The following is a 55,565-nucleotide window of genomic DNA, read 5'->3' as shown; positions in this document are numbered from 1 at the left end:
GCCTGCTGGCGGCGTACGGCGGCTTCATCGCCCTGCGCACGCAGCGCGAGCAGCAGCACGACGTGCGCCTGCACCGGCTCGCTGCCATCGAGCATCGGCTCGATCAGGGTGCGGGCCGCCTCGGGCCGCTGCCTCTGCAGCTCATCCATGGCGCTGACGATGCGCAGCCAGCGGTCCGCGACCGGACTGCGCAGGCTGCGCAGCAGGGGCCGCTGCTCGTCCAGCCAACGCCTGGCCAGTTCGAACTGGCCCTGCCGCTGCGCCAGGTGGACCAGCGCCAGCCATTGCAGGCCACGGGCATGCAGCATGGGATCATCACGCTCCTGCAGCATCGGCTGCAGCAGCGCCGCAATGGCCTGCAGCCCGGCACGGTCAGCGCTCGGGCACAGCGCCGCCACGCTGGCGTGCTGCAGGCGCTGCTGCACCTGCAGGTCGATCAGCGTCGGCGCCGCTGCATCTTCACGTATCGCCTGCTGCATGGCCGCGCAATCGCGCTGCGCAGCAGCCAGCAACAACTGCGCACGCAGCTTCATCCGCTCCTGCAGGCCATCACTGGCGTGGATCTGCGGCAACAGCTGCGCGGCCTTCGCGTACTGTCCCTGCGCCACCAGCACATCCACGCCGGTCTCATCGGCATCATCGCGACCGCGCAGGACCTGCGCCTGGGCCAGCGTTTCGGCAGCGAGCTGCGGTTGGTTGGCAGCGATCTGTATCCGCACCAGGTGGACCAGCGGATACAGCCGCAGCGGATCCTGCGGCACTGCGGCCGCACGCGCATAGGGTTCGGCCTCGCTGAACTGGTTGGCCTGCAGCAGGTACCAGGACGTGTTGGACAGCCCCGCGAACGAATCCGGATAGACCTTGGCCAGCGTGCGCCATTGCTCCAGCGCCCAGCCTCCCGGCTCCAGCTCGGCCATCCAGGCCTTCAGGTACAGCCGCTCGCGTGGCGGCAGCCGATCCTGCAGGTCCAGCGCATGCTGCATGGCTTCGCGTGCACGCCGCCCTTCTTCGACGCGCGCATGCAGTTTGGCCACGCCCATGTAGGCCAGGGCGAAACCAGGATCGATATCGATCGCCGCCTGGTACAGGTTGCGCGCCTCCTCGAAGCGACGCTGGCCCAGTGCATTCTCGGCCAGCGCGAACGCCCGCAGTGCGCGAAGGTCCTGGGTCGATGCCCGCGGCAGCGGCAACGACTGTTCCAGGCTCGCCACCGATTCGCCCAGTCCGCGACGCAGGCGTCCGACCACGTCGTCCACCGCGAACACCATCTGGTCGGATCGATCCACGGTGGCGGTGAACGTCTGGATCACCTGGCCGGTGCCGGGTGCGGCGACATCGATGGCCAGCTCGTAGCCACCGATCTTCTGCCGCACCGTCGGCAGCAGCACGGCGCGCGCGCCTTCCCGCACCGCCACGTTGGCCGCGGTATCGCGGCTGAGCCGGGTATCGCCCGAGAGCCGCGCCATTTCCAGGCTTTCGCGGATCTTGCCCTCCGACAGCACGTTCACGTAGCGCGACTGCTCCAGCGCAATCCGGATGGCGTGCCGCATCGAGTCGTCGAAGATCGGGTCGCCGGTGAGGTTGTCGACATCACCGAGCACCACCCAGTCGCGCTCGGCGAACGCGATCGCCGGTTCCGGCCGCAGCAGCAGCCAGCCGCCCAGCACCACCACCGTCAGTACCAAGCCTTCCGCGGCCAGCACCAGCGGCTGCCGCCACAACGGCAGGTCGCGGCGGGCCTTGGCATTGGCACGCGGCATGCGCAGCGGTGCGGAGCCGATCTCGCCCACTTCGATCACTTCCTGTACCACCGGCACGCCCTTGAAGCGCCAGCGCCCGTGTGACTTCCACAACAGGCGCGTGCCGCGCTCCCCCAACGCATCGGTGGCACGGCGGGTCAGCGATTCGGCTACCGCCGACAACAGGATCTGGCCGGGCCGGGCCAGCATCATCAGGCGCGCCGCCATCGGCTTGGCCAGGCCTTCCACTTCCATCGACTTGGCGCCGGCGCGGACCGCCTCGGCACTGTTTTCCCAGGTCAGCACGTCACCCACATGCAGGCCGGCACGTGCGCGCAGTTCAATCGCACGCTGCTGGCCCAGCGCATGCAGTTCGCGCTGGTAGTCCAGGGCGAAGCCCAGGGCATCGATGGCGCGCTCGAACAGCATGAACAGGCCGTCCGAACGATCGATCAGCTGGCCATTCCAGCGGTGCTGCAGCACCAGCACCAGGCGGTCGTGTTCCTGGAACAGGTTCGCCGCCGCCACGTCGCCGATCCGCTCGACCAGCTGCAGCGAATCACACAGATCAGTGAACAGCAGGGCGCGTAGCTGTGGGCTATGCGGGGCTGACGTTCCGTTGTCGCCATTCATCGCCTGCATCTCCCTATTGGCCGTCCGGATCATCCACCCAGCGCAGGCAGTTGCCGCCATCACGCTTGGCCCGGTACAGCGCCCGATCGGCGCTGGCATACCACTCGCTCCAGCCCGCGTCGGCATCCAGCAGGCTGGCCCCGATGCTGACCAGGCTTACATGCGGCGTACCGTGGCTGCGCTCGAGCAGGCCGTGCACCGCACTGAGGATGAACTCGGCAGCGTGCTGCACGATCTCGCGGTTGCCACGGCGCAGCATCAGGCAGAACTCGTCGCCGCCGAGCCGGCAGGCCAGGTCCTGTTCGCCAGCCATCGAGCGCAGGATGTTGCCCATGCTCTGCAGCACCCGGTCGCCGGCCTGGTGGCCGTGGCGGTCATTGATCTGCTTGAAACGGTCGCAGTCGATCAGCAGCAGCGCCTGCGGCGGCCCCTCGGCACGCTCGCGGCACTCCTGCAGGTACAGGGTGAGGCCACGGCGGTTGTGCAGGCCGGTCAGTTCATCGGTACGCACCAGCTCGCGGGTGTGGGTCAGCTGGTGGGTGGTGATGTAGAGGTTGTCCAGCGCGGTTTCCAGATCGTGGTTGCGCCGGCGCAGCTGGCTGATCAGGGCCTGTTCGTTGGCCAGCACGCGCATGATCGTGCGGCGCAGGAAGTAGGCCACCAGACCCGGATCGGATTCGACCAGCCGGTGGAAATCAGCCGGCCCCAGTTCCAGCACATCGCAGTCGACCAGCGCGCGCGCGCTGGCGCTGCGCAGGTGGTCGCCGACCAGCAGGCCCAGTTCTCCGAAGAATTCATGCTGCCCGAGTGTCTTGATCACCAGGTCCTCGCCGAAGTCCAGTTCGATCTGGCCCTCGAGGATCACATACATGCGCTCGCCGCGGTGGCCACGCTGGAACAGCCACTGCCCGGCACGGAGCTTGCATGCGCGGGCGAATCTGGCGAACAATGCCACCTCGGCATCTGACAACAGCGCGTGCACGATCTCGGCCATCGCCACCCGGGCGATACCTGTCGTCATGTCACTGTTCTCGGCCGCACCCCTGCCGGTCATTCCCTGCACCCGCCGCCAGCGTCCCCTGGTGAGCCGCGGAGCATAGCACCGCTTTAAAGTGTGCGCCCTATCTCATTTTGGCCCTTCTGCCGATCTTGATTGATGTGAAGATCGGTGGTGGCCCGTTCTGGTCACGGGTGCCCGGGCAAAACCCCTGCTGGATCAATTCGATGCCGGGTTTCACAGGGATTCGGCCAAGTTGCCGGAACCCGGGGTGCGCCTGATTGACGCTGCCCGCTGGCTGCACCCTTGCATCGATACAACAACGCCGGCAGGTCCCCCGACCGGCCGGCGTTGCCTGGCCCTTCCCTGGCCACCCTGATCGGATTTCGAGGCGGTAGAGCCGGCCGCTGGCCGGCTGCCACGCCGCGCTGGGAGCATCCTGTGATTGCCGGCCAGCGGCCGGCACTACCGGATCACGCGGCGCGCCGCATCACGCCGCGCGTTCGCTGCGCCCGCCATGGAACTGTTCTTCCTCGGTCGAGCCGGTCAGCGCGGTGGTCGAGGACTGGCCCTGCTGGATCGCCTGGGTCACCGCGTCGAAATAGCCGGTACCAACCTCACGCTGGTGCTTGACCGCAGTGAACCCGCGCTCGGCCGCTTCGAACTCGGCTTCCTGCAGTTCCACGAACGCGCTCATCTGGCGGCGTGCGTAGCCGTGGGCCAGGTTGAACATGCCGTAGTTCAGCGCATGGAACCCGGCCAGGGTGATGAACTGGAACTTGTAGCCGTAGCTGCCCAGTTCGCGCTGGAACTTGGCAATGGTGGCGTCGTCCAGGTTCTTCTTCCAGTTGAAGCTGGGCGAGCAGTTGTAGGCCAGCAGCTTGCCGGGGAACTTCGCGTGGATCGCCTCGGCGAATTTGCGTGCGAACTCCAGGTCCGGCTTGCCGGTCTCGCACCACACCAGGTCGGCGTAGGGCGCATAGGCCAGGCCGCGGCTGATCGCCTGGTCCAGGCCGTTGCGGGTCTTGTAGAAGCCTTCGACGGTGCGCTCACCGGTGGTGAACGGCTTGTCGTTGCCGTCGATGTCGCTGGTCAGCAGATCAGCCGCTTCGGCATCGGTGCGCGCGACCAGCAGGGTCGGCACACCCAGCACGTCGGCGGCCAGGCGCGCGGCGTTGAGCTTCTCGATGGCCTCGCGGGTCGGCACCAGCACCTTGCCGCCCATGTGCCCGCACTTCTTGACCGAGGCCAGCTGGTCCTCGAAGTGCACGCCGGCGGCACCGGCCTCGATCATCGCCTTCATCAGTTCAAAGGCGTTGAGCACGCCGCCGAAGCCGGCCTCGGCATCGGCCACGATCGGCTGCAGGAAGTCGATGTCATCCTTGCCTTCGGCGTGGTGCAACTGGTCGGCGCGCAGCAGCGTGTTGTTGATGCGCTTGACCACCGCCGGCACCGAATCGGCCGGGTACAGCGACTGGTCCGGATACATCTGCCCGGCCAGGTTGGCGTCGGCCGCCACCTGCCAACCGGACAGGTAGATCGCCTTCAGCCCGGCCTTGACCTGCTGCATGGCCTGGTTGCCGGTCAGCGCACCCAGCGCGTTGACGAACTCGCGCTCGTGCAGCGACGCCCACAGCTTCTCGGCGCCCAGGCGGGCCAGCGAATGCTCGATGTGGACGGTGCCGCGCAGGCGCACCACGTCGGCGGCGCTGTAGTTGCGCTGGATGCCCTCCCAACGCGGGTGGGTATCCCAGTCGTGCTGGATCTGTTCGGCAGTGGGCAGCTTGCTCATGTCTTTCTCCAGTTCGGTTCGTGCGTGCAGCGGGGAGGGAAACGGCGGCAGACGCGGGCGGCAGTCAGTCGATGCGCGCGTAGGCCGGCAGGGTCAGGAAATCGGTCAGTTCGTCGCTGCGGCTCAGTTCGCCGAGCAGGCCGATGGCCTCGCTGATGCGTGCGCCACCAGGCAGCGCGGTGGTATCGCCCAGCCGTGCCGGCAGCTGCGCCAGGGTGGAATCCAGCAGGGCCTGGTCGATCGCGGTGCCATCATCCAGCTGCTGGCCGGGCGTATGCAGCCACTGCCACAACTGGCTGCGGCTGATCTCGGCGGTGGCCGCGTCCTCCATCAGGTGATGGATCGGCACGCAGCCGTTGCCATCCAGCCACGCCGCCAGGTAACGCACGCAGACTTCCACGTTGCCTTCGAAGCCGGCGCGGGTGATGGTGCCCGGCGGCCGCGCGATCAGTTCGTCGCGGCCGACGCGCACGTCCTGGCGCAGCACGCCGTGCTGGTTCGGACCGGGCATGTGCTCGTCGAAGATCGCCATCGCCACCGGAATCAGCGCCGGGTGCGCGACCCAGGTGCCGTCGTGGCCGGCGCTGACTTCGCGCAGCTTGTCGGCGCGCACGCGGGCCATCGCCTGTTCGTTGGCGGCGGCATCGTTGTTGATCGGAATCTGCGCGGCCATGCCCCCCATCGCATGCGCGCCACGGCGGTGGCAGGTCTGGATCAGCAGTTCCGAATAGGCCTTCAGGAACGGCTGGGTCATGGTCACCTGGCCACGTTCGGGCAGGACGCGGTCGGCGTGGCGGCGGAAGGTCTTCAGGTACGAGAAGATGTAGTCCCAGCGCCCGCAGTTCAGGCCGACGATGCGATCACGCAGCGCGTGCAGGATCTCGTCCATCTCGAACACCGCCGGCAGCGTTTCGATCAGCACGGTCACCTTGATCTGGCCGTGCGGCAGGCCGAGCATGCCCTCGATGTGCGACAGCGCGGTCTCCCACAGCGCCGCCTCTTCCATGCTCTGCAGCTTGGGCAGGTAGAAGTACGGGCCACGATCCTTCGCCTGCAGGGTGCGGGCGTTGTGGAAGGCGAACACCGCCGCATCGAACAGGCCACCGGCGAGGAACTGGCCGTCGACGCGTACGTGCTTCTCGTCCAGGTGCCAGCCACGCGGGCGCACGATCAGCACCGCCTGTTCGTCGTACGGGCGCAGCGTGTAGTGCTTGCCATTGGGGGCGGTGTATTCCAGATCGCCGCGCACCGCCGCAGCCAGCGACTGCTGGCCGGCCAGCAGGTTGCGCCAGGTCGGCGAGGTCGAATCCTCGAAGTCGGCCATGAACACCTTGGCGCCGGAGTTCAGCGCGTTGATCACCATCTTCGGGTCGGTCGGGCCGGTGATCTCGACGCGGCGGTCCTGCAGCGCGGCCGGCAGCGGCGCAACGCGCCAGTCGCCGCTACGGATCGCGGTGGTGTCTTCGCGGAAGTCCGGCAGGCCGCCCTGGTCGAAGAACGCCTGGCGCTCGCGGCGGGCCTGCAGCCGTGCCTGCCGGCCCGGTTCCACCGCACGGTGCAGCGACACCAGCAGGGCCAGCAGCGGCGCCGGCAGCACGATGTCCTGGCCGGCCACGCGGGTCGCCAGGGCGATACCGGGGGTGGCCTTGCTGGCAGGGGTGGAAACAGCGGAAGCGACGGCGGACATGGGGCGACTCCAGCGGTGGGGAACGTCTCCACGGTGCCGCCGGGCCTCAGTATTTGGCAAAACAGTTTTTGCAATGTTTTACATAAATTGTGCTAATACTCGTTACACGATGAGCACACGCGCCTCGCCAAGTCCTCGTTTTTCCTACAAATCCGACCGGCTCAAGCCGCTGCGCGCGTTCTGCCAGACCGTGCGCCTCGGCTCGGTCTCACGGGCGGCTGAGGCGCTGTTCGTCAGCCAGCCGGCCATCAGCCTGCAGTTGCAGGCGTTGGAACGGGAGCTGGGGGTGCCATTGTTCGAGCGCAGCGGGCGCCGCCTGGTGCCCAGCCGCGAGGGCCAGCTGCTGTACGAAATGGCGCAGCCGCTGGTGGAGAACCTGGACGGGCTGGAGGCGCGCTTCCGCGACAAGGTGCGCGGCCTGGACGCGGGTGAGCTGAACATTGCCGCCAACAGTTCGACCATCCTGTACCTGCTGCCGAAGATCGTCGAGCGCTTCCGCCTGCACCACCCGGACGTGCGCCTGACTCTGCACAACGCGATCAGCGCCGACGGCACCGACCTGCTGCGCGAGGATGCCGCCGACCTGGCGATCGGTTCGATGACCGATGTGCCGGCCGACCTCAGCTATGCGCCGGCCTACCGCTTCGAACAGGTGCTGATCGCGCCGCATGACCATCCGCTGGCCAGCGGTGCCGAGCTGGAGCTGGCCGACATCGCGCGCTATCCGCTGGTGCTGCCACCGAAGCGGCAGATCACCTACCGGCTGGTCGACCAGGTATTCCAGCGCCACCGCATCGCCTACACCGTGGCGCTGGAGGTGGGGGGCTGGGAAGTGATCAAGCAGTACGTGGCGATGGGCATGGGCATTTCCATCGTGCCGGCGCTGTGCCTGAACGAGGCCGACCACGAGCGGCTGGCGGCGCGATCGATGAAGCGCTGGTTCCCCGAGCGCAGCTACGGGGTGATCGTGCGCCGGGGCAAGGCGTTGTCGGCGCAGGCGCGGGCGTTCATCGAGCTGATCCAGCCGGAGTTGTTCAGTCCGCGCGATTACGATCAGAGCGGGCATTCGGAGCGGTAGGGGTGCACCTGTGGTAGTGCCGGCCGCTGGCCGGCAACAGCAACAGCAACAGCAACAGCAACCGCAACGGCAACGGCAACAGCGGGCATTCCGTGGGATGGCGGGGCGGTGTGGGTGGTCAGGACACGCCGTAAACCCATCCATGGGGGCTCGATGGCGCCATCCATGGCGCCAACGGTCCTGCCCACCCACACCGCCCCGCCTCTGACAGTTGAGTCGCGGCCGTTGGTGGGTGCCGACCGTTGGTCGGCACGGGGTCGGATCCCGTTGCTGCGCAACGGGCTCTGACTCCATCACTGCGACGCCTGACGTTTCGCCGCGATCCAACCCAATGTGAAACTCACGCCGATGGCGATTACGTCCTGTGGCCGCGCACGATGGCCAACCACGGCGCGAAGGCCGTGTCGAAATCAGCCGGCTGCAGGTCGCTCCAGCTGCGCTGGTAGACCGACTGCCCCGAGCTGACGTCGAGGATTGCTGCATCGCACTCGCCCGAGCTCCAGTAGGTGATGTTGGAAACAACGTGCTCAGTGTCGATATCGAGGGTACCGGCAGGCTTTTCTGTCGGGCGGCAGCGCGTGGCAGTGCCATGGTTTTCAGCCCAGATCAGAAAAGCATCCAGCCACTCGACATGGATTGTCGGGTCGCGAGTCATGGAGCTCCGGCCGTTACAGGTTCCTGCCCGTAAGATAGGCAGGCCGACCGGGCGTGTCATCTGCCGCTGCTGCATGTCCATCGAACTCCGCCACCTACGCTACTTCCTTGCCGTTGCCGATACGCTGCACTTCGGCCAGGCGGCGGAGCGGCTGGGCATGTCACAGCCGCCGCTCAGCCAGCAGATCCGCCAGCTGGAGGAACTGATCGGGGCGCGCCTGTTCGTGCGCAGCCATCGTCGCGTGCAGCTGACGCCTGCGGGCGAACTGCTGCAGGAGCGCGCGCGCGCCATCGTGCAGCAGGTGGAAACGGCCGTGGACGAGGTGCAGCGTGCACAGCGTGGTGAGCAGGGTGAACTGCATATCGGTCTGACCCGGGCGACGCCGCTGTCTCCGCAGATTCCGCGTTCGATCCTGCGCTACCGTCAGCAGTACCCGCAGGTGCGGCTGCAGCTGAGCGAGATGAACACGCTGCAGCAGATCGACGCGCTGCTCGACGGTTCACTGGACGTGGGCATCATCCGCAAGCGCGCGCTGCCGCCGGAACTGGTGGCGCACAGCCTGTTCGTCGACCCGCTGGCGCTGATCGTGCACGCCGACCACCCTGCCCTGCGCAGGCTGTCGAGGCAGGGCACGCTGTCGCTGCGCGACTTCGCGCAGGAGCCGTTCGTAGCGTTCCGCCGTAGCGCCGGCGCGGGCATCCACGACCACATGATCGCGTTGTGCGCAGCCGCGGGCTTCACGCCGCGCATCGTGCAGGAGGCCGGCGAGGCGTCGACATTGATCAGTCTGGCCGCCGCCGGGCTGGGCGCGGCGATCCTGCCATCGTCCTGCGACCACATCCGGGTGGAAGGCGCACGCTTCGTCGCGCTGGCCGACGCCGGGGCGCATTCGGAGGTGCAGCTGGCGTGGCATCGCGAGCGCGTCACGCCGCTGATCCGCAACTTCGCCGGGCTGCTGCGCGGAGCGTTCGCCGAAGGGTAGGCGTGCACTCCACCCGGGTAGCGCCGGCCGCTGGCCGGCAACCCCACATGGGCCGGCATGCCGGCCAGCGGCCGGCACTACCGTACGCGTTGGGTCACGCGGTGACCGGCTGCGGGGCGCGCTGCTGCAGCGCCCAGATGATGCCGCCCCCGATCAGGGTCAGCACGGCAGCGAACGCGCACACGCCCAGCCAGTCCCAGGCCGCATAGGCCAGGCCACCGACCCCGCCCAGCACGCTGGATCCCAGGTAGTAGGCGAACAGGTACATCGCCGAGGCTTCCGCCCGCATCGCACCAGCGCGGCTGCCAACCCAGCTGCTGGCCACCGAGTGGCCGCCGAAGAAGCCGAACGTGACCAGCGCGATACCTAGTGCCATCGCACTCAGCCACGGCATTGCCAGCAGCGCGATGCCGGCGCCGATCAGCGCGAACGAGATCGACAGGATGCGGCCGCGCCCGTAGCGCGTGGCCTGCTGGCCCATCCACGCCGAACTGAAGGTGCCCACCAGGTACACGCTGAAGATCAGGCCGACCACGGTCTGGCTGAGGTGGTACGGCGGCGCCAGCAGGTGGTAGCCCAGGTAGTTGTAGAGGGTGACGAACACGCCCATCAGCACGAACGAGGTGGCGAACAGCCACGGCAGGCCTGGGTCGGCGAACAGCAGGCGCCAGCGCAACGGCAACTGGCGCAGGCCGTCACGACGGGGATGGAAGTGGCGCGACGGCGGCAGCTGCAGCCACAGCAGCACGGTGCTGGCCACCGCGATGATCGAGACCACGCCGATGCCCCAGCGCCAGCCCCAGTGATCGGCGATGATGCCGGCCAGCAGGCGCCCGCTCATGCCACCGATGGCGTTGCCGCCGATGTACAGGCCCATCGCCAGGCCCAGCGCGCGGCTGTCCATTTCCTCGACCAGGTAGGTCATCGCCACCGCCGGCACGCCGCTCAGCGCCAGGCCGAGCAGGGTGCGCAGCAGCAGCAGCGTGGTCCAGTCATCCACCAGCGCCGTGCTCAGCGACAGCATGGCCGAGGCCAGCAGCGCGGCAATCATCAACGGGCGGCGGCCGACCGCGTCGGACAGCAGGCCGGCCAACAGCATTGCCACCGCCAGCGTGCCGGTGGTCAGCGACAGCGACATCGCGCTGCCGGCGGCCGACACGCCGAAGTGGCGGCTGAACTCGGGCAGCAGCGGCTGCACGGTATACAGCAGGCCGAAGGTGGAAAAGCCGGCCAGGAACAGTGCCAGCGCGGTGCGGCGGAAGGCCGGCGTACCCTGCTGGATGCGCGTCTCGGCGCTGGAGTCGACGGTGTGGGGCCGGCATTCGACGGCCGCCGCGGTTTCGCCAGTCATGGGATCGATGGGCCGGTGGGGGACGGCCGGGCATGGGAGGGAACGGGCCTCAGACTAGGCCCGTCGATCCAGTCGATCCATAACCTGATAGATCAGGATTGATATACAAAAAGTATCAATTCAGCTTACAGCCGTTGCCACTCGAAACCGTCACCGCGGCGGTAGTACACCGCCACCGCGCGGCCATAGAGCTTGTCGGCGTCGACGAAGCCGAAGAAGCGGCCGTCGAAGCTGTTGCCACGGTGGTCCCCCAGCACCAGCACCTTGCCGGCCGGCACCACCAGGTCGGCGATGTCCGGACCGCCGCCCATGTCCAGATCAAGGCGGGCACGGCGCTCGCCGAAGGCTTCCACGTCCTGCAGGTCGGCCATCTGCAGCGGCTGGCCGTTGATGCTCAGATGGCCCTCGCGCATCTGCACATGGTCACCGGCCACCGCCGCCACGCGCTTGATCAGGCGGGTGCCGTCGGCCGGTGAGTCGAACACCGCCACCTCGCCACGCCGCGGGGTGCCGGTCGCCATCAGTTCCGTGTTGGTGAACGGCAGGCGCAGGCCATAGGCGCGCATGTCCACCACCACCCGGTCGCCGGGCTGCAGGGTCGGCTGCATCGAGCCACTCGGCACCACGTAATGGTTGGCCAGGGTATCGCGGGCGGCGGCGAGCAGGCCGAGCATCACCAGCAGCGGCAATGCCTCCTTCTTCAGCCAGGCCACGGCGCGTTGGGAAAAGGGGGGACGGGCAACAGCATCCATGACGGGCTCCGGGTTGGGGTGACTGCATCAGACCACATCCGGGCGGGAGAGGTTCCCGCGCCGCGCTCCTGTAGCGCCGAGCCCACGCTCGGCTGCTCTGCGCCCCAGTCCTGGCAACCCTGGCGCTACAAAGAACAAGCCGAGCGTGGGCTCGGCGCTACAAAGGGGTTACGCAGGTTTTACGCCCCGGCCCGGCCGCGGGCATCGCACCTTTACGGGCAGCACGCGCATCGTGTGCCCACCGCGCCACAGGGCGCATTCCGCAAGGTGTTGTATGACCCTCCTGGTGATCCGCCACGCCTCTTCGTCGGCACCGCGTCCCCAACTGCCGGCACAGCTGGCCGGCCATCGCGTGCTGTGCAGCGACTGCGCCAGCCTGTCCGAGGTGCGCCAGTGCCTGTGCCAGCCGCAGGCGCGATCGGCCGACTGGGTGCTGCTGGATGTCGGTGCCGCCGACGAGGCGCAATGGCAGGCCGAAGGTGGCGCGCTGCAGGCGGCGCTGGAACGGCTGCCGGCGCAGTACATCGAGTTGCAGGCTCCCAGCGAACCTGGTCTGGATGCACGCCTGCGCCTGCAGCACGGCCCCGCCGCCGTGGTGGTCGACCAGCGCAGCCAGCAGGCCGGTTACCCGTTGTCGCTGGCCATCGTCGGCCGCCGCCTGGCACAGGAGGGCTGAGTCATGTCGATCTTCATCATCCGCGGCCCGGAAGCCGCCGGCGCCCTGATCCGAACCGCGATGCCGCTGCCGGCACCGGTGCTGAAGTCACTGGTGCACCGCGCGATCGACGCCGGCACCAGCGTGGCGATCCGTGCCTGCGGTTCGGAGCAGGAACTGCTGGACGCGCTGCGCGTGGCCGACCACAGCCGCGGCGAGGTGACCCTGCTTGACCCGGGTGCGTGTGCCAACAGTCTGCGCCTGCAGCGGCTGCTGCCCTATCTGCACAACGCGTACGTAGAGGTGCATGACGACGGCGCAGTGGCCGAACCGTGCCTGCCGGCCGGTGTCGGCCAGCGCCTGGGCATCGCTGCTGGGTATGGCGCGCAGAGCTATGTGCTGGCGCTGGATATCGCGCTGGATCACCTGGGGTTGGCCGAACAGGCGAACCGCGTGCACGTGGGGACGTAACGCTGTGTGTAGAGCCGAGCCCATGCTCGGCTGCCTTTCCAGGAGCCATCAGCCGAGCGTGGGCTCGGCTTTACAGAAAGAAAAACGGCGGGGTTGCCCCCGCCGTTTTCTGTTTCTCACTTCAGCCCGCGGAACTTCAGCAACGGTTCCACCGACGGGTCCTTGCCGCGGAAATCGCGGTAAAGGGTCGACAGCTCCACGCTGTTGCCGCGCGAGAGGATCTTGTCGCGGAACTCCTGGCCGTTGGCCGCCGTCAGCCCACCGTGTTCGGTGAACCACTGGTAGGCGTCATGGTCCAGCACTTCGGCCCAGAAGTAGGCGTAGTAACCGGCCGAGTAACCACCACCCCAGATATGGTCGAAGTAGGTGGTGCGGTAACGCGGCGGCACCTGCGGCAGGTCGACCTTGAACTTCTTCAGCGCGCTGGCCTCAAAGGCGCCGACATCCTGCAGCGGTGCGTCGGCCTTCTGCGTATGCCAGGCCAGATCCAGCAGCGCGGCCGACAGGTACTCGGTGGTCGCATAGCCCTGGTTGAAGCTGCGCGCCTTAAGGATCTTGTCGACCAGTTCCTGCGGCATCGCCTCGCCGGTCTTGTAGTGCTTGGCGTAGTTGGCGAACACCTTCGGGTCCAGCGCCCAGTGCTCGTTGAACTGCGACGGGAACTCGACGAAGTCACGCGAGGTGGCGGTGCCGGCGATCGACGGGTACTTCACGTTCGAGAACATGCCGTGCAGTGCATGGCCGAACTCATGGAACATCGTGGTGACGTCGTCGAAGCTGATCAGCGCCGGCTGGCCGGCAGCCGGCTTGGTGAAGTTGCAGACGTTGTAGACCACCGGCTTGGCACCGGTCAGGCCGTCCTGTTCGACGAACACGTCCATCCAGGCGCCGCCGGACTTGCTGTCACGCTTGAAGTAGTCGGTGTAGAACAGGGCCAGCGAGGTGCCGTCCTTGTCGAACACTTCGTACACCTTCATGTCCGGGTTGTAGGTCGGAATGTCGGTGCGCGGCTTGAAGGTGATGCCGTACAGCTGGGTGGCAGCGTAGAAGACGCCGTTCTGCAGCACGTTGTCCAGTTCGAAGTACGGCTTGATCTGCGACTCGTCCAGATCGTACTTGGCCTTGCGCACCTGCTCGGCGTAGAAGTCCCAGTCCGAAGCGGCGACCTGGAATCCGCCCTTCTGCGCGTCGATCACCTTCTGGATCTCACCGGCTTCGGCACGGGCCTTCGCGGTGGCGGCGGGAACGGTGTCGGTCAGCAGCTTGAGCGCGGCAGCCGGGGTCTTGGCCATCTGGTCGCCCAGCTGGTAGTCGGCGAAGGTGTCGAAGCCGAGCAGCTTGGCCTTCTGCGCACGCAGCTGGGCCAGGCGCTGCACGGTCTGCCGGGTGTCGTTGGCATCGCCGCGCTCGGCGCGGGTCTCCGAGGCCTTCAGCACGGCGGCGCGCTGGTCGCGATCGCTCAGCGAGCCGAGCACCGGCTGCTGGGTGGTGTTCTGCAGCGGCAGCAGGAACTTTCCGTCCAGCTTGCGTTCCTTGGCGGCGGCCGCGGCGTTGTTGATTGCGCCCTCGTCCAGGCCGGCCAGCTTGGCCTTGTCGTCGACGACGACGGCCGCAGCGGCGGTGGCGGCCACCAGGCGGGTATGGAACTGAGTGGAGAGGGTGGTCTCTTCCACGTTGAGCTTGCGCAGGGTCGCCTTGTCGGCGTCGGACAGCTGCGCACCGGCGCGCACCAGGCCATCGTAATAGTGCTCGACCAGGCGCTTCTGCACCGGGTCCAGCTCCAGCGTGTCACGCTGGTCGTACAGCGACTTCACGCGCGCGAACAGCTTCGGGTCGAGGTTGATCTCATCCTGGTGCGCGGCCAGCTTCGGCGCCACTTCTTCCTGGATCTTCTGGCGCGCATCGTTGGTGTCGGCCTGGACCAGGCCGAAGAAGATGCGCGATACGCGGGTCAGGGTCTCGCCGCTGCGCTCCATCGCCACGATGGTGTTGTCGAAGGTGGCCGGCTCGCTGCTGTCGGCGATCTTGCGCACGTCGGCCAGGTGCTGGCGCATGCCTTCTTCGAACGCCGGCAGGTAGTCGCTGTCCTTGATCTTGTCGAACGGCGGGGCCTGGAACGGCAGCGTGCTGGCACTCAGCAGCGGATTGGTGGAGGCTTCGGCCGGCTGCTGGGCCGGGGTCTTCTGGGCATCGGACACGGGGGTGGACTCCTTGCCGGAACAGGCCGCCAGCGCCAGGCTGATGGCGGCGGCCAGGACTACGGTACGCGACATGTAAAACGCTCCTTGGGCAGACGGTATGGATACCAGCCCTCCACCCTACTCCTGTCGCGCTCGCCCGGCATGTGCCGGACGTGGCGTCTATGCGGCGGCCTGCGGCAGGCTCAGACCGTACCGCGGGTCTTGCCGATCCAGGGCCGGTAGAACTCGCGGATGGCAGCCATGTCGGCCACATCGTCCCCGCTCGGGGTGAACAGCGGACCGATGCCGATGGTCTTTTCCGGATAGTGGAAATACGCGGTCAGGATCGGCACGTCGGCCATCCGGGCGATCTTCAGGAAGCCGGCCTTCCAGTCCTTCACCGCCTTGCGGGTGCCCTCGGGGGTGATGGCGAACCACATCTTCTCGTTGTTGCGCAGCAGGTCCACCGCCTGGCCCACCGTGCCCTGTGGCGAGCTGCGATCGAGCGGAATCACGCCCAGCCGGTGCAGCAGCGGGCCCAGCGGCCACCAGAACAGCGACGCCTTGCCCAGCACCTTCACCTTCATGCCGAGCGCGATCTTCGCTGCCATGCCCCACAGCCCGTCCCAGTTGGACGAATGCGGGGCGATGATGAAGACCAGCCTGGGGATGTCAGGCAGGGTGCCGGTTACCTTCCAGCCCCCCATGCGCAGGGTGCAGCGCGCCAGCCAGCGCAGGAAGGCGTTGGGTTTGACCTGCGGCATCTGCGGCGGCACGGCCGGCAGCAACGAAGTCGGGTTGTTCAAGCAATCACTCCCAGTCACGTGATGAGCGCCCGCGCTTGATCTGCGCGCGCCCGCGTTTGGCGTCCAGACGACGCAGTTTCGACCCGAGGGTCGGCTTGGTGGCCTTGCGCGGTTTGGGCACGCTCAACCCGGCCTGGATGAAGGCCGCCAGCCGCTCGCGCGCATCCTCGCGATTGCGATCCTGGGTGCGGAAACGTTGCGCGTCGATGACCAGCACGCCTTCGCCGGTCATGCGCCGGTCACGCCGCGCCAGCAGCCGCGCGCGCAACGGTTCGGGCAACGAGGGCGAGTTGGCCACGTCGAAACGCAGTTCCACCGCGGTGGACACCTTGTTGACGTTCTGGCCGCCGGCGCCACTGGCGCGCACGAACCGCTCGACGATCTCGCCGTCGGGGATTTCAAGCTGCGCGCTGATGGTGACCGGTCCACTGCCCATCCGCGCATTGTAGCGGCAGGCACGTGGTGGAGTGCGCCATCGCGCCCCGTATGCCGCCGATCAGGCGCCGAACACGCCGCCTTCGCCTGGGCTGCGGGTATGCTGGCGGTCCCATGTACCGCAGGAAGCCCGCATGACCCGCTTCGCACCCGCCCTGCCGTCCCTGCTGCGCCGCGCCGCCCTGCTGCTGGCACTGGCCGCAGCCAGCGTCCCGGCCCTGGCCGCCCCGCCGACCGACGGCGACATCAACCGCCTGCTGTCGGCCTCGCGCGCGCAGAGCATGATCGACACCATGGTGCCGCAGATCGAAGCCATGCAGCAGCAGCAGTTCCAGCAGGTGGCCGCGCAGCGCCAGCTCACCGCCCAGCAGCAGGAACAGCTGAAGCGGATCCAGGCCCGGACCAGCCAGACCCTGCGCCAGGCGATGTCGTGGCAGCAGCTGCGGCCGATGTACGTGGACCTGTACAAGAAGACCTTCAGCAAGGAAGACGTGCTGGCAATGGCCGAGTTCTACGAGAGCGCGGCCGGCCAGAGCCTGCTGGACAAGACCCCGGCGCTGATGCAGAACGTGATGGTGGCCATCCAGGCGCGCATGCAGCCGCTGTTTGCGGACCTGCAGAAAGACCTGGAAGCGATCGTCAACGAGCCGGAAAAGAAATGAGAATGAGGTAGTGCCGGCCGCTGGCCGGCTCCCCAGTACATCTGGAATCACGCAGCTGCCGGCCAGCGGCCGGCACTTCCGTCAAACGGTATCCACCTGCCAGCCGAACAGGTCCAGTGCCTTCTGGAATTCACGGTCCAGCTGCGCACTGACATCCACGGCGCCGCCGTCGGGATGCGGGAAGCGCAGGCGCTCGGCGTGCAGCAGCATGCGGTGCACGCCCTGCATGCGGAAGATGCGGTTGTGGCGCCCATCGCCGTGGCTGGTATCGCCGATCATGTGATGCGACAGGTGCTTGAGATGCCGGCGGATCTGCCGGAAGCGCCCGGTCTGCGGCTGGCAGCGCAGCAGCGCGTAGCGCGAGCTGCTGAATTCACCCACCGGCACCGACAGCTCGCCGGTGGCCAGGCGCTGGAAATCGGTGATCGCCGGCTTCTTCACCGGCTTGCCCGGCCCGCCGTCCAGGTCATGGTCCACCCGCCAGGACAGCTCGGCCGGCCAGCCCCGGCAGACCGTCAGGTAGTCCTTGGCCACTTCGCCACCCATCAGCGCCTTGCCCAGCGCACCGGCCGTCTCGCGGTCGAAGGCCAGCAGCAGGCAGCCGCTGGTCGCCCGGTCCAGGCGGTGCACGAGGAAGATCGGCCGCCCCAGCTGCTCACGCAGGCGGTCGGCCAGGAAATCATCTTCGCCACGGGCCAGCTTGCTGTCGTGGACCATCAGCCCGGCGGGCTTGTTGACCACGGCCAGGCGCTCATCCAGGTGCAGCAGCTGCAGGGGCGCGGTTTCAGTCTCGACCGCGGCGAGGGTGTCAGGTTCGGTGCTCACCGCGGGATTATCGGGGCTGGGCACTGAATGGGGTAGAGCCGGCCGCTGGCCGGCTGCCTCCGGGCAGTTGGATTGCGGCGGTTGCCGGCCAGCAGCCGGCACTACCGGATCACGCGCGGGCAGCACGGCAATCAGGCGTTGCGCACGGCCAGCAGTTCGCCGTTGCCCACCGGCACCACGCTGGTGCTGAAGTCCGGATCGGCATCCAGCAGCAGGCACAAGGGTTCCATCTCTTCCGCGTGCGAGGTGGCGTTGTCCACCACCAGCAGGCCCCCCGGCCGCAGCACGCGGCGCAGCTGCGGCCACCAGCCGGCGTACTGCCCGCGGTCCGAATCGAGGAACAGCAGGTCGATGCTGCCTTCGGCGGCCCCTGCCAACCACTGCCCGGCATCGCCATGCACCAGCGTGATGTGCGCGGCCAACCCGCTGCGCGCGAACGTGGATCGCGCCATCGCCACCTTGTCCTCGGCGAATTCCAGCGTGGTCACGTGGCCATCGATGGCGGCGGCGGCTTCGGCCAGCCACAGCGTGGAGTAGCCATTGGAGGTGCCGATTTCCAGTACCCGTCGCGCGGTGCCGAAACGCACCAGCACCGACAGGAATTCACCGGTATCCGGCGTGATGTTGAGCATGCGCCGAGCGCGCTCGGTTTCATGCGCGTCGTTTTCAGCACCGAAGTGCATCAGTTCGTTCTTCAATTCCGAAAGCCGCATCGTCATCGCTTCTTTCAATTGCCGCAGCAAGGGTAAGCATTGTGGCCTGTCCGACCACATTTCGTACTTGTCTTAAGACTGTACTCCGATGAGGTTGCGATAGTTCCCGCCTTCTTCACGCGGGACGGTGCACCCGCCCGCTGCCCTCTTGGTTTCCGCAAGGACACGGCCATGGTTCTCGACATTCTGGCAATCGGCGCCCACCCCGACGACATCGAACTCGGTTGCGGCGGCAGCCTGGCCAAACTGGCCCGCGCCGGTGCACGCATCCATGCGCTGGTGCTCAGCCGTGGTGGCCGTGGCTGCCATGCCGGCATCGACCGCGGCGACGAATCGCACCGCGCGTTGCGGCGCCTGGGTGTGGCCGAGGTGATCCAGCGGGACTTCCCGGATACCCGCTTTCCTGCCTGCCGCAACGACATCGTCGCGGCGATCGAGCAGGCCTGCGCGCAGATCACACCGCATCGCGTCTACACGATGTGCGGCGAAGACCATCACCAGGACCATCGCACCGTCCACGAAGCGTCAATCATCGCCTGCCGCAGCATCCCGCAGATCCTCTGCTACGAGAGCCCCAGCACGTTGCCACAGTTCGCACCGCAGGTGTTCGAGGACATCAGCGCACAGCTGGACCTGAAGATCCATGCATTGCGCGAGCATGCCAGCCAGGGCGACCGCCACTACATGCAGGAGGATCACCTGCGCTGCCACGCGCAGTTCCGCGGCCAGCAGATCGGCATCGGCCCCAGTGAGGGCTTCGTGCCCTACCGGCTGGTGCTGTGATGAAAACGCTGCTGTTCCTGGCCATGTGTGCCTTCATCCTGGCGCGGGTGTGTGTGCAGGCCTTGCGCCGCCCCAGCACGCGCCTGTACAGCATCGATGCGATCGTACCGGCCTACAACGAAGCCCCCTGCCTGGAGCGCTCGTTGACCAGCCTGCTGCAGAACCCCTACGTGGCGCGGGTGATCTGCGTGAACGATGGTTCCACCGACAACACCGCGCAGGTGCTCGATGCGCTGCAGGCGCACTGGCCCGGGCGCCTGGTGGCGTTGCATCAGGCCAACACGGGCAAGGGCGGCGCGCTGATGCATGGCCTGCAGCACGCCACCGCCGAGCAGGTGTTCCTGACCGACGCCGACACCCACATCGATCCGCGCGGCCATGGCCTGGGCCACCTGCTGGACGAGATCGAGCGCGGTGCCGATGCGGTCGGTGGCGTGCCCTCGTCCAGCCTGCAGGGTGCCGGCTTCCTGCCGCATGTGCGGGCCAGCCTGAAGCTGCCGATGATCATCATCAAGCGCAGCTTCCAGCAGTGGCTGGGCGGCGCACCGTTCATTGTCTCCGGCTCGTGTGGCCTGTTCCGTACCTCGGTGCTGCGCAAGGTCGGCTTCTCCGACCGCACCCGCGTGGAAGACCTGGACATGTCCTGGTCGCTGGTCGCGCAGGGGTACCGCGTCCGCCAGAGCGTGCGCTGCGTGGTCTACCCGCAGGAATGCAACACGCTGGTCGAGGAATGGCGGCGCTGGCGGCGCTGGATCGTCGGCTATGCGGTGTGCATGCGCCTGCATCGTGGCCTGCTGCTGACCCGTTTCGGCCTGTTCAGCATCCTGCCGATGATGCTGCTTGCCCTTGCCGGCATCGTGCTGACCCTACAGGTCTGGTTCGGTGCGGCCCAGCTGCATGGGCCGGGTGGCCTCGCCCTGTCGGTGATGCCGTTGTTCTGGATTGGCATCGTCATGTTGCTGGCGGTGATCAGTGCGATCCACCACCGCCGGGCGTGGCTGGTACCCGCCGCCGCGTTCTCGATGTTGTACGTGCTGCTCGCCTACGCGATCTGGTTGATGCACGGCGTGGCCGGGCTGTTCACCGGACGCGAACCGCTGCGCGACAAGCCGACCAGGTATCCGCATGTGGTGGAATGACTTGGCCGCGATGGCCGCCGCGCTTTCGACGCTGCCACCGCACGTCGATTCCACTGCACAGGTTTCGCCGCGCGCGACGGTGCAGGGCAACGTGAGGATCGGCGCCGGCAGCCGCATCTGCGACGGCGCCCAGCTGCAAGGGCCGGTATCGATCGGCCGCGACTGCCTGATCGGCAACAACGCGCTGCTGCGCGGCCCACTGCGTATCGGCGACGGCGTGCGCATCGGCTTTGCAGGTGAACTGAAGAACGCACTGATCGGCGACGGCGCCTGCATCGGCCCGCAGTGCTTCATCGCCGACAGCCGCGTCGACGCCCGTGCCTACCTGGGCGCGCTGGTGCGTACCAGCAACCATCGCCTGGATGGCAAAACGGTCGCCGTCCATATCGATGGCACCGTCATCGACAGCCAGCGCGACAAGCTCGGTGCCTGGATCGGTGAGGGCGCCGCACTGGGCGTCGGCGTGATCATCCTGCCCGGTCGCATCGTCGCGCCGGGCAGCCAGTTCGGACCGCGCATCACCGTGGAACGAAACCTGCCGCCCGGTCGCTACCGGCTGCTGCAGTCGCTGCATTCCCAACCCCTGGAGTAACCCCATGCGATTGATCATCCGTGGCGCACTGCCGTGTGCCCTGCTGCTGGCTGTGTCCAGCGCCCACGCCGGCATCGACCGGGTCTCGGTGCAACTGGACCATGCCGACTACACCGACGGCTTCGGCAAGCGCGACGTACAGACTGTGGACGTGGCCGACCGCAGCGGTGACAGCCGTTGGCATCTGGGCCTGGCCCATGGCGAACGCGACTACGGCAGCAAGCGCTTCGGCGGCAATCGCGTGCAGGGTTCGCTGCACCAGCGCTGGAGTCCTCGTGTCTCGACCCGCACTGCCTTCACAGCCTCCAACGATGACCCGGTATTCGTCAACCGCCAGGTCAACCAGGACCTGCAGTGGCACGTGGCACCGCAGACCGTACTGAGCGTGGGCGGCAAGTACGCCCAGTACCATGCAGGCGCGTACGTGAGTGGCTGGTCGGTGGGCGCAGCGCATTACTTCCCGCGCGTGACCGCCTCACTGCGCCACGAGCGGCATCGCCAGTCCAATGGGCCCGACGGCCATGGCACCACGCTGTCACTGCGCCTGAAGGATGCGCAGGGCCGTGGGTCGACCCAGCTGTGGCTGGGCAGCGGTACTTCCGGCTACACCGCCGATTCCGATCCGCTGCTGCTGCGCGAACACGATGCACGACGTGCCTTCCTGCGCCGCAGCCAGCCGCTGGGCAAGCATCTGGTGGTGGACATGGGCATCGGCAAGACCTGGCACAGGACACGCCTGGACCGCTTCCAGAGCGTGCAGTCACACCTGGGCCTGGGCTATCACTGGTAGAGCCGTGGCCGGTCGGCGGCGTGTGACGCCGCCGACTGTGGATAAACAGGGATCAGCGCCACCACGCGCGCGCCAGCGCCGCCGCGCCAACGGCACCGGACACCCAGCTCCACATCGGCAGGTCGCCCCAGTACCAGCCCGGCGGCTGCAGCACGTACATCAGCGCGGCGATGGCCAGCAGGCCGACGCCGGTGATCGCGCCGACCGCGCGCTTCTGCAGGCGCTGCACGCTGGCATCCAGCGCGACCAGGTCGCGCGAGCGCATCGCCAGTTCGTGGCGCCCCTCCACCTGCTGGGTCAGCCAGGCGTGTACCAGGCGCGGCATGTCCGGCGCGTGGGTCATGATTTCCGGCAACCGCTTGCCAATCTCGCGCACGACCCGGCGTGGGCTGTAGCGCTCGCGCAGGATCTTCGCCAGCACCGGCTTGGCCACCGCCCAGATATCGATCTGCGGATCCAGCTGGCGGCCGACACCTTCGATGTTCAGCAGGGTCTTCTGCAGCAGGATCAGCTGCGGCTGCAGGGTCAGCTGGTAGCGCTGCGCCACGCGGAACAGCTTCATCAGCACTTCGGCCAGCGAGATCTGCGACAGCGGACGGGTGAAGTACGGCTCGCACACCGAACGCACAGCCGCTTCCAGATCATCGATGCGCACGTTGTCCGGCATCCAGCGCGCCTGCACATGCAGTTCGGCGATGCGGCGGTAATCGCGGTTGAAGATGGCCATGAAATTCTCGGCCAGGTAGTACTGATCCTCCTGCGACAGCTGCCCCATGATGCCGAAGTCCAGCGCGATGAATCGCGGATCGGCGCGGCGGGCCGGATCGGTGTCGACCCAGATGTTGCCGGCGTGCGCATCGGCATGGAAGAAGTTGTCGCGGAACACCTGGGTGTAGAAGACCCGTACACCCTTGGCGGCCAGTGCCTTGCGGTCGATGCCCGCCTTGTCGAGCGCGGCGATGTCGTCGGACGGAATGCCCCACACGCGCTCCAGGGTCAGCGCGCGCTCGGCGGTATGGCTCCAGATCACTTCCGGCACGTACAGGTCGTCGCTGTTCTCCCAGAAGCGGCGCAGCACGCTGGCATTGGCGCCTTCGCGCTGCAGGTCCAGCTCGGCGGCCAGGGTGTTCTCGACTTCGGCCACCACTTCGCGCGGACGGATCTTGTCGGCGCGCGGATGGGTGCGCTCGACCAGCGCGGCCAGCGAGTTGAGCAGGGCGATGTCGGCATCGATCTGCTTCTCGATGCCGGGGCGCAGCACCTTGACCACCACCTGGCGGCCATCGGCCAGCGTGGCCGCATGCACCTGCGCGATCGAAGCCGACGCCAGTGGTTCGGTATCGAAGCTGGCGAACGCCTCGCTGACCGGCAGGCCAAGCGCTTCCTCGACAATCCGGCGCGCGGTATCGCCGTCGAACGGCTTGACCCGGTCCTGCAGCAGGGTCAGCTCGTTGGCCACATCCGGCGGCACCAGGTCGCGGCGTGTGGAGAGGATCTGGCCGAACTTGACGAAGATCGGGCCGAGATCCTGCAGCGCCAGCCGCAGGCGCGCACCGCGCGACTGTGCGGCGATGTCGACCGAGGCACGCGGCACGAACGGCTTGGCCAGGCGCAGCCAACGCTCGGCCGGCGTGCCCTGCAGCAGGTCGTCAAGGCGGTAACGCAGGATCACCCGGCCGATGCGGCTCGCCCGCAGCACGGCCTTCATGCGGCACCCCGCAGGCGCTGCACGCGCGCGCCGAGACGCTCGACGTCATCACGCAGCACGTCCACGTCATCATGAAAGGCATCCAGCTCGGCACGCGGCACCACGTCGCGCGACTCCTCGGTGATGAATTCGGCGGCGCTGTGGGCCAGGTCGATCGCACCCTGGCGCGCATGCTGCAGGGCGCTGCGCAGGGTGTTGGCAACCTGCACGCCCAGTACCTCGCCGAATACGCTGACGAAGGGCTGCTGCCAGTCCGGGTCGAAGCCCTTGGCCAGCTGCTGGAGGCGCCGCGCCAGTTCGGCGTCACCGGCCACGCGTACACGGCCCTTGTTGTTGGACTCGCCGCGCCGTGCGTTGGCCAGCAGCGGCAGCTGCGCCAGCACGCCGGCCAGGCTGCTGCGCACGGCCAGGTCGGCTTCCTGCGCATCCACCGGGCCGACCCGCAGCTGGTCGCCGTCGACGCTGATGCGCATCGCCAGCGACGGCGCTTCCAGGGTCAGGTCGATGTGCCGGCCATCGAGGCTGGCCAGGGCATGGCGGGTATCCGGATCCAGCGCCAGCGCGCGGTTCAGGGCGATCTGCAGGGCGCGGCCAGCGACCGGCTTGAGGGACTTGAGCAGGGAAAGAGCCATGGGCGCATTCTACCTGCGTGGGTGGGGGGCTTGGGCCGGGCTGCCGCCCGGCACCCGCGGTAGTGCCGGCCGCTGGCCGGCAAACCTCAACCCCAACAGCAACAGCGGGCATTCCGTGGGTTGGCGGGATGGGTCCGGTTGCGGGGGACGCTGCAAGTACGTCCATGTAAGCTCGGTCGCGCCATCCATGGCGCTCACGCCCCCGCAACCGGACCCACCCCGCCTTGGACAGCTTGCTGCGATCTGTCGGGACGGCGTTCTGTGTTGCTGTTGGTGGGTGTCGACCTTGGTCGACACGGCAGATCCACGCCATGCGTGGATGGATATCCGGTTCATCTGTGCCTCACGCGGAGGGCCGATGAAGGTTCATGCTATGAGGCCACGCAACGCACAGGACATCGCATTTCCCATGGCACGGACCCGGGTCGGCATCATTTTCGGGGGCAAGTCTTCCGAGCACGAAGTTTCGCTGCAGTCGGCGAAGAACATCCTCGATGCGCTCGATCGCGACCGCTTCGAGCCGGTGCTGGTCGGCATCGACAAGCAGGGGCAGTGGCACCTGAGCCAGCCGGAGACGTTCCTGATCAATGCCGAAGATCCCGCGCGCATCGCGCTGCATCGGTCCGGCACGTCGCTGGCGGTGCGCCCGGGCGCCGAGCAGGGGCAGCTGCAGCCGTGCGATGCGGCCAGCGCGCTCGGCCAGATCGATGTGGTGCTGCCGATCGTGCACGGGCCGCTGGGCGAGGACGGTGCGCTGCAGGGGCTGCTGCGCATGGCCAACCTGCCCTTCGTCGGTTCGCCGGTACTGGGCTCGGCAGTGGCGATGGACAAGGACGTGACCAAGCGTCTGCTGCGCGACGCCGGGCTGCAGTTGGCGCCGTGGCTGTGCATCCGCCGCCACCAGGTGGCGGAAGTGGATGTCGATGCGGTGATCGCCCAGCTTGGCTTGCCGCTGTTCGTGAAGCCGGCCAACCAGGGCTCGTCGGTAGGCGTGAGCAAGGTCAAGGATGCGGCGGGCTTTGCCGAAGCGCTGGCAATGGCGCTGCGCTACGACCACAAGGTGCTGGTGGAATCGGCGGTGATCGGCCGCGAGATCGAGTGCGCGGTGCTGGGCAACGAACATCCGCAGGCCAGCCTGTGCGGCGAGGTGGTGGTGCACGACGAGTTCTACGCCTATGACACCAAGTACATCAACGAGGATGGTGCCGAGGTGGTGGTACCGGCCGATATCGATGCCGGCACCCAGGCACGCATCCAGCAGATCGCGCTGCAGGCCTACCAGGCGCTGGAGTGTGCCGGCATGGCGCGGGTGGATGTGTTCCTCACCGCAGGCGGAGAGATCATCATCAACGAGATCAATACCCTGCCCGGATTCACCCGCATCAGCATGTATCCGAAGCTGTGGGGCGCCAGCGGTGTCGACTACACGACCTTGATCACGCGCCTGATCGAACTGGCGCTGGAGCGCCATGAGGCCGATCGCGGGCTGCAGAGCGCTGTGTAACGTCGTGATCGCCCGCAGAGTCGAGCATGGCTCGACTCTGCGGAAAGCGATGCCGGCCAGCGGCCGGCACTACCGGCTAGCCGCGCTTGCGGAACATCGAGATCACCGCAAGGATCAGGAACACCACGAACAGGATCCAGGCGATGTTGGTTGCGGCGCCGGCAATTCCGGAGAAACCCAGAACGGCGGCGATGATGGCGATGACAAAGAAGATGATGGCGTAGTGCAGCATGGCGCTCCTCGCGGGTGGTCGAGCCTTGGATGGCGTGGGTCCATCCTCCCGATCCTGCGGTGTGCAACCAGTGATGGCGATCTATGCAGCAGATGAAGCCTTCAGCCTGCGCAGACCCTCTTCGATGCTGACCTGCGGCACGTAGCCGAAGTCACGGCGCGCCGGTTCCATGCTGTACCAGTGCGGCGTGCACAGCTGTTCGGCCAGGAAGCGGGTCAGCGGCGGCTCGCCACGCAGGCGCAGCAGCGGCCACAGCCGCTCGCAGATGGCGCCGATACGGTACGCGGTCTTGAAGCTGATCGCCTTGTCCACCGTCGGCGCGCCAACAGCGGCCAGCAGCCTGTTGACCAGCTCGCGCATCGGCAGCGGCTCGCCGTTGGAGATGAAGTAGGCCTTGCCCGCACACGCTGCACCCGGCGCCAGTGCCTCGAAAGCGAGGAAATGCGCGAGCGCGGCGTTGTCGATGTAGGTGGTATCGACCTTGTTGTTGCCATCCCCCACCAGGCGCAGGCGGCCCTGCCGTGCACGCTCGGCCAGGCGTGGCACCAGCTGCTGGTCACCCGGGCCCCAGATCAGGCGCGGGCGCAGTGCCACCGTCGCCAGCGACGGATCGTTGGCGGCCAGCACGCGCTGTTCGGCGATCGCCTTGGTCGCCGCATACGGTGCCTGGAAGTCCTCGCCGTACGGCACCTCGTCGGCCCCCAGGCCTTCCACCGGATGCGTGGCGCGGTGGGTCACGCTGGGCGTTGAGGTGTAGACCAGCCGGCTGATGCCATGCGCGCGGCAGGCCGCGAGGACGTTGTCGGTGCCGACCACGTTGGCCTGGTGGTAGCTGTCATAGCTGCCCCATGCGCCGGCCTTGGCGCCGTTGTGGAACACCGCATCGACGCCGGCCACCGCATGCAGCACCGCCTGCGCATCGGCCAGATCACCGCGGATCTGGCCCACGCCCATGGCCTGCAGCGCCGGGTAATGACTGCGGTTGAACGCCAGCACCTGGTGGCCACGCTCGACCAGGCCACGGCACAGCGCCTGACCAAGGAAACCACCACCGCCGGTGACCAGGATCTTCATGCGCGCTTCTCCAGTTCGGCGCTGGCCCAGACGGCGAGCTTTTCGCGGCCGATCTTGGCGTTGTGACGGATATCGACGGGGAACGCCGGATGCACCAGGAAGTGCTGCAGGCCGGCCTCCGGCAAGCGGGCGGCGGCATGTGCACGCAGCGCTTCCTGCAGCGCCGGGCTGTCGGACTGGCCGCGCTGCAGTTCCACGCACAGCACCGGCACCTGCGCGCCGGCGGCGCCGACGCCGACCAGTGCCGTGCGCGCCACGCCGGCCACGGTGTTGAACACCGGCTCGACCTGCTCGGTGTACAGCGGCCCGCGCGTGGTTTCCACGCGCTGGGTCTTGCGCCCGCAGAACCACAGGCGGCCCTGCGCGTCGAAGTAGCCCACATCGCCCATGCGGTGGACGATGCGCGTGCTGCCGTCGTCCAGCGTCTCGCGGATCTTCGCCGCCGCCGTGGCCTGCGGGCGGTTGAAGTAGCTGTCAGTGGCGGTCGGCCCAGCCACGGTGATTTCCCCCACTTCACCCACCGCCAGCACGCGCGCCTGCGACCAGTCCGGCAGCGGTGCGTCGTCGATGGCGATGATGCGCACCTCGTTGGGGGCCACCACGCTGCCCACGCAGGTGCCGGCACCGGCCTCGGTCGCCGCGCGGGTGCGCTCCAGTTCGCGGCCTTCGACCACCGCCACCGGCAGGCACTCGGTGGCGCCATAGGGGGTCCAGAACTGCGCATCGGCCGGCAGCAGGCTGCGGATGGTGGCGACCACGTCCGGCGGCACCGGTGCCCCGGCCGAGGTCACCCGGGTCACCGTCGGCAGTGGCCGCCCGTGCCGGGCCAGCACCCGCATCAGGGCTGGCGAGCCGAACAGCTGGGTCACCCCGAAGCGCTGGATGGCATCGTGCAGGCGTCCCGGGTCGGCCTGCGCCGGCCGCGTCGGGTCCATGTCCGGGATGACCGAGGTCAGGCCCAACGCCGGGTCGAACAGCGCGAACGGCGGGAAGGTCGGCAGGTCCACCCCACCCGCTTCCATGCCGAAGGCACTGCCCAGCAGCTGGATCTGGCCGACGAAGTGGCGGTGGCGGTAGACCACGCCCTTGGGCACGCCGGTGGAGCCACTGGTGAACAGGATCGCGGCCATGTCCTCGCCATCGGTGTCGGCCAGCATCGGCCCCCCCTTGGCACCGGCACGTTCCAGCGCGGCCAGGCTGGTACCGCCCCAGCCGAGGCGGCGGCCGACCGTCACCAGCCGGGTGGCCGACGGCGCCCAGCGCAGCACCAGCCGCGCCACATGCGCCAGCGGAATGCCGATGAAGGCTTGCGGCTGGGCTTCGTCCAGGCATTGCTTCAGCGCGCGCCGGTCGATGCCCGGATCGACCAGCACCGGCACTGCGCCCAGCTTGAACAGCGCGAACATCAGCAGGAAGAACTCCGGAGAAGGCCGCACCATCACCACCGTGCGCACGCCACGGCCGATCCCGTAGCCGGCCAGGCCGGCGGCCATGGCATCACTGCGGGCGTCCAGCTGGCGGTAATCGAGGGTGACATCGTAGGCGGCCATGCCGTTGCCGGCGCCGCGGCGGCCCGGGCAGCGGATGGCGATCTGGTCGGGGCGTTCACGCGCCAGTTCGGGCAGGCGCGCGGCAATGTTGCAGGGTCGGTTCATCCGTTCATTGTCGCCGCTTACGGAATTTCTTGCGCGGCGGCCCACTTCGTGGAAAATCCGCACCCTCGTTCCCGATTCCGACTGCCGCCCGAGGCGGCTTGCCCATGCAACATCCCTGCATGACCTGCGGCGCCTGCTGCACCCAATACCGCGTGGCCTTCCACTGGATGGAATCGGACGAGGTCACCCCCGGCGGCGTGCCGCACCAGCTCACCGAGGTGCTGGACCCACACCGCCTGTGCATGCGCGGCACCCACTCCAGGCCGGTGCGCTGCGTGGCGCTGGATGCGCAGATCGGCGTCTACTCGCGCTGCACCATCCACCCCAACCGGCCCAGCGTGTGCCGTGAGGTGGATGCATCGTGGGAGTACGGCAAGGCCAGCCCGCAGTGCGACAAGGCGCGCATCGCCTATGGCCTGGATCCGCTGACGCCGGCCGACTGGCGGTGGCGCGATGACGCCGACAACGACGACGATCACCCGGACGACAACGGCAACAGCCCGTCCTCGCCACCGCAGGCGCCGGTCGCGGCGTAGTGGTAGTGCCGGCCGCTGGCCGGCAAGCGCGCTATGCGCGCCGGGTTCATGAGGTTGCCGGCCAGCGGCCGGCACTACCGGAATCCCCCCCGGGAACCGATCAGATCGGGTTGGCGTCCAGGAACGCACGGATCTCCGGCACCAGCACTTCATGCTTGTCTTCCAGCACATAGTGGCCGGCGTCCTCGAAGGCATGCACCTGGGCCTGCGGCAGTGCGGCCTGGAAACCCTTCAGGAAATGATGGTCAAACACGAAGTCGCGCAGGCCCCAGCCGAGGAAGGCCGGGCGGTCGGCGAACGACGGCAGTGCCTTGCCGGCACGCTCCAGCAGCGACCAGGCCTTGTCGGCCGGCGACAGCGGGATGTCCTGCATGAAGCGGATGGTGCTGATGCGGTTGGCCCAGCTGTTGTACGGCGACACATAGGCGCGGCGGACGTCGGCCGGCATCCTGCGCTCCACGCCCAGCCACGAGGCGCCGGACGAGAATGCGTTGAAGCTGCGGATGATCCACTCGCCGATCTTCCAGTGGCGACCCAGCGCGATCTGCCACGGCATCTTCTTCGCCGCCGGCATCGGGAAGGCAGCGGTGTTGAGCACGACCAGGCGCTTCACCTGGTCGTGGTGCGACAGCGCCCAGCCGAAGCCGATCATGCCGCCCCAGTCGTGCACGGCCAGCGTCACCGGGCCGGTGACGCCCAGATGCTTCAGCAGCGCATCAAGATCGTCCACGCGCGACTGCAGCGTGTACTCATAGCGGCTGTCATCGGGCTTGTCCGACAGGCCCATGCCGATGTGGTCCGGCACGATGCACCGGTACCTGTCCGACAGGCCGGCTACCAGCGTGCGCCAGTAGTAGCTCCACGACGGGTTGCCGTGCACCATCACCACCACCTCGCCATCGCGCGGGCCCTCGTCGAGATAGTTCATCGACAGGCCGGGGCGGACCTCGAAGCGCTGCGGGTGGGCGGGATAACCGGGAAGATCGCGCATGCGGAGCACCTAAGGAGAGTCGCGGCGCAATGTAGAGCCGAGCCGTTGCTCGGCTGCTCTCCGGTCCGCTGCGGAAGAGCCGCGCTGCGCGCGTGAGCCGAGCAGGGCTCGGCTCTACAGGAGGTCGGGCAACGGGCTGCTTACCAGACCACTTCAGCCATCGAGCAGTTCAGGCCCGAGCCAATACCCAGAAGCGCGATGCGATCGCCCTTCTTCAGCTTGCCCAGCTGCTTGAGCTTGCTCAGCACGATCGGCACCGAGGCCGGGCCAATGTTGCCGTGCTCGCCGAAGATGGTCATGACCTTCTTCGGGTCGATGCCGAAGTTCTTGATGAACGCGGCGGTATGCGGCTGGCTGACCTGGTGGATCACGAACTGGTCCAGCTCTTCCACGGCCCAGCCGAGTGCGATCTTGGCGGCGCTGAAGGTCTTCTGCGCCAGCTTGATGCCTTCGATCAGCAGCAGGCGGGTATCGGTGACCATGCGGTCCAGGTTGCCCAGGCACAGCTGGTTCCACTCGGTGGCCGAGCGGGTCACGCCGCCCTTGTAGCGCGGCGCGTCCGGCACCAGCTCCGCGCGCGCCATCACCATCGCCGCGGCGCCCGACCCGGTGGTCAGCGCGGCCAGCTCGTTGCGGAAATCATCGGCGGTGACGTCCGGGGCGGTCATGCGCTCCAGGGTCTTCTCGTACACCAGGTTGGCGGTCTCGCCGTCCACCACCAGCGCGTAGTCGATATCACCGCGCTCGATCATGCGCGCCGCGATGTCCATGCCGTTGATGAAGGCCAGGCAGGCATTGGCGACGTCGAAGGTCATGCATTCGTCGCTGACACCGAGGTTGCCCGACACGATGGAGGCCGTGGACGGCTCCAGATAGTCGCGGCTGACCGAGGTGTTGACCAGCAGGCCGACCTGGGTCGCGGTGATGCCCGCGTCTTCCAGTGCCTTGCGGCCGGCCATGGTGGCGGCGTCCGACGCCAGCACGCCGTTGTCCCACAGGCGGCGGGCGTGGATGCCGGCGATGTCGCCAAGCACATCGGTACGGATACCCAGGCGATCCAGCGTCGGCTGCAGGCGTTCGTTGATTTCCTTGGTCGTCAGCGTATGCGGTGCGTCGACGTGTGCCAGGCCGGCGATCGAGACATTCTTGAAGAGCATCGAGGTTAGCGCCAAGGCTCAGGCAAAAGGGGGCGCTATTCTATAACCCCCGGGCTTTCACCGCATCTTTACGAATTCAGCCTCGGCCGTATGGTGAAGCGTTCAGCGCGGCGGGCACTGGAACGCGGCGAAGCGCTGGCTGCCATCGGCGGGGGCCGCAGCGGCCTGGACGGCATTGGCGCCGGCGCTCGGGGCCTCGTTGCGGGCCAGGGTTTCCAGCTCTTCCTGCACCCGCAGCGGGTTGCGGTTGTAGAAGCCGACCTTGCTCTTCACGGTGACCACCACCTCGCCCTTGGCGATGCAGCCGGCTGGAACCGGGCCCGCCGGCAGCACGCGGGTCGCCTTGCCGGCCGGTTCGATCGGCACCCAGGTACAGGCGGTGACGGTGAGCAGCAGGGAGGAAAGCAGCAGAACGCGCATGGGCAGATCCTGGAAGGGTATGGGGGGATTCTGCCTGAACAGCCTGAATCGGGGGTAGCCGTGGCGGAGCCCAGGTAGCGCCGGGCCATGCCCGGCGAGCGCACAGCGCGGCATGGCTGGCCGCCGGAAAGCCGCCGGGCATGGCCCGGCGCTACCACGGGAGACCTGCCCGCCGTGGCGGGCAGGCACATCCCTTATTTCTTGACCGGGTTGCCTTCGGCGTCGATCACCGTCACCTCGCCCAGGTTCAGCGCACGCACGGCCGCTTCGGTCTGCTTGAGGTCACCCACCACCACCCAGGTCAGGACCTGCGGCTTGATCTCGGCGGCGGCCTGCTGCACCTGCGCCGGGGTCATCGCTTCGATCTCGGCCTTGCGCCGCAGCACGTAATCGTCCGGGCGCTTGAACTGCACGATCGAACCGATGGTCGACGCCACCGCACTGGCGGTCTCGTAGGCACCGGGCAGGCTCAGGGTCTGGATGTTGCGGATGCGGTTGACCTCGGCAGCGGTGGCTGGCTTGCTGCCATCGGCGAACGCGGCGATTTCCTTGCGCATTTCCGCCAGTGCCGGGCCGGTCTTGTCGATCTGCACCGGCGCGCTGGCCATCCACGGGCGCTGGCCCACCGAATTGACCGCGCTGCTGCGCGCACCGTACGACCAGTGCTTGTCCTCGCGCAGGTTCATGTTCAGGCGCGAGGTGAAGTCGCCACCGATCACGCCGTTGGCGATGTCGAAGCGGGTCGAGCTGGTGGCACTGGAAGGTGCCACCACCTGGCCGGCGAACAGGTTGGCCTGTACCGCGCCCGGCTGGTCGATCAGGAAGACGCGCGGGCCTTTCGGCAGCGCAACGTCGGTGGCCGCCTTCACCTGCGGGGCCTCGCCACTGGCCTTCCAGTCGCCCAGCTGCTTGTCCAGCAGCGGCACGATCTCGGCCAGGGTGGTGTCGCCGACCACGATCAAGGTGCCGTTCTGCGGGCGCAGCCAGTCGTGGTGGAAGTCGACCAGGTCCTCGCGGGTCAGGCCGTTGATCGCCGCCTCGTCACCGCTACCGGTAAACGGAATGGCATACGGGTGGCCCTTGCCGTACAGCAGCGGGGGCAGCACGCGCATCGCCACCGCACCCGGGTTGACCTTCTCCTGCTGGATGCCCGCGATCCAGCTCGCCTTGACCCGGTCGATCTCGCCCTGCTCGAAGCGCGGGTCGCGCAGCAGGTCGCGGTACAGCGCCAGCGACGGCACCAGGTTTTCCTTCAGCGCCGACAGCTCCACGCTCATCGAGTCCAGGCCGGCCGAGGCATCCAGGCTGGCGCCGAGCGCATCTGCGGCGTCGGCGAAGGCCAGCGAGCCCAGCTTGCCGGCGCCTTCGGTCATCAGGCTCATGGTGAAGTTGGCGGTGCCCGGCTTGCGGCCCTGGTCGGCGCTGAAGCCGCCCGGGAACTGGTAGCTGAACTGCACCACCGGAATCTCGTGGCGCTCGGCCAGGATCACCTCGGTGCCGTTCTTCAGCGTGGCGCGCTGCAGCGCCGGGAACTTCAGCTGCGGGAACTCGCGGGTCTGCGGCACGCCGGCCTTGCGGTCGACCTGCTCGGGCAGGGTGCTGTACTTCGGGTCCACCGCCGGCACAGTGAACGGCTTCGGCGCCTGGCTCGGGTCTTCCTTCAGCGCCACGCGCTCACCCGGTGCGATCACCAGGGTGTGGCTGCCCTTGTCCAGCCACTGCGCGCCCAGCCGGCTCAGATCAGCAGCACTGGCCTTCTCGATGTTGGCCAGCGAGGTGCGGAAGCAGCCCGGGTCGCCGGTGAACACCGCGCACTCGGCCAGTGCATCGGCCTTGCCGCCGAAGCCACCGATGCGCTCGATGCCGCGGATGAAACCGGCGCGGGCACCGGTCTTGGCGCGCTCCAGTTCGGCCGCGGTCGGGCCCTGCTTGATCAGCCGGTCCAGTTCCTCGTCGATGATCTTCTCGACCTTGGCCGGGTCCTGGCCCTGCTTGACCGTGGCCATGATCACGAAGTTCGAGCCCAGCTGCGAAGTCGACAGGCCCGACGCGATGCTGTCCACCAGCTTGTCCTGGTGCTGCAGGCGCTGGCTCAGGCGCGAAGATTTGGCACCGCCCAGCACCTGCGCGAACAACTGCAGCTGATCGACCTCGGTGGTGCCGACCTGCGGTACGTTCCAGGCACGGTAAATGCGCGCCTGCGGCACCTTGTCGGTCATCGTCTCGCGCGTGTCGGCACTGCGTTTGGCCACGTTCACCGCCGGCTGCGCCATGGTCGGGCCGGCCGGGATGCTGCCGAAGTACTTGGCGACCTTTTCCTTGGCGGTGGCCAGGTCGATGTCGCCGGCCAGCACCAGCACCGCGTTGTTCGGGCCGTACCAGGTACGGAACCAGGTCTTCACGTCATCCAGCGACGCCGCGTTCAGATCGTTCATCGACCCGATCACGCCGTGGTGGTACGGGTGGCCCACCGGGTACAGCGCCTTGTTGAGCTGGTCCCAGGCCTGGCCGTAGGGCTGGTTCTCGCCCTGGCGCTTCTCGTTCTGCACCACGCCACGCTGCTCGTCGAGCGCGGCCTGGTCGATCGCACCGACCAGATGGCCCATGCGGTCCGATTCCATCCACAGCGCCATGTCCAGCGCGGTGGTCGGCACGTTCTCGAAGTAATTGGTGCGATCGGTGTTGGTGGTGCCGTTCTGGTTGGTGGCACCGACCTGCTTGAACGGTTCGAAGAATTCGCCGTCGTGGTTTTCGCTGCCCTGGAACATCAGGTGTTCGAACAGGTGCGCGAAGCCGGTACGACCAGCCGGCTCGTCCTTGCTGCCCACGTGGTACCAGACGTTGACCGCGACGATCGGCGCCTTGCGATCGGTATGCACGATCACGCGCAGGCCGTTGGGCAGGGTGAACTGCTCGTACGGGATATCGACCTTGGCCGGTGCCGCGGGCCTGGCGGCAAGCGCGGAGGTAGGAGCAAGCGTGCCCAGGGCGGTGCTGAGGGCGACGGCCAGCAATGCGGTGCGCGGGCGAAGGGCGAGAGACATATCCGGATCCTTGGTCACATAGGTGAACCCCGATCCTAGCCTGCGCACGCGGCGGCAGGAATCGGTCGCCAGTCACTGGGGGTGTTTGCCCAGATGGCCATCCAGCCCGACGCCCACGGGCGCTCTTGAAACGTCACAGACGCCGGCTGAAGGCGTCCGGACAGTGTCCGCGCCTTATCGAATGGACAGGTGTCCGCCCAGCGGACACTTTCGGGACCACATAAAACCCTTGCAAATCAATAACTAAAAGTTGGCACGCGGATTGCTTGGTACTTCCTGCGCCAAGAAGGGCTTCAGACAAAAGCTGACTGAAGACTGAACAAATGCAGGAAATCGAAAATTTCTCTTGCATGCCCAGAACTGGTGTACTACCTTACTACCACACCACTGCTCACCAACACTAAACAGGCCCCGTCATGAACGCCAAGACCATTGCCATCGCCATCGCCCTGATCGCCGGCACCGCGGTTGTTTCGTCGGTGCAGGCCTCCGAATCCATCAAGACCCTGGCCACCGTGCAGGTTCGCCCGGCCGCCGACCAGCTGGCCCAGCAGGCCTGGGAACAGGCCAGCGGCATCCCGACCCTGGCCACCGTGGAAGTGCGCCCGAGCGCCGACCAGCTGGCCGAGCGCAACGGCTACGTCGCCGCCCCGGTTGCCGCCGCGCTGCCGATCACCACGCTGGCCTCGGTGGAAGTGCGCCCGAGCCTGGAACAGCGCGTCGCCCTGGCCGCCGAACTGGAAGCCCAGCGCTACGCCGCCACTCTTGCTGCGGCCGCGACCAACGTCGCCCACTCGGTCATCGTCAACCTGCCGGCCCTGCAGGTGCGTCCGAGCGCCGCCGATCTGCAGGCCCTGGCCACCGAAACCGCCCAGGTCCTGCTGCGCCCGTAACCGGTGCCGCCCTGCCCCGAGCAGGGCGTGCGCCGTAAAGGCGGCGGTCGTCGCAGGTACACTGCGCCGATGAATGCCGCGCCCCCGTTCCACGTGATCCTGTTCCAACCGGAAATCCCGCCCAACACGGGCAATGTGATCCGGCTCTGCGCCAACACCGGCGCGCAACTGCACCTGGTCGAGCCGCTCGGCTTCGCACTGGAAGACAAGCAGCTCAAGCGCGCCGGCCTGGACTACCACGAGTACTCGCGCCTGCAGGTGCACCCCGACCTGGACACCGCGCTGGCGCGGATCGCACCGAACCGGTTGTTCGCACTCAGTACGCGCGCCAGCGTGCGCTACGACAGCGTGGCCTTTGAAGAGGGCGATGCGTTCCTGTTCGGCCCGGAAAGCCGCGGCCTGCCGCAGGAGGTGCTCGATGCCCTGCCCGACGGCCGCCGCCTGCGCCTGCCGATGCGGCCGGGCAACCGCAGCCTCAATCTTTCCAACACCGTTGCGGTGGTGATGTACGAGGCGTGGCGGCAGCATGGGTTTGCCGGCGGCGCGTAGCTCACGTGTGTCACTTTCTTTGCTCGCGCAAAGAAAGTAACCAAAGAAACGCGCCGCCATCGGCGAGCCGGTGCTGCGCACCGGTACACTGCGCTCCTCGGCCCGCTTCAAGGCGGACCCGACAGCCGCGCAGTAGATCCACGCCATGCGTGGATGCCTTCCGCCTGGATCAATCAGGAGTGGGCGCCCTTGCGTTGCCCGGGGCGCGTGCGATTGCCGACAGAAGAAAACTCCAGACCATCAATATCGGCATGCGCACCGCACATGCCCAAGCCCGTTACCGTCGGGTCCATCCCGCCGGATGAGACTCTCAGCGCACCTGCATGTTTCTCGATCGCCACTGTGCCCAGTTCGGACTGATGAATCAGTTTTCCGCCTTCTGGCTTCATATGCAGCACGAAGGAGCAGACGTGCTGCATCGACTGGGTACTGTGCAGCTCAACCCTATAGCCCAGTGATTCTTCGACAATCGACAGGCTGTCCCTGAACCCATCGCGGCAACTGCGTCCGCTGCCCGGTTCGGTACACAGATCGCTCGCCTGCGAATAGCTGCCTGCCCATGCCGCATCATCCCTGTTGCCTGCCCACGCCATCTGCAGCACGGAGGCTTGGAAGAGCAGCGGGAGGCACAGCAGTCTTACAGTGGAATTGTTCTTCATTCAGTTTGCATCTCCGGATAGGCGTCCGTTGCCGCCCACCCTACTCGGCAATGCCGGCCAGCGGCCGGCACTACCGGTGCACTCAGAACGCGTTGATGCCGGTCAGTTCGCGGCCGATCACCAGCTGGTGCACGGTCTCGGTGCCTTCATAGGTGATCACCGATTCCAGGTTCAGCGCGTGCCGGATCGCCACGTGTTCGGTGGTGATGCCAGCCCCACCAAGCAGATCGCGACACTCGCGGGCGATGTCGATGGCCATGCGGCAGTTGTTCCACTTGGCCAGGCTGACCTGCTGCGGCTGCAGCTGGCCGGCTTCCTTCAGCCGGCCCAGCTGCAGGGCCAACAGCTGGGCGGTGGTGATGCGGCGGGCCATCTCGGCCAGCTTGATCTGCGCGCTCTGGGTGGCCGCCAGCGGGCGGCCGAACAGCACGCGCTCCTTGGCGTAGCCCAGCGCTTCATCCAGGCAGGCGATGGCCGCGCCTATCGGGCCCCAGCTGATGCCATAGCGGGCCTGGGTCAGGCAGCCCAGCGGCCCCTTCAGGCCCTTCACGTTCGGCAGGCGGTGGCTGTCGGGCACGCGCACGTCATCGAAGAACAGCGCACCGGTCAGCGATGCGCGCAGGCTCATCTTGTGCTTGATCTCCTGCGTGGTGAAGCCAGCCATGCCCTTCTCCAGCACGAAGCCCTGGATGCCGTCCTCGGTCTGTGCCCAGACGATGGCCAGGTCGGCCACCGGGCCGCTGGTGATCCACATCTTGCTGCCGCTGATGCGCCAGTCGCTGCCGTCGCGCACCGCGCGGGTCTTCATGCTGGCCGGGTCGGACCCACCGTGCGCCTCGGTCAGGCCGAAGCAGCCGATCAGCTCGCCGCGTGCCATCGCCGGCAACCACTGCTGGCGCTGTTCTTCGCTGCCGTACGCGTAGATGGGATACATGCACAGCGAGCTCTGCACCGAGACGAAGCTGCGCAGGCCCGAATCGCCGCGCTCCAGCTCCTGGCAGATCAGGCCATAGCTGACCGCGCCGAGGCCACCGCCGCCGTACTGGGTCGGCAGGGTCGCGCCCAGCAGGCCCAACGAAGCGATCTCAGGCACCAGTTCGTCGGGGAAGCGGGCCTGGTCGAAGGCATCGCCGATGATCGGCAGCACGCGCTCGTTGGTGAAGCGGGCGACGCTCTCCTGCACTGCGCGCTCTTCCTCGTTGAGCAGGGAACGGACATCGAACAGATCGTACGGATGCAAAGCCATGGCACTCACGCGCAGTCAGGACCCGGCCATTGTCGGTCATCCGCACGCATCGCGTCTGGTAGGTGTGGACCTTGGTCCACACGGATGCAGGTCCGGGCGGTGAAGCAATGTGCCAACCCGAGGTTGGCACCTACCCGGCCACGATCATTACGCTGCACTGCAGCAATCATGAGGTGAACATCGCCGATCTAGCTCGATCACGCGCGGCCCGGTACCCTGACACATTCAAACAACCGTTTCGCCCGTGGCCGCACGCGCGATTCCCAGGCACCGCCGGTGGCCCCGATGCCGGCCCTACCCACGAGTCATGCAATCGATGAGCGCTGAAGCCAACGCCCTGCCCCCGCGTGAAGTAATGGAGTTCGACGTGGTGATCGTCGGCGCCGGCCCCGCCGGCCTGGCCACCGCGATCCGCCTGCGCCAGCGCGCGCTCGAAGCCGGCCGCGAGCTGTCGGTATGCGTGCTGGAGAAGGGCTCCGAACCGGGCGCGCACGTGCTGTCCGGCGCGGTGATGGATCCGCGCGCGCTGGCCGAACTGTTCCCGGACTGGGCCGAACGCGGCGCACCGCTGAAGCAGAAGGTCACCCGCGACGAGTTCCTGTTCCTCAGCGAGACCGGGTCGCGCAGCACGCCCAATGCGCTGCTGCCGGAGTGCTTCCACAACGAAGGCAACTACATCATCAGCCTGGGCGAAGTGACCCGCTGGCTGGCGCAGCAGGCCGAGGCGCTGGAGGTTGCGATCTTCCCTGGCTTCGCCGCTGCAGAAGTGCTGTACGGCGACAACGGCGAGGTGATCGGCGTGGCCACCGGCGACATGGGCATCGAGAAGGACGGCAGCATCGGCCCGGCCTTCGAGCGTGGGATGGCGCTGCACGCCAGGTACACGGTCTTCGCCGAAGGTGCGCGCGGCCACCTCGGCCGCCAGCTGATCGCCCGCTACAAACTGGACGAAGGCAAGGACCCGCAGGCCTACGGCATCGGCATCAAGGAGCTGTGGCAGATCGACCCGGCCAGGCATGAGCCGGGCCTAGTGGTGCATGCGGCTGGCTGGCCGCTGGACAGCGACACCTATGGCGGCGCGTTCCTCTACCACGCCGACGGTGGCAAGGTCGCCATCGGCTACGTGGTCGGCCTGGACTACAAGAACCCCTGGCTGAGCCCGTTCGAGGAATTCCAGCGCTTCAAGACCCATCCGGATATCCGCAAGCACCTGGAAGGCGGTACCCGCATCGGCTACGGCGCGCGTGCGATCACCGCCGGCGGCCTGCTGTCGCTGCCGAAGACGGTGTTCCCCGGTGGCGCGCTGGTCGGCTGCGAGGCCGGCTACCTCAACGCCAGCCGCATCAAGGGCAGCCATGCCGCGATCAAGACCGGCATGCTGTGCGCCGACGCTGCGTTCGACGCGCTGGCTGCCGACCGCCAGCACGATGAACTGAGCGCCTACCCGAAGGCGTTCGAATCGAGCTGGCTGTTCAACGAACTGCAGCAGGCCAAGAACTTCAAGCAGTGGTTCAAGAAGGGCCAGACCGTTGCCACGCTGATGACCGGCGTGGAGCAGTGGCTGCTGCCGAAGCTGGGCGTGCGCAACCCGCCGTGGACCCTGCACCGCACCCAGCCGGACCACGCCTGCCTGGAGCCGGCGTCCCAGCACACCCGCATCGCCTACCCCAAGCCCGATGGCGTGCTGACCTTCGATCGTCTCAGCTCGGTGTTCCTGAGCAGCACCAACCACGACGAGAACCAGCCCAGCCACCTGACGCTGAAGGATCCGAGCATTCCGGTGAAGGTGAACCTGGCCGAGTACGCCGGTCCCGAAGCACGTTACTGCCCGGCCGGCGTGTACGAGTTCGTCGGCGACGCCGACAACGCGCGCCTGCAGATCAACGCGCAGAACTGCGTGCACTGCAAGACCTGCGACATCAAGGACCCGACCCAGAACATCGTCTGGGTGACCCCGCAGGGCGGCGGCGGCCCGAACTACTCGGGCATGTGATCGCCCCGGGCTGCGACCGCGTGTCGCAGCCCGGCCGCTCCACCGCACCGCTATCCTGCCCGCCCATGCGTGCCTCCTGCCTGCTCACCACCGTCGCCGTGGCCCTGCTCGCCACGGCCTGCCAGCGCCCGCCTGCGGCGCCGGCCACGCCCGAACAGGCCCGGCAGCAGGCCATGCAGCGCGCGTTCGAACTGTGCGCCGGCTGCCACACCGTGCAGCCCGGCGGCATCCACCGCTTCGGGCCGAACCTGCACGGCGTGATCGGCCGCCGCGCCGGCAGCCTGCCCGACTACGGCTATTCCGAGGGCATGCGCCGCGCCGACATCACCTGGAGCGCGCAGACCCTGGATGCGTTCCTGCAGTCGCCCACCCACGTGGTGCCCGGCACACGCATGTACAACGCCTTTCCCAGCGCCGAACGCCGCGCGCTGGTGATCGCTTACCTGCAACAGCAGTCGGCTCAGTGAGCCAGTCGCTGCAGCTGGTGCTGCAGCCGTGCCACGAACGCCGTTACAGCGGCGAACACCGGTGCCGGATCGGCCTCGGTCGCATCCTGCAGCCGCTCGACCAGCGCGTTGGCCTGCCCCGCCAGTGCGCTTGCCCCGATTGCCCCCAGACCACCCGCCTGGCGATGCAGGTGGAGCGCCGCAGTCTCGCGGTCACCGGCCCGCACGGCGCGCTGTACCGCCGCCAGATCACTTTCACTGGCCTGCAACAGGCTGTCACGCAGCTGCTCGGCCACGGCGCGCGAGCCATAGCGCTGCTGCAGGGTGGCCAGATCAGGCAGTACTTCGGCGTCGTCGGCGACAGTCTCCTGCACTGGCGACTCGAACGACTGGCCCTGTGCCTGCGGCAGCCAGCGCAGCAGCGCGGTGCGCAGCGTGGCCAGCGACAGCGGCTTGGCCAGCACCTCGTCCATGCCGGCCTCGCGGCAGCGGCGCGCATCGTCGTCCAGCACGCTGGCGGTCAATGCCAGCACCGTCAGTCGCGGCTGCCCGGTACGACCCTCGCGTTCGCGCAGCAGGCGGGTGAATCCAAACCCGTCGAGTACCGGCATGCGGCAGTCGGTAATGACCAGGTCGAAGGACTCCGATGACAGGCGGTCCAGCGCCTGCTGGCCGTCGCCCAGCAGCACATGGGGCACGCCCAGTTGCTGCAGCCGCCACGCCATCATCGCCTGGTTGGTCGGGTGATCCTCGATCACCAGCACCCGCGCCTGGCGCAACGCGGCGGGCAGCAGCGCGGTCTGCTCCTGCTCGGCCAGCAGCGCCGCCGCGTCCTCGCTGCCGGCCTCGACCAGCGAGACCCGCACTTCGGCGCGCGTGCCTTCGCCCAGCGTGCTGTGCAGGGTCAGTTCGCCCTGCATCATCTGCACCAGGCGCTGGCAGATGCTCAGGCCCAGGCCGGTGCCGCCGTGGTCACGCTGGATGTAGGCGCCGGCCTGGGTGAATGGCGCGAACAGGTGCTGCAGTTGTTCCGGTGCGATGCCCAAGCCGGTGTCGGTCACGCTCAGGCACAGCGGCTGCACACCGTCCTCGCTGGTCGGCCCCAGCACCTCCAGCTGCAGGCGCACCTCGCCCTGGCTGGTGAACTTGATGGCATTGCTGAGCAGGTTGAACACGATCTGGCGCAGCCGTACGCCGTCCACTTCGTGGGCCGGCGCCAGCTGGGGATCGATCTGCACGTGCAGCGCCAGGCCACGCGCGCTGGCCTGCGGGGACAGCAGGCGGCACACGCTTTCCAGCAGGGGCCGCAGCGGTTGCGGTACCGGCTCCAGGCGCAGTGCACCTGCTTCCAGCCGCGAGTAATCGAGGATGTCGTCGAGGATCTGCCGCAGCATCTGCGCCGAATCCTCGATCACGCCGAGGATGCGCTGCTGCTCGCTGTCCAGCGGTGAGTGCGCCAGCACCTCCAGCATGCCCAGCACGCCGCTCATCGGCGTACGGATCTCGTGGCTCATCGTGGCCAGGAAACGCGATTTGGCCTCAGCGGCCTGCTCGGCGTCCGCCTTCGCCGCCGCCAGTGCATCGGCCTGCATCCGGGCTTCGCTTACATCCACCCAGTACCCGCTCCAGATCACCGCGCCTTCTTCGGCGGCGTAGGGATGGGCCTGGCTGCGCACCCAGCGCACGCCTTCCCCGTCGCTGCGCAGGCGGAACTCCAGGATCAACGGCGCGAACTGGTGCGCGGCCTGCTCGATGGAATGCAGGATGCGCGCGCGGTCCTCCTGCTCGACGCGTTCCAGCAACACCCTCGCATCCTGTTCGGCCTGCTGCCGGGTGATGCCGAACAATGCAGGCAGGTCGCCGGCGATGAACGGGAAGCTCAGCGTGCCATCGGCATCGCGACGGGCCTGGTAGACCACCGCCGGCAGGTTGTCGGTCACCTCGGCCAGTCGCTGCTCCAGCTGGCGGCGTCCTGCCACCTCACGGCGCAGCCGCCAATGGCCCACGCCATGCACAAGCAGCGCGGTCAGCAGCACCATCAGCACCGGCACGCCCCACCGCAGCAGATTGCTCCAGTCGACCCCATTGCGGTACTCCACCGCCAGCCAATCGCTGCGCAGCGCCTCGCGCTTGCGTGGGGTCATCTGCAGCAGCAGGCGATCGAAGGTCGTGGCCAGGGCCGCATGGCGGCGATCCACTGCCAGCGCCAGCTGGTCGTTGAAACCGGCCGGAGCCGCTACCTGCATCCGCCCCGGGAAACGGCTGCGCAGCAGGTGATCGACCATGGCAAGGTTGCCGACATAGGCATCGGCTTCACCCTCGAGCAGGCGCTGCAGCGCCTGCTCGGCACTTCGCGCAGCAATGATCCGGGCCTGCGGCGCCTGCTGCTGCACATAGCCACGCACGCGCTCCGGGTCGGACAGCAGCACGCGCTTGCCCTGCAGATCGGCCAGGCCCAGCAGCGACTCACCATCGCTCCTGACCACAATCACGTTCGGCACGCTGATGAAGGGCTGGCTGAACACCCAGTCCGGGCCCAGGTAGCGCGAATCAACGGGTATGCCCATCACCGCCTGCAGTTCACCGCGGCGGGCCTTCTCACGCACCTCGTACCAGTCGTGGCTGTTCTCGACCTTCAGGTTGGCGCCGGCCTGCATCAGGCGCTGCAGGTACTCGCTGGCCAGGCCACTGGGCCGGCCATCCTCGCCGGTGAACGACAGGGGCGCGGCATTCGGCGCGAAACCGATCATCAGCGGCTTCTCCAGCACACGCTTCTCGGCCTGGCTCAGCGCCAGCTGCGCCGATGCCGACCAGTGCGGCGGTGACAACCAGCGTTGTGCGAGGGCATCGCGCTGGGCCTGGCTGGTCGCGGCCAGCGCCAGGTCCAGGGCTTCGGCCAGCGGTTGCTTGCTGTTGGGAATGCCGAAGTGCAGCCGTTCAGGAGGCAGGTCGCTCGGCCGCAACAGCGCCACGCCCTGCAGGCGCCGGCTGGCAATCAGCTCGGTGGCGACAAAGGCATTGCCGATGTAGACGTCCGCTTTGTCGTCTCTGACCATCTGCAATGCGCTCAACGTGTCGTTTGCGACAAGCTGGCGGGCACGCGGGAATCGGGCGCGCACCTGCGGACCGGTCAGGAAGTCCTGTTCGATCACCACCCTCAGCCCATCCAGGTCCGGCATGTCGGAGGCACGCAGGTCATCGGGCCGGCCCACCAGTGCGAGTGGCGCCTCACTGTAGGCGGCGGTATAGACCATGCAGCGGGTGCGGTCGGCACTGAGGCCGACATTCATCACCACGTCGATCTCGCCACGACATGCCGCATCCAGCACGGATGTCCAGTCCGGATAGCGGCGCGCCTCGACCTTCACACCGAGCTGGCGAGCAAGATGCGACAGGTAGTCCGGTCCCAGCCCGACCTGCTCGCCATCACGGAGGGACTCGAAGGGCGGCCAGCCGCTGTCATACTGCCCGACAACGATGGTCGGATGCGCCACCAGGTATTCGCGCTGCAACGGGCTGAGCGGCAGCAGGCCAGGGGCCGGCTGTGCCTGGGCCACGGGCAGCGCCAGCACCGCCAGCAGCAGGAGCAGCCCGCGAACAGCCCACCTACGCATCTGCGTCGATCTCCTAGAATCCTGCCAGGGACCGCGATGGTCGCGGTCCGGCGTGCCCGATGGCCATACTAGAGCATGAGCTTGCGCATCATCATCGCAGACGATCACCCCGTGGTCCGTATCGGTACCCGCGCCGTCATCGAGTCGAGCGGCGTCGGCCGCGTGGTCGGCGAGGCCGACAGCGCGCAGGCGCTGATGACCCTGCTCGCCAGCCAGCCCTGTGACCTGCTGGTCACCGACTACTCCATGCCGGGCAGCCTGCAGGCCGATGGCTTCGCCATGATCGGCATGATCCGGCGCCGCCACCCGGACCTGCCGGTGCTGATGCTCAGCGTTTCCAGCAACCTGGCGATCCTGCGCATGGTGCTCGACAGTGGTGTGCTCGGCCTGGTCGACAAGAGTTCGTCGATGGACGAGCTGCCGCAGGCGATCCAGGCGGTCTACCGCGGCCAGCCCTATATCAGCCGCAGCCTGCGCGAGCGGGTCGAGGCAGCCGGCAGCTGGCGCATGCGCGAGGGTGACGGCAAGCCGCTGTCCCCGCGCGAGGTGGAGGTGCTGCGCCTGCTCGGCACCGGCATGACAGTGAAGGAGATCTCGCTGCTGCTGCACAAGAGCGTCAGCACCATCAGCCGGCAGAAGGGCGACGCGATGCTCAAGCTGGGGTTGAAGGGCGATGCCGAATTGTTCGACTACCTGCGTGACGGCAAAATCTGAGACGCGATTCACATAATCGCCCCGGCAACGGCGGCCGCCTTGCTGGTCTGCGGATCTGTACCAGGATGAACGGGCGTGGGTTCTCAATTCGAGGTCGAAGGAATCGACCCGGCCCATGTCCGGCCGCCGGCCGCGTCACCGTGGAGACGCGGGCCGCCAGCGAGCAGAGCCTGGCGCTCAGCAGCGGTGCGGTGCAGGGCGCACCTGACGTGCTGCAGCCGCAGCAGGAGACCCCGCAGGAGCAGGCGCGGCAGGCCCGGAAGGCGACGGGCGTCTGACATGCCAACGCCTTGGCAGAGAAGGGAGGGGCCACGCCCGCGTGGCCTTTTCCCTTTCTGCCAGCTGAGCGGCCGAGGCCACTTTCAGCCTTGCTTCATGCCACCTGCCGCTAGATGAATGCGCAAGCCGCTCGATACACCAGGCAATGTTCCGGCAATGTTGGAACGCCAGCGTGGACATCACGGCAGCCGGGGCGCCCCGCGCCCTCCCTGCCCAGCGTGGCATGCACCTCACAGGAGAACGAATCATGCTCAGTACTTCCACACTCAGCTTCCGTGGTCTGGCGATGGCGCTGGCACTGGTGGCCGGTGTCGCCGTGGTCAGCGATGCCAGCGCGATGTCGAGGAAGGACAAGCGCACCCTGGTCGGCGCCGTGGTCGGTGGCGTGGCCGGCAACCTGCTCTCCAACGGTGATCCTGCCGCCACCGTCGGTGGTGCCGTGGCCGGCGGCGCGATCGGCAATCTGACCACCTCCGACCGCCGCGACCGTCGTTATTACGACAATCGTTACTACGACAACCGCTACGACCGCCGCTACGATCGTGGCTACTACCGCAGCGGTTACTACGACCGTGGCGACGACCGCCGCTGGCAGCGCGAGCGTTACTACGACAACCGCTACTACCACGACCGCGGTCGCCATCGCGGCTGGTAAGCGGCACGGCGGCGGTACCCCTGCCGATGGCAGAGACGGGCGGGTCGATGACCCGCCCGTTTGCGTTGGCCGCGCGCATGGCGTTGAATGCGCAGCCTTGGATGTGACTTTCCCCTCTCGGGCCGCGGCATGACGTCTTCCTCCCACCGTGTGCAGGGCCTCAACAACGACGAGGTGGCTGCCGACTGGCCACCGATCAGCGCGGCGGACATCGCATGGCTGCGCCAGCGCTACCCGCAGCTGGACAGCGGCAGCCAGCCACGCTGGCACAGCCCGCGGCCACTGTCGGCTGCCGCCATCGTCGATGGCACGCGCGGCGCAGTGTTCATCAAGCGCCATCACCACAGCGTGCGCAACGCGGCCTGCCTGGAGGAAGAGCACCGCTTCATCGCCCATCTCGCCGCTGCCGGCGTGCCGGTGGTGCAGGTGCTTGCGGCAACCGACGGCCACACCGCGGTCGAACACGGCGAATGGACGTTTGAACTGCACGACGTCGGCGTAGGCGACGACCTGTACCGCGACGCGGTGTCGTGGTCGCTGCTGACCGATGTCGCGCAGGCCCGCGAAGCCGGACGCGCACTCGCACAGCTGCACCGCGCCGCCGCCAGCTACCACGCGCCCCAGCGCAGCACCCATCTGCTGGTGGCGCGCGACGACCTGATCCGCGCCGACGATCCGATTGCCGCAATCAAGGCAGGGCTGCACGAGCGCCCCGGCCTGGCCCGCTATCTCGCGCGCATTCCGTGGGAAACGCAGCTGCGGCGTGACGTGCTGCCGTGGCACACGGGACTGGCCGAGCGCCTGCACGACGAACCACGGCTGTGGGCGCACAACGACTGGCATGTCTCCAACCTGCTGTGGCGCGACGGGCAGGTCAGCACCGTGCTGGATTTCGGCCTGACCTCGCCCACCAGCGCACTGTTCGACCTCGCCACCGCAATCGAGCGCAACGCCGTGGCATGGCTGGAACTGGCGCGCGGCATGGAGGCAGTGCGCATCGATATCGCGCTGGCGCTGCTCGATGGCTACCGCCAGGTGCTGCCGCTGTCGGCGGCACGCGTGCACCTGCTGGCCGACCTGCTGCCGATGGTGCATTTCGACTTCGCACTGTCCGAAGTGGAGTATTTCGAGGGCGTCACCGGCTCGACCGCCAATGCCGATGTGGCGTGGCAACCCTTCATGCTGGGGCATCCGGCGTGGTTCCACAGCGCGCCAGGGCAGGCACTGCTCAACGCGCTGCACGCGGCAGCCTGAAGGGCACCGGCTCGCAAATCCGTACCATTTGTAGTGAAATGGTCACCTGAAGCGGGGGTGCCTGGATCTGCCAGGCTGAGAGAGTCCCTTGGAACCTGATCCGGTTTGCACCGGCGTAGGGAGCTTTGAGCCGCAGCCACACCCCCATCCTGGGCCGGTGCACCTGCGCGCCGTCGCTTCGTCTCCCTTGTTGGCCGAAGACGAACCGAATGAACCGCTGCCTGCGCCCCACCCTGCTCTCCCTCGCCCTCTGTGCCGCGCTCCCGCTACATGCCAGCGAGGCCGAGGCCACCACCGATGCGGCCGCCATCGGCGCCGAACGCTCGCCGACCGAACTGGCAGCGGTGCGCGTGCAGGCCGGCAAACCGAAGGCCGATACCTCGCGCGTGAACGCCTTCGGTGGCGGTTCGTGGAAGGACACGCCGGCTTCGGTGAACGTGCTCGAGCGCGACTATCTCGACCGCCGCCAGCTACGTTCGCTGTCCGAGCTGGCCAGCAATGATGCCTCGCTGGGTGATGCCTACGCGCCGGTGGGCTACTACCAGAACGTCGCCATCCGCGGCTTCGCCCTGGACGCCGCCACCGGCTACCGCTTCAATGGGCTGTCCATCGCCGGCGAGCAACGCCTGGCGCTGGAGAACGTGCAGTCGGTGGAGATCCTCAAGGGTGAAGCCGGCCTGGCGGCAGGCGTGATGGCGCCGGGCGGAATCATCAACTACATCGGCAAGCGCCCGGCCGAAGTGCGCACCGCCACGCTCGGTACCGATTCGGAAGGCTCGCGCTACGTCGCCGTCGATGTCGGCCACTGGATCACCCCGCGCTTCGGCCTGCGCCTGAATGCCGCATGGGACTCCAGCAATTCCTATGTCGAGCATGCCGATGGCCGCCGCAACTTCTACTCGCTGGCCGCCGACTGGCTGATCGGCGAACGCGGCAAGCTGGAGGTGGACGCCAATTACCAGACCAGTTCGCAACGTTCGGTGTCCGGCTACCAGCTGCTGGGCGCACGTGACCTGCCGCGCGGCGTCGACCGCGAGCACCTGCTCGGCTACCAGCCGTGGCAGCGGCCGGTGGATATCGCCAGCACCAACATCACCGCGCTGCATACCTACGACTTCAACGACGCTTGGCAATCACGTGTATCGGTGGGCCACAGCCGTTCGGTGATCGATGACAACGTCGCCTTCGCCTACGGCTGCTACTACGCCGCGCAATGTGCCGACGGCAGCGTGCCGGGCAACTACTTCGCGCCCAACGGCGACTATGACATCTACGACTACCGCAGTCCGGACGACACGCGCCGCAACCAGCAGGCCCGTGCGGAACTGCGTGGCCGCTTCGAGACCGGCAGCGTCGGCCACCAGCTGACCATCGGTGCCGACTACTTCCGCCGCACCGTGGACAGGCGCCCGAGCGTCAACGAGTACGTTGGCACCACCAACATCCACGACGCACTGGTGCCGGTGTTCGCGCCGTCGCCGAAGATGCCGGGCCCGTCCGCACGTCGCCTGGACAGCCGCCAGACCGCGTTCTTCGTGCTGGACCGGATCAGCTTCGGTGACGACTGGCAGTGGCTGGCCGGTGGCCGCTTCGTCCGCCTGGATGAGCGGGCCTACGACAAGCGCGGCACCCCGCAGCGGCACAGCCGCCTGTCGCGCTTCCTGCCACAGACCGCGGTGGTGTGGAAAGCCACCGACCAGCTCAACGCCTACGCCAGTTACGTGCGCGGCATTTCGCTGGGCCAGGAAGCGCCGTTCTGGACCAGCAACGCCGACACCTTCCTGCCGTCGGTACAGTCGCGGCAGCTGGAAGTGGGCCTGAAGTACGTGCCGGTCGAAGCGCTGACCCTGGGCGCGGCGGTGTTCCGCATTTCGCAGCCGTACCAGTACGCCAAGCCGGACAGCAGCGACGTGGGTTACACCTTCGTCGAGGAAGGCACCCAGACCCACACCGGCCTGGAGTTGACCGCCAACGGCCAGCTGACGGATGCACTGCAGATCGTCGCCAGTGCCAGCGTGCTGCAGGCGCGCGCGCGCGACACCGGCACGCCGGCCTATGAGGGTCATCAGCTGGTGAACGTGCCGAAGGTGCGTGCCAGCGTGCACGTGGCCTATGCGCTGCCGTTCGTGCAGGGCCTGGATGTCACTGGCGGGTGGCGCTATGCCGGTGCCAACGTGGCACGCGCCGACGGCGCCGTACGCGCGCCGGACTACTCGGTGTTCGATGCCGGCCTGCGTTTCCAGCATCGGCTGCACGAGCGCGCCGTGACCTGGAACCTGTCGGTGGACAACGTGTTCAACCGTTTCTACTGGCGCGATACCGGCAGCAGCGGCGGTGACTACTACCTGTTCCCCGGCGCACCGCGACAGGCGCGCCTGTCGGTGACGTTCGCGCTGTGAACGGCGTCGTGCTCGAGTGGGCCGCCGCGCTGTGCAGCGTCCTCGGCGTCTGGCTGATGGCCCGCCGCCGGTTGTCTGCATGGCCGGTGGGCCTGCTGTCGGTCACGCTGTATGGCCTGGTGTTCGCCGAGGCCAAGCTGTACTCGGACACCCTGCTGCAGGTTGCCTTCGGTGGTTTCCTGATCTACGGCTGGCTCAACTGGCGCCAGCACGCCGCCGATGAGGGCAGCATCCGCATCGTGCCGCTGGCGCGAGGCAAGCTCTTGCGTGACCTGGCCATCGGCCTGTGCGGCGGCGTGACGCTGGGCGCCGGCATGCACAGCTTCACCGATGCCGCGCTGCCGTGGCTGGACGCGATGCTGACCGCGCTGAGCCTGGTCGGCCAGTGGTGGCAGGCACGCCGCCACGTCGCCTGCTGGTGGGTATGGATCGCCGTGGACGTGGTCTACGTGGGCGCCTACCTGTTCAAGTCGCTGCACGTGACCGCCGCGCTGTACGTGTTCTTCCTCGGTCTGGCCGTGTTCGGCCTGCGCGCATGGAGCGCGGCCGCGCGCGAGCCGCAGGTGGCAACGCAGTAGAGCCACGCCATGCGTGACTGTTGCGGGCAATCGGCGCGCCATCCACGCATGGCGTGGATCTACGGCGTCAGGGCCAAACCCAGCCGCAGCGGCTGGCGCATGTCCGCCGGCGGTCCCGCCTGCAGCGGGCCGGCCTGCAGCGTCGCGCGCAGGTCGGCGTCGACCTGGGCGTCACCCAGGCTGTCGAATTCCAGTTTCGAAATACGGCCATCCGCCGCGATCCACACGCTCACCGGCAGCGGCGTCGGTGCGTCCGGGTGGGCCTGCAGCCACTGCAGCACGCGCTGCGCCTGCGGGTCCTGTTCCTGCTGCAGGCGCTGCTGCAGCTGGCCACCCACGGCGGCGGCGTAGGCCATCCAGTGCGCAGGGGCTTCCTGCGCGGACGCCGCGGCACTCCCCAGTGCCAGTGCGCCGAACACCGCAGCCAGACGCCGCCACCAGCGGCGTAGGCCTGTCCTGTTCCCTGCCATGACCATCGCCTGCCTCCTGCGCGCCCATCCAGCGCGCCATGGTCGGCGCCATAGATGACAGACAGATGGCGGTCGGCCCGGCGCGATCACTCGCCCAGGTCGGCCAGCACCTTGCGCGAGGGCGCGAAGAAGGTCACGCCGGTGGTGGCGGTGGAGAAATCGAGGATGCGGTCGTGCAGCGGCGCGGGATTGCCGATGAACATGCGCTCGAGCATCTTCTCGATCACCCACAGGCGGCGCGTGTAGCCGATGAAGTAGGTCCCGTACTCGCCACGGCCCGGGTTGGCGAACGGCATGTTGTCACGCAGGATCTCGTGCTCGCCGTCAGCGTCTTCGATGGTGCACAGCGTCTTGTGCGATTTCTGCGCATCGGCCGGCGCATCATCCAGCTCGATGTTGTCGTGCTTGGTGCGGCCGATGATCGCCTCCTGCGCCTCGGTCTTCTGCGCGCGCCAGGCATCGAGGTTGTGCAGGTACTTCTGCACCACCACGTAGCTGCCACCGGCATGCTCCGGGTCTTCATCGCCAACAATGGTGGCTTCCGGCAGCGACAGTCCTTCCGGGTTGGCGGTGCCATCGACGAAGTCGAGCAGGTCGCGGCCATCGAAGTAGCGGAAGCCGGCCACGTCATCGACCGCTTCGACCGCATCACCGAAGGCCATCAGCAGGTTGCGCTCGAACGCCACGATCAGGTCCATAGTACGTGCGCGGATGTGGTACAGCAGGTCACCCGGCGTGGACACAGCGGTGTGGGTCGCGCCCTTGATCTCGCGGAACGGCTTCAGCTCGCGTGGCGGCGTGGACCCTACCAGCGGCTGCCACACGCGATGGCCAATGGCCACGTTGCAGGTGAAGGTGCGCTCGATCTCGCGGATGGCGGTGTTCTTGATCAGATCGTCGGTACTGGCCAGCACCTCGCGCGCCTTGGCGATCGACGCCTCGTCGTCCTTCACCTTCAGCACCAGGAACGCCGCCGAATGGGTCAGTGGCGCGGTGATCTGCTGCGGCTCGTTGTCGAGCGTGTGATTGAGAGCGGTGATCTGGGCGGGCTGGGTGTTCACGGTATTCCTGCGGGCTTGAGGCGGGCGCATCGCGCGTGGCGATGTGCGGGCGATCATAGCGGAACGGCCTCGCGGGCGACGGAGCGGTTCTCAGTTCGCGCGTCAGACCGCCTCCACTGGTTGCGCGCTGCGATGGATACCTTCAGGCTTGAATACCTTCAATGAATCGATGCACTGCCATGTCGTCACGCAAGTTCAGTATGGAGGGCGCGTTGCACCTGATATCAGGTGGGCCTGGCGTCCTGTCGCCGGCAGATCTTTTCCACACAATTGACGATGACAAGACCCGCGAAAGGTTTAAGGGCTGCAATATCTACATGGTGGCGATTCGTCGACGCATGCTGATTGATCCGGCATCGGTTGCCATCCAGCAGGGTGCTTTGATCGGCAACCTGATGGTGGCACGTGACCAATGGCGGCCGGTGCCGTTCCGTCTGGCATTGCACGACGTGCTGGATCACCATCCACCCGGCACCCTCCGCGCTTGGGCTGCGCCGACCGGAACGCACCTTGTACTCGACGTCGATGGCAATAGGCTGCAGATACGATCCCACGTCATCGTGGCCAAAGCAGAGTGCCAGCTTACACCTGAGGAACGGGATCTGAGTGTTCTCTATGTTGGTCAGGGTATCGGTCGCACCCGTTCCCGACTGGCGATCGACCGGCTTTACAACCACTCGACGCTGCAGCGAATCCTCGCGGACATGCATACCCACCAGCCCGAAGCGGAGGTACTGCTGCTGCTCTACAGATTCGGCGATTCCCGAGTGATGATCAGCTCGGCGGGCGATCTGAACCTTATACCCTCCTCTACTGTTGAGGAGGATCGATCACATCTGGATCGTCTGCTTACTGCGGAGGTGGGGCGGCACGCGCGCGTGTGCCTTGCAGAGGCTGCATTGATCAACCATTTCCAGCCCCCCTACAACACAACGTTCCGTGGCACCGACTTCACCAAGGCGCGCAAATTGAAGCTGTTGCGCGAGATCCTTAATCAGGATCTGACCGGCCTGATCGTTGAAATCGACTCTCACACGATACGCTCGCGGCTGCGCACCGAGCACTGCGCACCCAGGGAACCGGATCCCGCACTCCTGGAAGGTTACCGTCGAATAGCCAGTATTCCGGGCGAACTGCAGCGCCAAGCCCACGCCGAGCTGCAGCAGATCCTCCATACGCACATCGCCCATTTCCCACTGACCCAAGCCGAGGAACGCGACAGCTTCCTGCATGGCACCTGCTGGCATGGCGAATCAGAGCGCCAGCCACTGTTCTAGAAAGTACAGGAATTTCTTTCCCTCTGCTGATCCAGCACGCTAGAGCATTGCAGGAGATACCCTGAATGCTCCAGTGGCAAAGCAACCGGGCTCGACAGCAGCAGATATTGTTCTACACAAAAAAAGAAGCCCGGCACGAGGCCGGGCTTCGGTTGGCGTGTGGGAGAGAGAGAGAGAGTCACACGCCAGCACAACACGCTCTAACGACGGGCGTTTGTTACCAGGTGAAGCGCGGGCCCACGAACCACTCGCGGTCGCCGGCCTTGGCCAGCTTCACTTCGCCACTCAGGCCCCAGTTCTGGTTGAACTTGGCGGTGGCGCCGACGCGGCCGTAGAACTCGCCGTCCGGGTTGATGCCGTGCTTCTTGGCGTAGTCCTCGTAGCCGGCCATAACGTAGCCTTCCACGTACGGGTTGAACGCGGTGCGCACGCCGACCTCGGTCGAGTAGCCGTTGAAGTCCAGGCCGTGCTTCATGTCGAACTTCTGGTACGCGACGCGGGCCACCAGGTCGGTGTTCGGTGCGATACCGTAGTTGTAGCCGGCACCGATGCGCCACTGGTCGACGTCATTCTTGAACGTGTCGGTCTCCTGCGCGCTGTAGTCGCCGAAGATGTGGAAGTTCGGGTGCACCGCCACGGAACCCTTCACCTTCCAGCCGTCGGCGTCGCCGCCCTTGGCATCGGTGTTCACGTAGCCGCCTTCAACGTAGTTGTACGACAGGCCATCGGTTGCCGATGCAGCGAACGGCAGAGCAGCCAGAAGGCCCAGGGCGAGCAGCGAATTCTTGTTCATCGGGACACACCTTTAATTATTTTGGTTTCGTCGGCCGCCTCCCGGGAGGGGGAGAGAGAGGAGGCGGTCGACAGGTGTGAATTATCCGTTAGGGGGTCTAATCGGCCCTGAATATTGAACTGACTGGTGTATAAATAAGGCTGGCGTTCAGGGAATTCCTCATGCCGCACGTAGCCATCCCGTCACTGCTGTTTCCGCTGCATGCCCGACGCACAGCGCGGGCGTTGCTGCTCTTCGCCCTGCCGATGATGCTGCAGGTAGCCAACGCAGCCGAGCGAACCCGCCCTTCCGGGCGCATCGTGATTCAGACCGACGATGTCACGCGCTTCTTCAACGTGCTGGATGCAAGCGGAGGCAAGCCTAGTGCCGACGATCTGCAGCGTGGCTATCTGCATGCGGGTACGGATGCACTACGCAGCTTCACTGACAGCCGTATCGGCTCGATGGATCGTCTTGCAGATGCGATCCAGCACAAACCTGCGCTGTTTGCCAAAGCACGTACCTGTGCGACGGCGCTGCCGGAGATCCGCGAGCGGGTTGCCAAGGCGCTCGATCGGTTGGGCACCCTGCTTCCCTCCGCACGTTTTCCGCCGGTCACCGTGCTGGTGGGTCGGGGCAACAGCGGCGGTGTCACCACGCCCGACGGCGTGGTGATCGGACTGGAGGCGCTGTGCAACGCCGACTGGATGCAGGCCGATGTGAGCGACCGTTTCGTGCACCTGATCGCCCATGAGTATGTACACATCCAGCAGCCGGGCGCAGCCGCGGACGTTGCGCAACCGACCCTGCTCTATCAGACGCTGCTGGAAGGAGGCGCCGAGTACGTGACCGAGCTGATCTCCGGGCAACCGGCCAACGCGCATCTGCGTCGTTGGACGCAGGGCCGCGAATGCGCTCTGGAACGCCAGTTCGCGCGGGACAGCGCCGGTACTGATCTGTCGCAATGGCTCTACAACGGAGCGGGCGACGAAACGCGCCGCGGCGATCTTGGCTACTGGATCGGCTACCGCATTGCCGCTGACTACGTTGCCCGCGCCGATGACAAAGCCGGTGCCGTCGCCACGCTGCTGGAGGTGCGCCCGGAAAGTGCGCCGGCATTGTTCGCCGCAAGTGAATGGCGCCCGGCGTGTGGGCCAGTGGAAAACGGCCAGGAATGAGGCCGTCTTCAGGCTGATGAATTGGGCGATTCGAGCAACCGCAAGGCCGTCGCCTCTGTGCACATCAGCTCGCCTGATCTCACTCGTTAAGCTTCGCTGACGAACATATTTCACAACCCTTCCACGTCTTCCAACTTCAGCTGAAAGCGCTTGTCAGCGTGGGGAACAAACGCCGCTATATTCCAGCTTCCCCAGACGAAGGAGGGAGTGCAATGAACCTGAACCCGCAACACATGAAGACGGCCCGCGCACTTGCTGTAGCGCTCATCGCCACCGTGAGCCTTGGCGCTTGTGCCACCTACAAGGACGAGTTCGCAACCATCAACTCGCGCCTCGATCAGCTCGATGTAAAGGTGCAGGGCGCTGCACAGAGTGCCGAGTCCGCCAACCAGTCGGCACAGCAGGCCAATCAGCGCCTGGACCAGATCGAAGGCCGCGTGCAGCAGCTTGAAAGGGCTCCCGTCGGACGCAAGCCGCGCGGCTGATCGTTCCCTCACCGTTTGAATTGATCCACCTCTGTATCGGGAACCAGTGGCCCTCACCGGCCACTGGCGTCCTTCCACCAAGATTGCATTGCCAGGAGCCGTCCCATTCGTATCTCCTCCTCCCCTGCACGCCGCGCCCTCCATGCCGCACTGGCCATGGCACTGGCCGTTGCATGCAGCGGCGTAGCCAACGCCAGGGACAAGGACGCACCCGCACCACCGTCGGCCGCCGTTGATGAACTTCCGCCCGACCAGAGCGTCTCCGAAACGGTGATCGAGCTGGCCGGCTGGGTGGTCGCCAGCAAGGACAACCAGGGTTATCCGTTCGCGATCATGGACAAGGCTGCCGCGCAGGTCCTGGTCTTCGGTGGCG

52 protein-coding genes and 1 riboswitch (2 of these 53 only partly in view) are annotated in these 55,565 nt (G+C 67.2%); of the genes, 25 read left to right on the top strand and 27 right to left on the bottom strand.

Features of this window, described 5'->3' with window-relative positions:
• The 4 genes from ACMGRF_RS19460 to aceB form a co-directional block, all read right to left on the bottom strand.
• Positions 1–2,372 carry the 5' portion of a putative peptide modification system cyclase gene (locus ACMGRF_RS19460; RefSeq protein WP_414485498.1) on the bottom strand. Its footprint begins 121 nt before the window's first position, so only the first 2,372 of its 2,493 coding nucleotides appear in the window; the start codon lies at positions 2,370–2,372; its stop codon lies beyond the left edge, outside the window.
• 13 nt (positions 2,373–2,385) lie between these two features.
• A complete protein-coding gene (locus tag ACMGRF_RS19455) occupies positions 2,386–3,426 on the bottom strand; it encodes a sensor domain-containing diguanylate cyclase (RefSeq protein ID WP_049410942.1) in 1,041 nt (346 codons plus the stop codon).
• Between the two features lie 433 nt (positions 3,427–3,859).
• Complete coding sequence (aceA, locus tag ACMGRF_RS19450) at positions 3,860–5,161, bottom strand: isocitrate lyase (protein ID WP_049410939.1); 1,302 nt, start codon at positions 5,159–5,161, stop codon at positions 3,860–3,862.
• Between the two features lie 64 nt (positions 5,162–5,225).
• Complete coding sequence (gene aceB / locus ACMGRF_RS19445; RefSeq protein WP_099488093.1) at positions 5,226–6,848, bottom strand: malate synthase A; 1,623 nt, start codon at positions 6,846–6,848, stop codon at positions 5,226–5,228.
• 109 nt (positions 6,849–6,957) lie between these two features.
• Between aceB and ACMGRF_RS19440 the strand changes: the two genes are divergently transcribed.
• A complete protein-coding gene (locus tag ACMGRF_RS19440; protein WP_049410934.1) occupies positions 6,958–7,926 on the top strand; it encodes a LysR family transcriptional regulator in 969 nt (322 codons plus the stop codon).
• Positions 7,927–8,281: 355 nt separating this feature from the next.
• Here ACMGRF_RS19440 and ACMGRF_RS19435 read toward each other — a convergent pair whose 3' ends face one another.
• Positions 8,282–8,581 (bottom strand): hypothetical protein, encoded by a 300-nt coding sequence (locus ACMGRF_RS19435; RefSeq protein ID WP_134709090.1) that lies wholly within the window; start codon positions 8,579–8,581, stop codon positions 8,282–8,284.
• 73 nt (positions 8,582–8,654) lie between these two features.
• On the opposite strand from ACMGRF_RS19435, the gene ACMGRF_RS19430 reads away from it, so the two are divergent.
• Positions 8,655–9,563 (top strand): LysR family transcriptional regulator, encoded by a 909-nt coding sequence (locus ACMGRF_RS19430; protein ID WP_049439147.1) that lies wholly within the window; start codon positions 8,655–8,657, stop codon positions 9,561–9,563.
• A gap of 94 nt (positions 9,564–9,657) precedes the next feature.
• Here the strand turns inward: ACMGRF_RS19430 and ACMGRF_RS19425 are convergent, their stop codons facing one another.
• The gene (locus ACMGRF_RS19425; protein ID WP_414485497.1) at positions 9,658–10,914 is read right to left on the bottom strand and encodes an MFS transporter; all 1,257 of its coding nucleotides are present in this window, start codon (positions 10,912–10,914) and stop codon (positions 9,658–9,660) included.
• Between the two features lie 125 nt (positions 10,915–11,039).
• Positions 11,040–11,666, bottom strand: a complete 627-nt coding sequence (lepB, locus tag ACMGRF_RS19420) for a signal peptidase I (protein ID WP_099496102.1) — start codon at positions 11,664–11,666, stop codon at positions 11,040–11,042.
• Between the two features lie 274 nt (positions 11,667–11,940).
• Between lepB and ACMGRF_RS19415 the strand changes: the two genes are divergently transcribed.
• The gene (locus ACMGRF_RS19415) at positions 11,941–12,342 is read left to right on the top strand and encodes a hypothetical protein (protein WP_019661885.1); all 402 of its coding nucleotides are present in this window, start codon (positions 11,941–11,943) and stop codon (positions 12,340–12,342) included.
• Between the two features lie 3 nt (positions 12,343–12,345).
• Positions 12,346–12,792, top strand: a complete 447-nt coding sequence (locus tag ACMGRF_RS19410; protein WP_004153636.1) for a 3-dehydroquinate dehydratase — start codon at positions 12,346–12,348, stop codon at positions 12,790–12,792.
• Positions 12,793–12,908: 116 nt separating this feature from the next.
• On the opposite strand, the gene dcp is transcribed toward ACMGRF_RS19410, so the two are convergent.
• From dcp to arfB, 3 genes are all read right to left on the bottom strand, one after another.
• A complete protein-coding gene (gene dcp / locus ACMGRF_RS19405; RefSeq protein ID WP_099488103.1) occupies positions 12,909–15,065 on the bottom strand; it encodes a peptidyl-dipeptidase Dcp in 2,157 nt (718 codons plus the stop codon).
• A 110-nt stretch (positions 15,066–15,175) separates the two neighbouring features.
• Entirely contained in the window at positions 15,176–15,778 is a 603-nt protein-coding gene (locus ACMGRF_RS19400; RefSeq protein ID WP_049413619.1) for a lysophospholipid acyltransferase family protein, read from the bottom strand.
• Positions 15,779–15,782: 4 nt separating this feature from the next.
• The gene (gene arfB / locus ACMGRF_RS19395) at positions 15,783–16,214 is read right to left on the bottom strand and encodes an alternative ribosome rescue aminoacyl-tRNA hydrolase ArfB (RefSeq protein ID WP_005420755.1); all 432 of its coding nucleotides are present in this window, start codon (positions 16,212–16,214) and stop codon (positions 15,783–15,785) included.
• A gap of 133 nt (positions 16,215–16,347) precedes the next feature.
• Here arfB and ACMGRF_RS19390 point away from each other — a divergent pair, with 133 nt between their 5' ends.
• Positions 16,348–16,875: a DUF2059 domain-containing protein gene (locus ACMGRF_RS19390; RefSeq protein ID WP_049413620.1), complete on the top strand. Its 528-nt coding sequence runs from the start codon at positions 16,348–16,350 to the stop codon at positions 16,873–16,875.
• 81 nt (positions 16,876–16,956) lie between these two features.
• Here ACMGRF_RS19390 and ACMGRF_RS19385 read toward each other — a convergent pair whose 3' ends face one another.
• Both ACMGRF_RS19385 and ACMGRF_RS19380 read right to left on the bottom strand, forming a co-directional pair.
• On the bottom strand, positions 16,957–17,724 hold the full coding sequence (locus ACMGRF_RS19385) for a pseudouridine synthase (protein ID WP_414485496.1): 768 nt from the start codon (positions 17,722–17,724) through the stop codon (positions 16,957–16,959).
• A 107-nt stretch (positions 17,725–17,831) separates the two neighbouring features.
• A complete protein-coding gene (locus tag ACMGRF_RS19380) occupies positions 17,832–18,419 on the bottom strand; it encodes an O-methyltransferase (protein WP_049413624.1) in 588 nt (195 codons plus the stop codon).
• 165 nt (positions 18,420–18,584) lie between these two features.
• Here ACMGRF_RS19380 and ACMGRF_RS19375 point away from each other — a divergent pair, with 165 nt between their 5' ends.
• From ACMGRF_RS19375 to ACMGRF_RS19360, 4 genes are read left to right on the top strand one after another with little or no spacing between them, the layout of a single operon-like run.
• Positions 18,585–19,196, top strand: a complete 612-nt coding sequence (locus tag ACMGRF_RS19375; protein ID WP_049413625.1) for a PIG-L deacetylase family protein — start codon at positions 18,585–18,587, stop codon at positions 19,194–19,196.
• Complete coding sequence (locus tag ACMGRF_RS19370) at positions 19,196–20,335, top strand: glycosyltransferase (RefSeq protein WP_049413627.1); 1,140 nt, start codon at positions 19,196–19,198, stop codon at positions 20,333–20,335. The genes ACMGRF_RS19375 and ACMGRF_RS19370 overlap by 1 nt, the downstream gene beginning before the upstream one ends.
• On the top strand, positions 20,322–20,927 hold the full coding sequence (locus ACMGRF_RS19365) for an acetyltransferase (protein ID WP_049413629.1): 606 nt from the start codon (positions 20,322–20,324) through the stop codon (positions 20,925–20,927). The genes ACMGRF_RS19370 and ACMGRF_RS19365 overlap by 14 nt, the downstream gene beginning before the upstream one ends.
• A 4-nt stretch (positions 20,928–20,931) precedes the next feature.
• Positions 20,932–21,717, top strand: a complete 786-nt coding sequence (locus ACMGRF_RS19360; RefSeq protein ID WP_414485495.1) for a YaiO family outer membrane beta-barrel protein — start codon at positions 20,932–20,934, stop codon at positions 21,715–21,717.
• Positions 21,718–21,769: 52 nt separating this feature from the next.
• Here ACMGRF_RS19360 and ubiB read toward each other — a convergent pair whose 3' ends face one another.
• Together ubiB and ACMGRF_RS19350 are read right to left on the bottom strand one after the other, a co-directional pair.
• A complete protein-coding gene (gene ubiB, locus ACMGRF_RS19355) occupies positions 21,770–23,425 on the bottom strand; it encodes a ubiquinone biosynthesis regulatory protein kinase UbiB (protein WP_414485494.1) in 1,656 nt (551 codons plus the stop codon).
• Positions 23,422–24,057: an SCP2 domain-containing protein gene (locus ACMGRF_RS19350; RefSeq protein ID WP_005420772.1), complete on the bottom strand. Its 636-nt coding sequence runs from the start codon at positions 24,055–24,057 to the stop codon at positions 23,422–23,424. The genes ubiB and ACMGRF_RS19350 overlap by 4 nt, the downstream gene beginning before the upstream one ends.
• Before the next feature lie 409 nt (positions 24,058–24,466).
• On the opposite strand from ACMGRF_RS19350, the gene ddlA reads away from it, so the two are divergent.
• Positions 24,467–25,561 (top strand): D-alanine--D-alanine ligase, encoded by a 1,095-nt coding sequence (gene ddlA, locus ACMGRF_RS19345; protein ID WP_414485493.1) that lies wholly within the window; start codon positions 24,467–24,469, stop codon positions 25,559–25,561.
• A gap of 76 nt (positions 25,562–25,637) precedes the next feature.
• Here the strand turns inward: ddlA and ACMGRF_RS19340 are convergent, their stop codons facing one another.
• The 3 genes from ACMGRF_RS19340 to oleC all read right to left on the bottom strand — a co-directional run bounded on the left by ACMGRF_RS19340 (position 25,638) and on the right by oleC (position 28,522).
• Positions 25,638–25,793: a DUF1328 domain-containing protein gene (locus tag ACMGRF_RS19340; RefSeq protein WP_005407633.1), complete on the bottom strand. Its 156-nt coding sequence runs from the start codon at positions 25,791–25,793 to the stop codon at positions 25,638–25,640.
• 81 nt (positions 25,794–25,874) lie between these two features.
• Entirely contained in the window at positions 25,875–26,867 is a 993-nt protein-coding gene (gene oleD / locus ACMGRF_RS19335; RefSeq protein WP_414485492.1) for a 2-alkyl-3-oxoalkanoate reductase, read from the bottom strand.
• A complete protein-coding gene (gene oleC / locus ACMGRF_RS19330; protein WP_414485491.1) occupies positions 26,864–28,522 on the bottom strand; it encodes an olefin beta-lactone synthetase in 1,659 nt (552 codons plus the stop codon). The genes oleD and oleC overlap by 4 nt, the downstream gene beginning before the upstream one ends.
• Before the next feature lie 104 nt (positions 28,523–28,626).
• Between oleC and ACMGRF_RS19325 the strand changes: the two genes are divergently transcribed.
• A complete protein-coding gene (locus ACMGRF_RS19325; RefSeq protein WP_049416617.1) occupies positions 28,627–29,058 on the top strand; it encodes a YkgJ family cysteine cluster protein in 432 nt (143 codons plus the stop codon).
• A 100-nt stretch (positions 29,059–29,158) separates the two neighbouring features.
• Here ACMGRF_RS19325 and ACMGRF_RS19320 read toward each other — a convergent pair whose 3' ends face one another.
• The 4 genes from ACMGRF_RS19320 to ACMGRF_RS19305 form a co-directional block, all read right to left on the bottom strand.
• The gene (locus ACMGRF_RS19320; protein ID WP_099488115.1) at positions 29,159–30,049 is read right to left on the bottom strand and encodes an alpha/beta fold hydrolase; all 891 of its coding nucleotides are present in this window, start codon (positions 30,047–30,049) and stop codon (positions 29,159–29,161) included.
• 140 nt (positions 30,050–30,189) lie between these two features.
• Positions 30,190–31,206 (bottom strand): 3-oxoacyl-ACP synthase III, encoded by a 1,017-nt coding sequence (locus tag ACMGRF_RS19315; protein ID WP_005420782.1) that lies wholly within the window; start codon positions 31,204–31,206, stop codon positions 30,190–30,192.
• 102 nt (positions 31,207–31,308) lie between these two features.
• On the bottom strand, positions 31,309–31,626 hold the full coding sequence (locus ACMGRF_RS19310; protein WP_005407628.1) for a DUF4156 domain-containing protein: 318 nt from the start codon (positions 31,624–31,626) through the stop codon (positions 31,309–31,311).
• A 194-nt stretch (positions 31,627–31,820) separates the two neighbouring features.
• Complete coding sequence (locus ACMGRF_RS19305; protein WP_414485490.1) at positions 31,821–34,670, bottom strand: M16 family metallopeptidase; 2,850 nt, start codon at positions 34,668–34,670, stop codon at positions 31,821–31,823.
• Positions 34,671–35,086: 416 nt separating this feature from the next.
• Here ACMGRF_RS19305 and ACMGRF_RS19300 point away from each other — a divergent pair, with 416 nt between their 5' ends.
• On the top strand, positions 35,087–35,563 hold the full coding sequence (locus ACMGRF_RS19300; protein WP_049416610.1) for a hypothetical protein: 477 nt from the start codon (positions 35,087–35,089) through the stop codon (positions 35,561–35,563).
• Between the two features lie 69 nt (positions 35,564–35,632).
• Positions 35,633–36,112: a tRNA (cytidine(34)-2'-O)-methyltransferase gene (locus ACMGRF_RS19295; RefSeq protein WP_049416608.1), complete on the top strand. Its 480-nt coding sequence runs from the start codon at positions 35,633–35,635 to the stop codon at positions 36,110–36,112.
• A gap of 173 nt (positions 36,113–36,285) precedes the next feature.
• Here ACMGRF_RS19295 and ACMGRF_RS19290 read toward each other — a convergent pair whose 3' ends face one another.
• Together ACMGRF_RS19290 and ACMGRF_RS19285 are read right to left on the bottom strand one after the other, a co-directional pair.
• On the bottom strand, positions 36,286–36,771 hold the full coding sequence (locus ACMGRF_RS19290) for a hypothetical protein (RefSeq protein ID WP_099488124.1): 486 nt from the start codon (positions 36,769–36,771) through the stop codon (positions 36,286–36,288).
• An 82-nt stretch (positions 36,772–36,853) separates the two neighbouring features.
• Entirely contained in the window at positions 36,854–38,017 is a 1,164-nt protein-coding gene (locus ACMGRF_RS19285) for an acyl-CoA dehydrogenase family protein (protein WP_049416607.1), read from the bottom strand.
• 316 nt (positions 38,018–38,333) lie between these two features.
• On the opposite strand from ACMGRF_RS19285, the gene ACMGRF_RS19280 reads away from it, so the two are divergent.
• Together ACMGRF_RS19280 and ACMGRF_RS19275 are read left to right on the top strand one after the other, a co-directional pair.
• Positions 38,334–40,010 (top strand): electron transfer flavoprotein-ubiquinone oxidoreductase, encoded by a 1,677-nt coding sequence (locus ACMGRF_RS19280; RefSeq protein WP_049416605.1) that lies wholly within the window; start codon positions 38,334–38,336, stop codon positions 40,008–40,010.
• A gap of 65 nt (positions 40,011–40,075) precedes the next feature.
• A complete protein-coding gene (locus ACMGRF_RS19275; RefSeq protein ID WP_049439272.1) occupies positions 40,076–40,477 on the top strand; it encodes a c-type cytochrome in 402 nt (133 codons plus the stop codon).
• Here ACMGRF_RS19275 and ACMGRF_RS19270 read toward each other — a convergent pair.
• Positions 40,471–44,070 carry an ATP-binding protein gene (locus tag ACMGRF_RS19270; protein WP_099488132.1) on the bottom strand — a complete coding sequence of 1,200 codons (3,600 nt, stop codon included), beginning with the start codon at positions 44,068–44,070 and terminating at the stop codon, positions 40,471–40,473. The two genes, ACMGRF_RS19275 and ACMGRF_RS19270, sit on opposite strands and share 7 nt — an antisense overlap.
• 75 nt (positions 44,071–44,145) lie before the next feature.
• Here ACMGRF_RS19270 and ACMGRF_RS19265 point away from each other — a divergent pair, with 75 nt between their 5' ends.
• The 6 genes from ACMGRF_RS19265 to pnuC all read left to right on the top strand — a co-directional run bounded on the left by ACMGRF_RS19265 (position 44,146) and on the right by pnuC (position 49,949).
• Positions 44,146–44,784, top strand: coding sequence for a response regulator transcription factor (locus tag ACMGRF_RS19265; protein WP_049416600.1), 639 nt, complete (start codon positions 44,146–44,148; stop codon positions 44,782–44,784).
• Between the two features lie 140 nt (positions 44,785–44,924).
• Complete coding sequence (locus ACMGRF_RS19260; protein ID WP_181452446.1) at positions 44,925–45,062, top strand: hypothetical protein; 138 nt, start codon at positions 44,925–44,927, stop codon at positions 45,060–45,062.
• A 248-nt stretch (positions 45,063–45,310) separates the two neighbouring features.
• Positions 45,311–45,718 (top strand): glycine zipper 2TM domain-containing protein, encoded by a 408-nt coding sequence (locus tag ACMGRF_RS19255; RefSeq protein ID WP_049416597.1) that lies wholly within the window; start codon positions 45,311–45,313, stop codon positions 45,716–45,718.
• A gap of 129 nt (positions 45,719–45,847) precedes the next feature.
• Positions 45,848–46,972: a phosphotransferase enzyme family protein gene (locus ACMGRF_RS19250; protein ID WP_100479055.1), complete on the top strand. Its 1,125-nt coding sequence runs from the start codon at positions 45,848–45,850 to the stop codon at positions 46,970–46,972.
• 43 nt (positions 46,973–47,015) lie between these two features.
• Positions 47,016–47,111: riboswitch (TPP riboswitch) on the top strand.
• A gap of 70 nt (positions 47,112–47,181) precedes the next feature.
• On the top strand, positions 47,182–49,371 hold the full coding sequence (locus ACMGRF_RS19245; protein WP_414485489.1) for a TonB-dependent receptor: 2,190 nt from the start codon (positions 47,182–47,184) through the stop codon (positions 49,369–49,371).
• An 8-nt stretch (positions 49,372–49,379) separates the two neighbouring features.
• Complete coding sequence (gene pnuC, locus ACMGRF_RS19240; RefSeq protein WP_414485488.1) at positions 49,380–49,949, top strand: nicotinamide riboside transporter PnuC; 570 nt, start codon at positions 49,380–49,382, stop codon at positions 49,947–49,949.
• 59 nt (positions 49,950–50,008) lie between these two features.
• Here the strand turns inward: pnuC and ACMGRF_RS19235 are convergent, their stop codons facing one another.
• Both ACMGRF_RS19235 and ACMGRF_RS19230 read right to left on the bottom strand, forming a co-directional pair.
• Positions 50,009–50,425 carry a hypothetical protein gene (locus ACMGRF_RS19235; protein WP_049439262.1) on the bottom strand — a complete coding sequence of 139 codons (417 nt, stop codon included), beginning with the start codon at positions 50,423–50,425 and terminating at the stop codon, positions 50,009–50,011.
• A gap of 80 nt (positions 50,426–50,505) precedes the next feature.
• A complete protein-coding gene (locus ACMGRF_RS19230) occupies positions 50,506–51,480 on the bottom strand; it encodes a Dyp-type peroxidase (protein ID WP_049416589.1) in 975 nt (324 codons plus the stop codon).
• Between the two features lie 179 nt (positions 51,481–51,659).
• Here ACMGRF_RS19230 and ACMGRF_RS19225 point away from each other — a divergent pair, with 179 nt between their 5' ends.
• Positions 51,660–52,757 carry a hypothetical protein gene (locus ACMGRF_RS19225; RefSeq protein ID WP_080353033.1) on the top strand — a complete coding sequence of 366 codons (1,098 nt, stop codon included), beginning with the start codon at positions 51,660–51,662 and terminating at the stop codon, positions 52,755–52,757.
• A 217-nt stretch (positions 52,758–52,974) separates the two neighbouring features.
• Here the strand turns inward: ACMGRF_RS19225 and ACMGRF_RS19220 are convergent, their stop codons facing one another.
• Complete coding sequence (locus ACMGRF_RS19220; RefSeq protein ID WP_049416584.1) at positions 52,975–53,550, bottom strand: Ax21 family protein; 576 nt, start codon at positions 53,548–53,550, stop codon at positions 52,975–52,977.
• 161 nt (positions 53,551–53,711) lie between these two features.
• Between ACMGRF_RS19220 and ACMGRF_RS19215 the strand changes: the two genes are divergently transcribed.
• From ACMGRF_RS19215 to ACMGRF_RS19205, 3 genes are all read left to right on the top strand, one after another.
• Entirely contained in the window at positions 53,712–54,707 is a 996-nt protein-coding gene (locus ACMGRF_RS19215) for a DUF2268 domain-containing putative Zn-dependent protease (protein WP_049416582.1), read from the top strand.
• Between the two features lie 212 nt (positions 54,708–54,919).
• The gene (locus ACMGRF_RS19210; protein ID WP_005420910.1) at positions 54,920–55,192 is read left to right on the top strand and encodes a hypothetical protein; all 273 of its coding nucleotides are present in this window, start codon (positions 54,920–54,922) and stop codon (positions 55,190–55,192) included.
• 156 nt (positions 55,193–55,348) lie between these two features.
• Positions 55,349–55,565, top strand: the start of a protein-coding gene (locus ACMGRF_RS19205) for a L,D-transpeptidase (protein ID WP_049416581.1). 470 nt of this gene lie beyond the right edge of the window; 217 of the gene's 687 nt are visible here — the first part of the coding sequence; its start codon is at positions 55,349–55,351; its stop codon lies off the right edge, out of view.

The organism is Stenotrophomonas sp. EMP41 (assembly GCF_047495535.1).
Lineage (GTDB): Bacteria > Pseudomonadota > Gammaproteobacteria > Xanthomonadales > Xanthomonadaceae > Stenotrophomonas > Stenotrophomonas sepilia.
Note: the sequence above shows the minus strand (reverse complement) of the source record. Positions and strands in the feature narration are given on the sequence as shown.

Coding starts and splice junctions, on each gene's coding strand:
- ACMGRF_RS19305 (WP_414485490.1), bottom strand. CDS start 34,670: ATGTCTCTCGCCCTTCGCCCGCGCACCGCATTGCTGGCCGTCGCCCTC.
- ACMGRF_RS19415 (WP_019661885.1), top strand. CDS start 11,941: ATGACCCTCCTGGTGATCCGCCACGCCTCTTCGTCGGCACCGCGTCCC.
- ACMGRF_RS19250 (WP_100479055.1), top strand. CDS start 45,848: ATGACGTCTTCCTCCCACCGTGTGCAGGGCCTCAACAACGACGAGGTG.
- ACMGRF_RS19440 (WP_049410934.1), top strand. CDS start 6,958: ATGAGCACACGCGCCTCGCCAAGTCCTCGTTTTTCCTACAAATCCGAC.
- oleD (WP_414485492.1), bottom strand. CDS start 26,867: ATGAAGATCCTGGTCACCGGCGGTGGTGGTTTCCTTGGTCAGGCGCTG.
- ACMGRF_RS19325 (WP_049416617.1), top strand. CDS start 28,627: ATGCAACATCCCTGCATGACCTGCGGCGCCTGCTGCACCCAATACCGC.
- ACMGRF_RS19380 (WP_049413624.1), bottom strand. CDS start 18,419: ATGACGATGCGGCTTTCGGAATTGAAGAACGAACTGATGCACTTCGGT.
- ACMGRF_RS19210 (WP_005420910.1), top strand. CDS start 54,920: ATGAACCTGAACCCGCAACACATGAAGACGGCCCGCGCACTTGCTGTA.
- ACMGRF_RS19315 (WP_005420782.1), bottom strand. CDS start 31,206: ATGCTCTTCAAGAATGTCTCGATCGCCGGCCTGGCACACGTCGACGCA.
- ubiB (WP_414485494.1), bottom strand. CDS start 23,425: ATGAAGGCCGTGCTGCGGGCGAGCCGCATCGGCCGGGTGATCCTGCGT.
- oleC (WP_414485491.1), bottom strand. CDS start 28,522: ATGAACCGACCCTGCAACATTGCCGCGCGCCTGCCCGAACTGGCGCGT.
- ACMGRF_RS19320 (WP_099488115.1), bottom strand. CDS start 30,049: ATGCGCGATCTTCCCGGTTATCCCGCCCACCCGCAGCGCTTCGAGGTC.
- ACMGRF_RS19275 (WP_049439272.1), top strand. CDS start 40,076: ATGCGTGCCTCCTGCCTGCTCACCACCGTCGCCGTGGCCCTGCTCGCC.
- ACMGRF_RS19225 (WP_080353033.1), top strand. CDS start 51,660: ATGTCGTCACGCAAGTTCAGTATGGAGGGCGCGTTGCACCTGATATCA.
- ACMGRF_RS19285 (WP_049416607.1), bottom strand. CDS start 38,017: ATGGCTTTGCATCCGTACGATCTGTTCGATGTCCGTTCCCTGCTCAAC.
- ACMGRF_RS19410 (WP_004153636.1), top strand. CDS start 12,346: ATGTCGATCTTCATCATCCGCGGCCCGGAAGCCGCCGGCGCCCTGATC.
- ACMGRF_RS19300 (WP_049416610.1), top strand. CDS start 35,087: ATGAACGCCAAGACCATTGCCATCGCCATCGCCCTGATCGCCGGCACC.
- ACMGRF_RS19455 (WP_049410942.1), bottom strand. CDS start 3,426: ATGACCGGCAGGGGTGCGGCCGAGAACAGTGACATGACGACAGGTATC.
- ACMGRF_RS19245 (WP_414485489.1), top strand. CDS start 47,182: ATGAACCGCTGCCTGCGCCCCACCCTGCTCTCCCTCGCCCTCTGTGCC.
- ACMGRF_RS19255 (WP_049416597.1), top strand. CDS start 45,311: ATGCTCAGTACTTCCACACTCAGCTTCCGTGGTCTGGCGATGGCGCTG.
- ACMGRF_RS19295 (WP_049416608.1), top strand. CDS start 35,633: ATGAATGCCGCGCCCCCGTTCCACGTGATCCTGTTCCAACCGGAAATC.
- aceA (WP_049410939.1), bottom strand. CDS start 5,161: ATGAGCAAGCTGCCCACTGCCGAACAGATCCAGCACGACTGGGATACC.
- ACMGRF_RS19290 (WP_099488124.1), bottom strand. CDS start 36,771: ATGAAGAACAATTCCACTGTAAGACTGCTGTGCCTCCCGCTGCTCTTC.
- ACMGRF_RS19370 (WP_049413627.1), top strand. CDS start 19,196: ATGAAAACGCTGCTGTTCCTGGCCATGTGTGCCTTCATCCTGGCGCGG.
- ACMGRF_RS19310 (WP_005407628.1), bottom strand. CDS start 31,626: ATGCGCGTTCTGCTGCTTTCCTCCCTGCTGCTCACCGTCACCGCCTGT.
- ACMGRF_RS19425 (WP_414485497.1), bottom strand. CDS start 10,914: ATGACTGGCGAAACCGCGGCGGCCGTCGAATGCCGGCCCCACACCGTC.
- ddlA (WP_414485493.1), top strand. CDS start 24,467: ATGGCACGGACCCGGGTCGGCATCATTTTCGGGGGCAAGTCTTCCGAG.
- ACMGRF_RS19280 (WP_049416605.1), top strand. CDS start 38,334: ATGAGCGCTGAAGCCAACGCCCTGCCCCCGCGTGAAGTAATGGAGTTC.
- lepB (WP_099496102.1), bottom strand. CDS start 11,666: ATGGATGCTGTTGCCCGTCCCCCCTTTTCCCAACGCGCCGTGGCCTGG.
- ACMGRF_RS19350 (WP_005420772.1), bottom strand. CDS start 24,057: ATGGCTCTTTCCCTGCTCAAGTCCCTCAAGCCGGTCGCTGGCCGCGCC.
- ACMGRF_RS19265 (WP_049416600.1), top strand. CDS start 44,146: ATGAGCTTGCGCATCATCATCGCAGACGATCACCCCGTGGTCCGTATC.
- arfB (WP_005420755.1), bottom strand. CDS start 16,214: ATGGGCAGTGGACCGGTCACCATCAGCGCGCAGCTTGAAATCCCCGAC.
- ACMGRF_RS19435 (WP_134709090.1), bottom strand. CDS start 8,581: ATGACTCGCGACCCGACAATCCATGTCGAGTGGCTGGATGCTTTTCTG.
- ACMGRF_RS19365 (WP_049413629.1), top strand. CDS start 20,322: ATGTGGTGGAATGACTTGGCCGCGATGGCCGCCGCGCTTTCGACGCTG.
- aceB (WP_099488093.1), bottom strand. CDS start 6,848: ATGTCCGCCGTCGCTTCCGCTGTTTCCACCCCTGCCAGCAAGGCCACC.
- ACMGRF_RS19360 (WP_414485495.1), top strand. CDS start 20,932: ATGCGATTGATCATCCGTGGCGCACTGCCGTGTGCCCTGCTGCTGGCT.
- ACMGRF_RS19430 (WP_049439147.1), top strand. CDS start 8,655: ATGTCCATCGAACTCCGCCACCTACGCTACTTCCTTGCCGTTGCCGAT.
- ACMGRF_RS19220 (WP_049416584.1), bottom strand. CDS start 53,550: ATGAACAAGAATTCGCTGCTCGCCCTGGGCCTTCTGGCTGCTCTGCCG.
- ACMGRF_RS19235 (WP_049439262.1), bottom strand. CDS start 50,425: ATGGTCATGGCAGGGAACAGGACAGGCCTACGCCGCTGGTGGCGGCGT.
- ACMGRF_RS19340 (WP_005407633.1), bottom strand. CDS start 25,793: ATGCTGCACTACGCCATCATCTTCTTTGTCATCGCCATCATCGCCGCC.
- ACMGRF_RS19390 (WP_049413620.1), top strand. CDS start 16,348: ATGACCCGCTTCGCACCCGCCCTGCCGTCCCTGCTGCGCCGCGCCGCC.
- ACMGRF_RS19215 (WP_049416582.1), top strand. CDS start 53,712: ATGCCGCACGTAGCCATCCCGTCACTGCTGTTTCCGCTGCATGCCCGA.
- dcp (WP_099488103.1), bottom strand. CDS start 15,065: ATGTCGCGTACCGTAGTCCTGGCCGCCGCCATCAGCCTGGCGCTGGCG.
- ACMGRF_RS19375 (WP_049413625.1), top strand. CDS start 18,585: ATGGTTCTCGACATTCTGGCAATCGGCGCCCACCCCGACGACATCGAA.
- ACMGRF_RS19270 (WP_099488132.1), bottom strand. CDS start 44,070: ATGCGTAGGTGGGCTGTTCGCGGGCTGCTCCTGCTGCTGGCGGTGCTG.